Below are 56,633 nucleotides of genomic sequence, written 5' to 3' on the forward strand. Positions count from 1 at the left end.
CCTACGACCGGATCGACGTCACCGTCCACCCCCAGTCGATCGTCCACTCGATGGTTACCTTCACCGACGGCTCCACCCTGGCCCAGGCCAGCCCCCCTGACATGAAACTCCCCATCGCCCTGGCGCTGGGCTGGCCCGACCGCATCCCCGGCGCGGCCGCCGCCTGCGATTTCGGTACCGCCTCCACCTGGACCTTCGAGCCGGTCGACGACGAGGTCTTCCCCGCCGTCCGCCTGGCCAGGCAGGCAGGCGAAGCGGGCGGCAGCGTCACCGCGGTCTACAACGCCGCCAACGAAGTCGCGGTCCAAGCTTTCCTCGACGGCAAGATCGCCTTCCCCGCCATCGTGCGCACCGTCACCCGCGCGGTAGAGGCCGCCGACCGCTGGCACGCCGAACCCGATACCCTGGACGACGTCCTCGCGGCCGACCGCTGGGCACGGGAGTACGCCGCGAAGACCATCGACGGTGAAACAACGTCCTGACCTGACGACCACAACGAGACCACCACGTTTTCGGCCGCCCCGGATCCGAGGGGCGAGACGGAACGCCGCAGGCGCAGTATCGCCCCTCGGATTCGGGGTTACGAGGCCGAAAACACGCGGCGCCAGCCGCCAAAGAGAAGGGCCCACATGGTTTTCGCGCTGGGGTTCGCACTGTTCGCTCTCGGTATCACGATTTCGATCGCGCTGCACGAGTGCGGGCACATGTGGGCCGCGCAGGCCACCGGCATGAAGGTGCGCCGCTACTTCATCGGCTTCGGGCCGAAGGTGTTCTCCTTCCGTCGCGGGGAGACCGAGTACGGGCTCAAGGCGCTGCCGCTGGGCGGCTTCTGCGACATCGCGGGCATGACGGCGCTCGACGAGCTCGAACCGGAGGAGGTCGACCGGGCGATGTACCGCCAGTCGACCTGGAAGCGCCTGGTCGTGATGTTCGGCGGCATCGGCATGAACTTCCTGCTCGGGTTCGTCCTGCTGATGGTCCTCGCGGTCGGCTGGGGCCTGCCCCAGCTCGAGCAGCCGCCTGCCACCGCGCTGGGCACCATGAGCTGTGTCGCGCAGGAGACCCCGCAGAAGACCCTCGCCCCCTGCACCGGCGACGGACCCGCCCAGCGGGCCGGTTTGCAGCGTGGTGACGTGGTGAAGGCCGTGAACGGTGTCGAGGTGAGCACCTGGGCGCAGTTCCAGGCCGAGACCCAGAAGCAGACCGGCACTTTCACCTACACGATCGAACGCGACGGCACCACGCTGACGGTCCCGGTCACCCCGGAACGGGTCATGCGCTCGCCCAAGGAAGGCGCGAGTCGTGAAGTGAGCGCGGTCGGCGTCGGCCCCGACTACGCCGAGCCGAAGCAGTACGGCCCGATCGCGGCGATCCCCGCCACCATCTCGTTCACCGGTGATTTCTTCGTCGAGACGGTGAAGTCGCTCGCCAAGATGCCGCAGAAGGTGTCGGCGCTGTGGGAAGCGGTGACCGGCGGCGAGCGCGATCCGGAGACCCCGGTCAGCGTCTACGGTGCCAGCCGCATCGGTGGCGAGACCGCCGAGCGTGGCCTGTGGGGCATGTTCATTATGGTGCTGGCCAGCTTGAACTTCTTCCTGGGAGCATTCAACCTGCTGCCCCTGCTGCCGCTGGACGGCGGGCATATCGCGGTGGTGCTCTACGAGAAGATCCGGAACACGATTCGCGGCTGGCTCGGCAAGGCCCCTGCCGGTCCGGTCGACTATCTGAAGCTGCTCCCGGTGACCTATGTGGCGGTAGTGATCGGTGGTGCGTTCATGGTGCTGACCTTGGCCGCCGATATCGTCAACCCGATCCGTCTGCCCTGAGGCGAGACGACCGGTGTCGTGCCCCTCACAGGGCGCCCGGTTACCTTGCGCGACTAAGCTCGGCATCAACAACCCAGGTCGATCCGCGAAACGTACGAAAGAAGGCAGCCGAACGTGACCAGCACAATCGGATTGGGGATGCCCGCCGCCCCCGCTGCTGTTCTCGCACCCCGGCGCAGGACCCGCCAGCTGATGGTGGGCAATGTCGGCGTCGGTAGCGATTCGCCGATCTCGGTGCAGTCGATGACCACCACCAAGACCCACGACATCAACGCCACCCTGCAGCAGATCGCCGAGCTCACCGCCTCGGGCTGCGACATCGTGCGGGTGGCCTGTCCGCGCCAGGAAGACGCCGACGCGCTCGCCACGATCGCGAAGAAGTCGCAGATCCCGGTGATCGCCGACATCCACTTCCAGCCGCGCTACATCTTCGCCGCCATCGACGCGGGCTGCGCCGCGGTGCGCGTCAACCCGGGCAACATCAAGGAATTCGACGGCCGCGTCGGCGAGGTGGCCAAGGCTGCGGGCGCCGCGGGCATCCCGATCCGCATCGGCGTCAACGCCGGTTCGCTGGACAAGCGGATGCTGGAGAAGTACGGCAAGGCCACCCCCGAAGCGCTGGTCGAGTCGGCGCTGTGGGAGGCGAGCCTGTTCGAGGAGCACGGCTTCGGCGACATCAAGATCTCGGTCAAGCACAACGACCCGGTGATCATGGTCGAGGCCTACCGCCAGCTCGCCGCGCAGAGCGACTACCCGCTGCACCTCGGCGTCACCGAAGCGGGCCCGGCGTTCCAGGGCACGATCAAGTCCGCGGTGGCCTTCGGCGCGCTGCTCAGCGAGGGCATCGGCGACACGATCCGCGTGTCGCTCTCGGCCCCGCCCGCCGAGGAGATCAAGGTCGGCAGCCAGATCCTGCAGTCGCTGAACCTGCGCCCGCGCAAGCTCGAGATCGTGTCCTGCCCATCGTGCGGACGCGCTCAGGTGGACGTGTACACCCTGGCCGACGCGGTCGCCGCCGGTCTGGACGGCCTGGAGGTGCCGCTGCGCGTCGCGGTGATGGGCTGTGTCGTGAACGGGCCCGGCGAGGCCCGCGAAGCCGACCTCGGTGTCGCCTCCGGTAACGGCAAGGGGCAGATCTTCGTCAAGGGTGAGGTCATCAAGACCGTGCCCGAGCATTTGATCGTGGAGACCCTGATCGAAGAGGCGATGCGCATCGCCGAACAGATGGACGCGGAGCCGGGCACTGAGCCCGTTGTCTCTGTGAGCTGAACCGGCCTCCGCACAGTCATCCGCCGGATTCGGCGGACCCGTACCGCTCGGCGTGTTTTCGTGGCAGGCTTGTGCCGTGCGGAGTCTGCTGGAGCCGACGCGACGGTCCAAAACCGCTCCCGCGCGCCCGGTGGCCGTGCGAGATGTCGGTGAGGTGCTGCGCGTCCTCGACGCCGACCCGGTGGCGTCGTGCATGATCGCGGCCCGGGTGCAGGAATTCGGGATCGACTCCCGGACCGGTGCCGGTGAGCTGTGGAGCCGCGGCGGACCGGCCGACTCCCTGTGTTTCTCCGGCGCCAATCTGGTGCCGCTGCGCGGTGACCAGCAGGCATTGCGCGCGTTCGCCGATCGGGCAGGCCGCTGGCCGCGGGTGTGTTCCTCGGTGGTCGGCAGGCAGGAACTCGCGCTCCCGCTGTGGGAGATGCTGCTCCCGGCCTGGGGCCCGGCCAGGGAACTGCGCGCCGATCAGCCCCTGCTGGCACTGGCCAGGCCGGCCGCCGCGCGCGCCGACGGGGGAGTGCGCCGCGTGCGGCCCGACGAGATCGACCGCTATTTGACCGCCGCGATCGCGATGTTCATCGAAGAGGTCGGCATCGACCCGCGCACGGGTGACGGTGGGCGCGGCTATCGGAGGCGGATCAAGAACCTCATCGAATCCGGTAGGGCCTGGGCACGTTTCGAGGACGGTGAGGTCGTCTACAAGGCCGAGATCGGCGCGCTGTCGCGACGCACCGGCCAGATCCAAGGCGTGTGGGTGCATCCCGAATTCCGGGGTGCGGGTGTGGGGACCGCCGGGACCGCCTCGGTCGCCAATGCTGTTGTGGCAACGGGCCGTACGGCGAGCCTCTACGTGAACGACTACAACCGCGTCGCCCGCCGCGCCTACAGCCGGGTGGGGTTCCGTCAGATCGCTACCTTCGCAACCGTCTTGCTGGACTGAAACTTTGGCGCGTGGCGCCGAGGTCGGAGGGCTTTTCGCCGCTACCATCGGTGCCGATGAGGACACGGATGCTCACCACGTACGCGGTGGCCGCCCTCGCTGTCGCGGCGACGGCCTGTTCTTCCGGTGCCCAGGGGCCGGTGCCCGCCGCCGACGCCTTCGCCGAGGCGTTCGCCGAACACGATCTCCCCGCGGCCGCGGCGCTCACCACCGCACCCGAGAAGGCCGCGGCGGCACTGACTTCGACGTGGCAGGCGTTGCAGGCGGAGAAGCTGTCGATCCGCACCGGCGACGCGCGCGTCAACGGTGACACCGCGACGGTCGACTACACCTACGAGTGGACCCTGCCGAAGGGTCGTCAGTGGACCTATTCCGGCGAATTGCAGATGGGCCGCAGTGACGGGCGCTGGCTGGTCCGCTGGAGCTCCGCCGACATCCACCCCAAACTGGGTGACACCCAGAGCATGGAGTTGCGCACCCGACCCGCGCCGCGCGCCAGGGTGAACGAGGCCGCGGGCAGCGATGTGCTGGTCCCCGGCAAGATCTCGCGGGTGAAGTTCACCGTGGCCGACGCCCCCGACCCCAGCCGCGTCGCCGGTGCGCTCGCCGCGGCGCTGAGCCGTATCGACCCTGTCGCCTACACCCCGCAGTCCATCCTCACTGCGGCGCGCAAGACCGACGGCGCGCACACCGTGATCCTGCTCAACGAGTACGAGGCCGAGACCATCGGCGGCGAACTGATCGGCCTGCCCGGCGTGACCCTGACCCAGGAATGGGACATGGTGCCCACCGACCGCAAATTCGCGCCCGACCTGCTCACCCAGGTCCGCAAGACGGTGATCGCCGAGGTCGACGGCAAGGCGGGCTGGAGCGTGGTCACCCGCAATGCCGACGGCGCCGACCTCGACGTGCTGCACGAGGAAGCGGCCGAACCCGCGCCGTCGTTCGCGCTGAGCATCGATCGGTTCGTGCAGAATTCCGCCCAGCACGCGGTCGACCTGCGCACCGAGCAGGCGATGATGGTGGTGTTGCGCCCGTCGACCGGTGCGATCCTCGCGGTGGCCCAGAACAAGTTCGCCGACCGGGACGGGCCGGTGGCCACCAGCGGTCAGTACCCGCCGGGCTCGATCTTCAAGACGGTGACGGCGTCGGCGGCGATGTCCTCCGGGCTGGCCACGCCCGACACCGTGCTGGCCTGTCCGAGCAGCACCATCATCGGCGAGCGCACCATCCCCAACTACAACATGTTCACCGTCGGTGAAGTGCCGATGGCCACCGCCTACGAACGCTCGTGCAACACCACCTTCGCCAGGCTGGCCAGCAAGCTCGAACCCGACGCGCTCACCGAGGCCGCGGCGCGTCTCGGCGTGGGCCAGGACTACAAGGTCGAAGGTCTACCGACCGTGTCCGGGTCCGTGCCGAAGGCCGAGGGGCTCGTCCAGCGCGCCGAAGACGGCATCGGCCAGGGCCGAGTGGTGGTGAGCCCGTTCGGCATGGCCGTGATGGCCGCGACGGTCGCCCATGGTGCCGCGCCGGTGCCGTATCTGATCTCGGGCAGGCCCACCGAGATCACCGGCGATCGGCCCGCGATCGCGCCGGAGGTGGTCGAGGGGCTGCGTTCGATGATGCGCATGGTGGTCACGGGTGGCACGGCCGAACGCATCAGGGATCAAGGTGAGGTCTACGGCAAGACCGGCGAGGCCGAGGTCGACGGTGGATCGCACTCGTGGTTCATCGGCTATCGCGGGGATATCGCCTTCGCGACACTGCTGGTGAAGGGTGGCAGTTCCGACAACGCGGTGGCTGTCACCCGGGATATGTTCGCCGCACTACCCGCCGGCTACTGATCGCGCCGCCGAACGGGCCTGCGGGCCGTACGGGATTCGTGATGGTGTCGGGTCAGTCGGCGTTCTCGGTCGCCAGCAGACCCCGCACCACCGCGAGCGATGTGCTGTCGGTGTGGGATGTCGCTGTGTCGTGCAGCACGTTGTAGCTGACAACGGGCTCGGGTGCGGCGGTGGCCGCGCTGTCGAGGACGTCGATGGCGGCCGCGCCGCCGAGGATCATCCCCGCCGTGGTCAAGATCAAAGTAGAACGCCTCATGGTTCGTCTCCCTCATTCAGGGTTTCGACGTGTTCGCGGGGCAGGTCGTTCGATTGTCTGAGGATTAGCTGATGCACCACCGTAGAACGGCGGTTACTTCGGCAACAGGCGACGGCAGCAAGCGACACACAATTGTTGCCCTATGTGCGGGCGTGTTCGAACACAACTGCTACCGGGCCGTGATGAAAAGGTGAATTATCGGTTTCGATTCGGCAAATGCGCTGATCAAAGGTCATGCTCGGGTAACTTGCCGAATTGCGCGTGACTCAGCCGCGTTGCAGAGTTGCCGCTAGGTGATGCTGCAAAGATTCGCCGACCGCCGCCATTCGTAGCGTGTACTCGATGGTGTCGCCGGTGACATGGAATGAGCGTCCGACGGCGGTAACCGGCTTTGCTGATTCGCTCAGACCGATATTCGTGGAGTTCAATTCCAGACGAATTCCGTCCACCGTTTCGGTGATCGTGCCCTCGCAGATCTCGGTGATTCCGGTCGGATGGGCGAGTATCAATTCGACCCGGCCCGGCGCCGGGCTGCGCAGGTAGCCGGTCTCCGCGTGCAGCGGCCTGCCGTCGGAGCCGGCCTTGGTGCGCTGCTTGTAGGTGAGGAACGGTCGGCCCAGGTGCCCGAAGGTGATCTCCTCGACGTAGTCGAAGGATTCGATGGTCGGGTATTCGCCGCTGCCCCGACCGCGCCAGGTGCCGAGTAGTGGTGCCAGGGCGGCGATGTCGGGATGCGGGGCGATGTTGGGGGAAGGTTCGACCACGGCCGACAGCGTAGCCCTGTGCTTCCTGCGACGGTCACGGCACACCGCCGCATCAGCCACGATAAGGTCAGCCTCGCCTGAACGCCGTCCGGCGGAAGGTCGAAAGGACAAGAACGTGAACGGACATGTGAGGGGCGCCCGCGGGGTGCGGTCCGGGCTGGTGCGCGGTGCGGTACTCGGCGCGGCAGTGTTGCTCGCCGTGGCGTGCTCGAACACCGAGCCCTCGAGCGACGATGTGGCCGCGCTGGACGGCAACCGCTACGGCCAGACCAACCTGGCCGCCGACAAGGACTCCTATCACGCCCAGTTCACGCTGCCCAGCATGGTCAACGCCTGGGGACTGGCCGATCGGCCGAAGGGCGCGGGTGGGCATTTCTGGGTCGGCGCGGGCGGAAAGTCGTTCCAGTTCCTCGGTGACGTGCAGTCGTCCTCGGATCCCAAGCTGCAGAAGCTGACCCAGGACCAGCTCAAGCTCGTCGGCGTCCCCGGCGCCGATGCCGATACCTCCGACAAGAGCATCGGCAAGGTCACCGGCGTTGTGTTCAACCCGGCGCCGATCACCTCGGATCTGTTCGCGGTGCGCGACCAGTGGGTCGATGTGGACGGTGTGCCGATCCCGCTCGGCGGTTCCTCGCGCTTCATCTTCGCCACCGACTCGGGCAAGATCTCGGCCTGGACCGAACAGGCCCCCGACGGCGCGATCGTGCGCCGCGACGGCGGCGCGAACCAGGTGTTCGACGGTTCCGCTGCGGGCATGGCCTTCTTCGGAATCGCGCTGGCGCCCTCGGGTGACAAGCTGCTGGCCGCCGATTTCGGTGCCGACCCGCAGGTTCGCACCTTCGACAAATTCTGGCAGCCGGTCGCGACCACCGGTTTCGCCAACCCGTTCGCCACCGGTGAGGTGATCGACGCGTCCTCGCCCGAGAAGGGCAAGAAGGCCAAGCCAGGCGATCCCGCGCCGTTCAACATCACCACCCTGGGCAGCCGGGTGTTCGTGTCCTATGCCGTGACGCAGCCCGACGAGAACGACCCGAAAGCCTTCGACAAGGCCGAGGAAGCCTCGCTCGACGCCGACCAGGACAAGGACTCCCACGGCAAGCCCGACAAGGGCAAGGTCGCTGAGTTCGACGGGGCGGGCAAGCTGGTGCGCATCATCGACGACGGCGGCAGGCTCAACGCGCCGTGGGGTGTGGCGATCGCGCCGTCGAACTTCGGCGCGCTGTCGGGCAAACTGCTGATCGGCAACTTCGGTGGCCTCGGCCGGGTCCTCGCCTACGACGACACCACCGGCACCTTCGTCGACTATCTGCGCGACGGTGAGGCGAAGCCGGTCGAGATCGCGGGCCTGTGGGCGTTGATGTTCGGCAACGGCGAAAGCCTGGGCGACGCGAACGCCCTCTACTTCACGGCAGGTCCCGAAGACGAGAAAGACGGCCTCTTCGGCAGCCTGCGCGTGCAGTAAGCAGGCCTGGGGGCGCGGCGGACAAGGGGCGGCGAAGCGGACAATTTGGATGTCCGGTGCCGATTCGCTTCCGCCGACGGGCCGTTGTAGGGGACAGTGGTGGCGGAATGGTTGCCGGGTGGATGCGATCGGTGTCCACCCGGCGTGTTCCGTCCGCACGCGATGGCACCCCCGCCGGGGTGCCGTGCCCGAGCCGGAGGTGTGCCAGATGAAGATTTCGCACGTTGACGTCGTCGGTTCGGCGGGGGAGCGGTGAAATGCGGCACGCGGCACGAGAGGCGATGCTGCCCGGCCGGGACGTGCTCCTCGCGGCGTTCCGTGGTTTGCCACACGATGACCACCCCATCCTCGATGCCGCCGGGGAGCTGGCGCTGCTGCACCAGTTGCGCGAGCGTTCCCCGCTGAGCGAGTCCGAGCGCATCGACCGGCGCCGGACCCAGCTGATGCGCGCGATCGACCGCTGGGTGATCCTCGCCGCCCCCGTTCCGCACGCCGCGGCGGACGAACACTGCGAAACCCTCGGCGGCCTGGTCGATCGTCTGGCCAAGCACTGTTCCCAGGCGTTCGTCGGCCTGGCCGGCGCCCCCGAGTCGGTCTTCTACGACGAATGGGTCCGCCTCGACGACCTCGCCGACAGCTATGAGCGCTTGATCGACGATCTGTGGTCCGGCGCACGCAGCCTGCCCGCGAACACCTATTGACACCAAGGGTGGAATCGCCGCCACCTGGGTGGGTGAGACCGGGCCCCGGGGAGGGTTGGGGTCGGGGCCGTCCCGCGCGACAGTGGAACTCACACCATCTGTGGTCGGGTCGGCGAAGGAGTTCGGATGCGCGGTCGGTCTGTGGCGGAAGCCCCCGAAAGTATTGGGCTGCTGGGGGTTTCGTGCGACGTATCATGTGTTGTGAGCACCGTTGACGATCCGGCCGACCTGCCGTCCGCCTGCGGGTGGACGGCAGGTCGGCCCGATTCCTGTTCGACGGAGCCGCCCGTCGGCGAGCGTGCCGATTCCGCGGCGACGGCGATGGTGCTGCCGATCCGCCCGCACAGCGCCTATGTCGACGGCACACCGCTGTTCTGCCTGGCCGGGGAAGCGGTCCTGGCCTGGAACTATGTGGGCCTGGTCGCCCACCTCGATCCTCGCGTCCCGATCTACGGTCTGCAGGCGAGCGCCGAACCGCGCACGATCCGCGACTACGCCACCCGCTGTCTCGCCGAGATCCGCCGCATCGCCCCGCACGGCCCGTACCAGCTACTCGGTTGGTCCGCAGGGGGTTTCGTCGCCCACGAAGTCGCGGTTCGGCTCCGTGCGGCAGGCGAGCGAGTCCGTGTCGTCGTTCTCGCCACCGACCCCGAGGCCCCCGCCCCGGCGCCGCTGCCGGCCGACCGTATCGCCTCGCTGCTCGGTGTCGACAGCCCGGCCTTCGACGCAGCTGTGGAAGGCTCGACAACCCCGACCTCCGACGACACCGCCGCGGCGATCAATGCCGCCACGGCGGGAACGATCGACGTCACCGGCGACGATCTCGACCGACTGGCCGACCTGAGCGCCACAGCCGCACGCATGGTGGCCGGACACCGGCCCTCGTGGCTCCTCGGCGACCTCACCGTGTGCATCCCGGGCCGGGAGCCCGGCGGCACCGATCGCCTCGACCCCGGTGCCACAGTTCGCCGGTGGCGCCCCTACGTCGAGGGCGCGGTCACCGGCTTCGTCCTCGACGCCACCCCGCGCGACCTCACCGCACCCGACGTCCTCCCCGAAATCGCCCGCATCCTCGCGACCGCCCCGCCCTCCGCGCGCACGACATGCTGACCGGGTTCCCCGGCACCACCGCGCGCATCGACCACGATGGGGGCGTGCCGACCGCCGACGAGCTCACGCCCGACCGCGCGCCGACGGTGGTGTTCACCCAGTGGTGGGTGCTCGCGCGACGGCTGATCCGTCCGGCATGGCGCACCGGTGAGATCCTCACCGCCCTGCTCGCCCCCGCGGTGTTCACCCTCGGCTTCTACGTCCCGCTCAACCTCGTGATGACCGTCTACGGGCACGGCCTGAGCAGCTACGCCCAGTTCCTGATGCCGATGATCGTCATGCAGGCCGTGGCGTTCTGCGCCATCTCGGCCGCGTTCCGTGCGGCCACCGATGCCCGTGACGGCCTCGACGTCCGGTTCGCGACCCTGCCGATGCCACGCTGGGTCCCGTTCGCGGCCAGGATCACCGCGGCCGCCCACCGCGCGGTGATCGCGGTCGGCGCCGCGCTCGTCTGCGGCGCCGTCATCGGTTTCCGGTTCTTCGGAAGCTGGTGGCACACAGTCGGCTTCCTCGCGTTCTCGCTGCTGATCGCGACGGCCTTGAGCTGCGGCGCCGATCTGCTCGGCAGCGTGTCCGCCAGTCCCGAGGCCACCACCCAGATCCTCGTCCTGCCCCAGCTGATCTTCGGCATGGTGTCCACCGGCTTCGCGCCCGCGAGCCAATTTCCCGGCTGGATCCAGGGTTTCGCCCGCAATCAGCCCGTCTCCCAGTTCGTCGACGGCCTGCGCGCGCTGGCGGGCGATTCCACCGGCGACGCGGGCACCGTCGACCTCGCGACGCTGGGCCCCGGTCTGGCCTGGGCGCTCGGCATCCTGGTGGTCTGCGGCGGTCTGTCCTGGCGCCATGCCGCCCGGCGGGCCGCATGACAACCCTTCCCCTGCCCGCCCTCGCGCGGCACAGCGAGTCGCTGCGAATGCTGCTACCGCAGACCGTGATCCAGACCCGGCGCCTGCTGACTCGCTGGGGTCGAGACCCGTTGACCGTGATGCAGGCCCTGCTCTTCCCCGCGTTGTTGCTGGTGATGCTCAATGCCGTACTGGGCAAACAGGTGTCGTCGTTCGCGGGCGCCGACGCCCTCTACGGGTCGGTCCCGATGGTCGCACTGGTCGGGGTGATGTCGGGTTCCCTGGCCGGAGCGGTCACCCTGGGCCGCGAGCGCGACGAGGGACTGCTGTCCCGATTCTGGGTACTGCCGGTCCATCGCGCCTCGGGTCTGCTGTCGCGCGTCCTGGCCGAAGGCGTCCGGATCCTGGTGTGCACCATGGTGATCTTCGCGGTCGGCATCGCGCTCGGATTCCGCTTCACCCAGGGCCTGCCCGCCGCGATCGCCCTGTTCGCCATCCCGGTGCTGTACGGACTCGGCTTCGCGACGATGGTCACCGCTCTGGCGGTGTACACGGCTGGAGCCGCACTGGTGGAGGTTGTTTCGCTGGGCTCGTCGTTGCTGATGTTCTTCAGCACCGGATTCGTCCCGCTCGCCGCCTATCCCGGTTGGGCGCGCCCGATCGTGGAGCACAACCCGCTCACGCACGCCATCGACACCATGCGCGGCCTCTCGCTCGGCGGGCCGGTGCGTGGCCCGCTGCTGGCCACCCTGGCGTGGTCGCTCGGCGCGATCGCGATCTTCGCCCTACCGGCCGCGATCGGTTTCCGCCGGGCCAGCCGCTACTGAGCGGACGCGGACCGGGTGATCGCGTCCCGTGCCTCGGTGATCAGCTTGGCCGAATCGCGGGGACTCAACGCCATCGCCCGCAGCTGGTCGAAGATCACGCCGAATCGGCGGATCTCCGAGTGCCCCTCGACCAGATCGTGCACGGACATACTCTCCACGTACACCAGTTCGGGGTCGACGGGATTGCGGAAGTCGAGCAGCGTGAACGAGCCCGCCATGCCGGGGTGCGCGCCCGCGTCGAACGGAAGTACCTGCAGGATCACGTTCTTGCGCTTGGTCTCGTCGAGCAGCCGGTCGAGCTGGCCTGCCATCGTCGCGGGTCCACCGACCACCCTGCGGATCGCCGCCTCGTCCATCACCACCCACAATTCCAGCGGGTCGTCCTTGGTCAGGTTGATGGCGCGATCCATGCGCGCCTGCGCCCGGCTCTCCATCACCGAGGCATCCAGGCGTGGCATCGAGGTGTCGATCACGGCCGCGGCGTACTCGAAGGTCTGCAGCAGGCCGGGCACCGTCGAGGTCTGGTATTGCCTGGCCGACAACGCTTCCGCCTCGAAGTTGATGTAATTCGCATACACCTCCGACACCGCGCCTTCGTAAGGTCGCGACATGCCGGGTTTCAACGCGTCGGTCAGCAGACTGAGCGCTTCCTCGCGCATTTTGTCGTCGACCTGATACAGGTCGAGCATGGCGCCGAGAGTGCGACGTTGTGGGCGCGCCTGCGCCATTTCGATCCGGTACAGCGTGGTGACGTTGATTCCGGTTCGCGCGCTGACGTCTTCCTTGCTCAGCTGGGCGCTTTCGCGCAACTCGCGCAACATGGCCGCGAGCCTGCGGAGCCGGACGGTCAGGGTCGTACGCTTGCCTGCCATGAAACGCATTATTGCGCTGCAAGGCCGCTGTGTCACGCGTTCGGCGAAGACAGCGGCATAGGGCCTGCCATGGTGTTCGGCGAGTCCGCGAGGCGCGCCGGAAGACCGTGCGGCGCTGCGCATGTGACTCCCAGTTCTGTCAGGGCGGCTTTACTGCAGGAGTGATAACGCAATCTTGCGTTTCGCCTTCTGAGCGAGCATGATCCAGTTAGCCTGGTTGCGAACAATCCAAACAGATGACCGGGATAACCGAATCGAGAGCCAATCATGTTGGTAGACAAATCTTGGGTGTCGGGTGAATTCGGGGCCGTGCGATGAGCGCGCCGGTGATGGGCATACTGCCCACCGCTCCGCAATTGTTGTGCGCATTTCAGGGGCGGCGATTTCAAGATCGCGAATTGTTGCGGTCAGCGCACGCACTCGCTGAACTGCACGAACGGCGGGGGCAGGTGCGTGATACGGCATTGATCGCCGAGATCGATTGCCGTCGAAGTGAACTCGTCGACGATATCAACGACTGGTGTGTCCAGGAGATCCCGTTGCATCGCAACGGCGCCTCGCTGCACACCGAAAGTCTCGGTGCGGTCGTCGACCGGATGGCGCGTAGCTGGGTGGATGCCAATCAGGCGATCGACATCGACGGCGCGCGAAGCGACAACACCCACAAGCACTGGTACCACCTTGCCGAGCTTGTGGATGGTTACACAGATCTGGTCACCGATGTGGCCGGCGGGCGGCGACGGCTGCCCGAGCAGTAAGGGGCTACGCCGGCTCCGGTGACAGTCTCGCCTCGAAGGCGATGCGGTCGCCACGGTAGAGCGAGCGCACCCGTTCGATGGGTGCGCCGTCGGCGTCGACACTGCGCCGGTGCAGCAGCAACATCGGTAGTGCGGTGGTGCATTCGAGTAGACCCGCCTCTCTCGGGGCGGCGAGTACGGTTTCGATGCGTTCGCGCGCACCGGCGAGTTCGACGCCGGTGGCGCGGATCGCGGCGTACAGCGACGTGGTGGGGTCATAGCTGCCGCGCAGGGCGGCGAAGCGGTGCAGCGGCAGGTAGGTGCTCTCCAGTCCGACACGTTCACCGTCGGCTAGCAGTACCCGCTCCAGGTGCATCACCTCGGTGCCCGGCTCCACCTCGAGGTCGGTGGCCGTCGCCGCGTCCGCGGCGACGTCTTCCCAGGCCACCAGGATGCGGCCGGGGGTGCGGCCGAGGCTGATCGCGCCCTCGGTATAGGAGCGCAGCGACAGTGGCTGCGTGAGTTTGGGGCGGGAGATCACCGTGCCGCGGCCCTGACGGCGAATCCTGCCTTCCACCAGCAGTTCTCGCAGTGCCTGTCGCACGGTCTCGCGGGCGACGCCGAAGCGGGTGGCGAGGTCGCGTTCGGAGGGCACCGGGTCGCCCTCGGTGAGATCGGCCAGCAGCAGATCGATTTCGGTGCGAACCAGGAACACCTTCGGAACTCGGGTCGTCTGCGGCGAATCCATGCTGTCCACCCTACCCGGATTGGTCTATACCAAAAATTAACTTGCCGTTCTCGCGGCCCACACCTATCGGTCTAGACCATTTGCCACTATCGGTGGCATGCGATTGGTCATCATCGGTGGAGGGATCCTCGGCACCGCCCACGCCTGGGCGGCGATAGCCCGTGGACACGAGGTCGTGCACCTCGAACGCGAGCGCGAAGCCCGCGGCGCGACGGTCCGCAACTTCGGCCTGGTCTGGGTCTCGGGCCGGTCGGCGAACGAGCTGGAGCTGACGCTGCGTTCGCGCGAGCTGTGGGAGGAGATCGGCGGCCGGGTGGCCGGCGTCGGCTTCCGGCCCGCCGGTTCGATCACGCTGGTGCGTACCCCCGCCGAACTCGCTGTCGCCGAGGCGGCGGCTGCCGGCGACTCCGCCGATGCCCGTGGTTTCACCCTGCTCGACCCCGACCAGGTGCGCGCGATCAACCCGGCGGTGCGCGGCAAATACCTTGCGGGCCTGCACTGCTCGACCGATGCCGCCGTGGAGTCGCGGCAAGCGCTGCCCGCGCTGCGCGCCCACATGGCTGCCTCCGATCGCTACACCTTTCATGAGGGCACCGAGGCCCGCGCGGTCCTCGACACCGGTTCCGGCGCGGTGGTCGTCGACGATCACGGTCGCCGCCACGAGGCCGACCTGGTCGTCCACTGCCCCGGCGCCGCTCACTCGGGGCTCACTCGTGAGCTGGCGGGCGAACTGCCGGTGCGCCGCGTGCGGCTGCAGATGATGCAGACCGCCCCGCTGGGCGAACCGCTCACCACCGCGATCGCCGACGGCGACAGCTTCCGCTACTACCCGGGTTTCGCTGGCCCGCAGCTGGATTCGCTGGCCGCCGAGCAATCGCAGACCGCGACCGCCGCCGAGCACAAGATGCAGCTGCTGTGCGTGCAGCGCCTGCACGGTGGCCTGACCATCGGCGACACCCACGAATATGTCGAGCCGTTCTCCTTCGACGTCGACGAAGCACCCTATGACCACCTCACCGAGGTGACCGAGGAATTGCTCGGCCGCAAGCTGCCACCGATCGTGCGGCGCTGGGCGGGCGTCTACAGCCAGAGCGTCGACCCCGGAGCCGTCGTCACCCGGGTGCGCGCCGATACCAACGTCTGGGTCGTCACCGGCCCCGGCGGTCGCGGTATGACGCTCGGCCCCGCCATCGGCGAACAGACCGCCGACCAGATCGGACTGTGAGGAACACCTGTGTCGAACAACAAGATTCAGCTCGCCGCCCTCGACATGGCAGGCACCACCGTCGCCGACGGCGGGCTGGTGTTGCGCGCCTTCGAGAGTGCCGCCACCACTGCCGGGATCGAGCCCGAGGGCCCGCGCCGGGAACAGGCCCGCCGCTACGTGGTCGACACCATGGGCCAGTCCAAGATCGAGGTGTTCCGCGCGCTGCTCGACGGCGACGAGGCCGCCGCCCACCACGCCAACCGCGCCTTCGAAACCGCCTACGAAGCACTGGTCGACGAGGCCGATATCGCGCCGATTCCCGGTGTGGTGGACGCGATCACCACACTGCGTGCGGCCGGTGTCCGGGTCGCGCTGACCACCGGATTCAGCCGGAGCACGCAGGACAAACTCCTCGCCGCGCTGGGCTGGGCCGACCTGGTCGACCTCACCCTCGCACCGTCCGACGCCGGACGCGGCCGCCCCTACCCCGACATGGTGCTGGCCGCCGCGCTGCGCCTGGGCGTCGACGCCGTCGACCGGATCGCCGTGCTCGGTGACACCACCAGCGATATCGCCACCGGCCTGGCCGCAGGCGCGGGCATCGTCGCGGGCACCCTCACCGGCGCGCACACCGCCGAGCAGCTGCGCGCCGCCGGCGCCACCCATGTCGTGTCGTCGGTCGCCGAGTTCCCGGCGCTGGTGCTCGCGCATTGAGAGCTGGTGCTCGCGCACTGAGAGCTGGTGCGCTCCCGAACCTGCCGTCGCGGTATTCGCCGCGGCGTCGCCCTCCGATCCACCCGCCCCTGCGATTCCCCCGACATCTGAAACGAAAGTTGCTGTCATCGTGCGTACTTCCCTCACCGCGCGCCGCCTGTCCAAGGTCGCGCTGCTGCTGGCCGGCGTCACCGCCGTCGCGTTCACCGGCGCCTGCGGTGGCACCGGTACCGAATCCGCGGACGGCAAGACCGTCACCGTGTACTCCGCCGACGGTGTCGGCGGCTGGTACAAGTCCCAGTTCGACGCGTTCACCAAGGAGACCGGCATCGCGGTCAACCTGGTGGAGGCGGGCTCCGGCGAGGTCGTGAACCGGGTCGACAAGGAACAGTCCAACCCGCAGGCCGACGTCGTCGTTACGCTGCCCCCGTTCATCCAGAAGGCCAAGCAGTCGGGTCTGCTGCAGCCCAGCGGCATCGACACCACCGCTGTACCCGCCGCGGCCAAGGACGCCGAGGGCAGCTATGTGACCCTGGCCAACAACTTCCTGTGCTTCATCGCCAACCCCGCGGTCGACGCTTCGGCGCTCACCTGGGAAGGCCTGCTGAAGCCGGAGTACAAGGGCAAGCTGCAGTACTCCACTCCCGGCCAGGCCGGTGACGGCACCGCGGTGCTGGTGCTGCTGCAGCAGCTGCGTGGCAAGCAGGCCGCCCTCGACTACCTGGCCGCGTTGCAGGCCAACAATGTCGGCCCGTCGTCCTCGACCGGCAAACTGCAGGCCAAGGTCGACAAGGGTGAGCTGCTCATCGCCAACGGCGACGTGCAGATGAACCTGACCACGGTGAAGGAGAAGGGCTCCAAGTTCACCGTCTTCTTCCCGGCCGCCGCAGGCAAGCGTTCCACCGTGGCCGTCCCGTACATGATGGGTCTGGCCAAGGGCGCACCGCACAAGGACGACGCCACCAAGCTGATGAGCTTCCTGATGGCCCCGGCCGCGCAGGCGAAACTGGGCCCCGAGGCGTTCGCCGTGTCGCCCCGCACCGATGTGCCTGCCCCGGCCGACGGTGGTCCGGCCGCCGCCATGACGGGTGTCGAGGTGGTCCCGGTCGACTGGAACAAGGTGCTCACCGAGCTGGACGCCGACGTCGCGGCGTACCAGAAGGCAACCGGCAGCTGACTGCGGCTGTGACACAAGGGAGTTGACGATGTCCGACGGTGACCTCCAGATGAGATCCGCCATGTCCGTGGCGGCCACCACCGAACCCGCGATCGTGTTCGACCGGGTCGGGGTCAGCTACGGCCGCGGCCGCAAGGCCGCGGTCGCGCTGGCCGATTTCACCCTGCGCGTCGCCGTCGGTGAGACTGTCGCGCTCCTCGGCCCGAGTGGTTCGGGCAAGTCGACCGCGCTCAAGGCGCTGGCCGGTTTCGTCCGGCCCACCGCGGGCGCGGTCCGCCTGGCGGGCCGCGACGTCACCGATCTCTCGCCCGCCAAGCGGGGGATCGGTGTCGTCGTGCAGTCCTACGCGTTGTTCCCGCACATGAGCGTGCACAGCAATGTGGCGTTCGGCCTGAAATCGCATCGGGTGCCGCGGGCGGAGATCGCCGCACGGGTCGCCGAGGCGCTCGACATGGTCGGCATGGGCGGCTACGCGCAGCGGCTCCCCCGTGAGTTGTCCGGTGGCCAGCAGCAGCGGGTGGCGATCGCCCGTGCGCTGGCCATCAAGCCCAGCGTCCTGCTGCTGGACGAGCCGCTGGCCGCGCTCGACGCGCAATTGCGCCATTCGATGCTCGGCGAGTTGCAGGCGTTGCGCAAAGCGCTGCCCGACACCGCGATGCTGTACGTGACCCATGACCAGGCCGAGGCGCTGGCGCTGGCGGATCGGATCGCGGTGATGCGCGATGCCCGCCTCGTCGACATCGACACGGCCGAAAACCTGTGGCAGCGCCCGCCCACCGACTTCACCGCGGGGTTCCTCGGCGGCGCGAACCTGGTGCCCTGCACCGTCAACCACGTCACCGGCACCGCGGCCCTGGTCACCGCGGGCACCAACACCCTGCGCGCCCAGGCACCGCAACCCGGTGTGGGACAGGCGGAGTGGGCGCCCGACGACGACGCGCTGCTGTGTATCCGCCCGCACACGATCACCGTCGGCAAACCCGGCGAGCGGGACGCCTTGCGCGCCACTGTGTCGACCTCGGTATGGCGTGGTGCCACGACCAGGGTCGAGCTGTCGGTCGACGGGCTACCCGGCACGCTCGCGGCCGATGTGTCGGGGCATTTCACGACCGAAGCCGGTGCCGTTGTCGGGGTGAAGCTTCCGGACCCGGCGGGTGTGCTCATCCCTCGTGCGATCGGCGAGACAGCCACTACGGCAGGCAGTTCCGTGCCCGCAGAGGATCAGTCATGAAAGCGCTCGTAGCCGAACGGGGCATCAGCGAGGTGCTGTCGTGAGCGCTGTCGTTCTCGATCGGCCCGACGCGTCGCCGCCGTCGAAAGATCCCACACCTCGCCGGTCGTGGTTGCCGATCCTCTGGACCTTGCCGCCCGTGCTCGTGGTGCTCGGGATCGCGGGGTATCCGATTCTGCGGGTGCTCACCGAGTCCACCCAGACGCCGACCGGGCGCGGCACCGAGGTGTGGACGTCGGTACTCGGCTCCGAAGCGTTCCGGGAAGCGTTGTGGCGCACCGTTTCCATCGCCGTGTGTGCCACGGCGGGGTGTCTGGTGCTCGGCACGTTCCTGGCGATCGTGCTGGCCTTCGTGCCGTTTCCCGGATCCGGTCTGGTCGGCAGGCTCATCGACACGATCCTGACGTTGCCCTCGTTCCTGATCACCCTCGCCTTCACTTTCCTCTACGGGACGGCGGGTGCGGTGAACGCCCTGATCGCCGAATTGACCGGCGCCACCACACCGGTCATCGACTTTCTGACGACCCCGCTCGGTGTGATCCTGGCCGAGATCACCTACTTCACCCCGTTCGTGGTGCGCCCGGTGCTGGCCGCGTTCGCGCAGCTGCCCCGGGAACAGCTCGACGTGGCAGCGAGTCTCGGCGCTTCGCCGTGGCGGGTGCTGCGGCAGGTGGTACTGCCCGAGGCGTGGCCCGCGCTCGCGGCGGGCGGGTCGCTGGTGCTGCTGCTCACGCTCAACGAATTCGGCATCGTGTTGTTCACCGGCGCCAAGGGCGTCATCACGCTGCCCGCGCTGATCTACACCCGGGGCATCGTCACCTTCGACCTGCCCGGTGCGGCGGTGCTGGCCTCGGTGCAGGTGCTGCTCTCGCTGGGCCTCTACCTCGTCTACCGGTTCGTGTTCGCCCGGTTCATCGCCCGCCCGAAGGAGCAATGATCGTGCTCGTCTGGACTCCTCGCGGAAAAGCGCTGGTACTCGGCGTGTTCGGGCTGGTGGTCGCGGTGGTCTTCGTCGCCCCGATCGCCACCGTGATCGCCGCCGCCCTGGCAGGCAGCTGGACCGGCCCACTGCCGTCGGACCTCGGCTTCACCAATATCGGTAACGCGCTCAGCGGTGAGCAGGCGGCGAGCCTCTCGGTGAGCCTGCAAACCGCCCTGCTCGCCGGCGCGATCTCCCTCGTCCTCGGCACCTGGGCCGCTCTGGCCTCGCGAGCGGCGCCCACCTGGTTGCGCCGTCTCACCGACGCCGTCTTCCACCTCCCGGTCGCCGTCCCGTCGGTAGCGGTTGGTCTCGGCGTCCTCATCGCCTTCAACGAACGCCCGGTGCTCCTGGGCGGGACCAAATGGATCGTCATCGTCGCCCATGCGGTCCTGGTTCTGGCCTACGCCTTCAGCGCCGTCTCTGCCGCTCTCGATCGGCTCGACCCCGCCTACCGGCAGGCCGCGCAATCCCTTGGCGCGGGCCCTGTTCGCGTCCTCTGCCAGATCACCCTGCCGCTGCTGTTGCCCGCTCTGGGCGCGGCAGCGGGCCTGGCGGTCGCCCTGTCCATGGGCGAGCTCGGCGCGACCATCATGGTTTACCCCGCCACCTGGAAGACGTTGCCCGTCAGCATCTTCGCGCAGACCGACCGCGGCGAAGTCTTCGACGCCGCGGCCGGAACCACGGTCCTGGTCGTGGTCACACTGGTCGTGCTGGTGGTGCTCGGCCGCATACGCGGACGCGCCGCGCTGCGCTGAGCCGGCCTACACCAGCGCCGATGCGCCGATTGCGGTGAGGCCGCCGTCCACGCGCAGGTCGTGGCCGTTGACGAAGGCGGCGTCGGCTGAGGCCAGGAAGGCGACGGCGGCGGCGACGTCTTCTGCGGTGCCGACGCGACCCGCGGGGGACAGGGCCGCGACCCCCTGCCGAGCGGATTCGGAGAGCTCCGCGCGGAAGGCCGGGGTGTCGATGTAGCCGGGGCTGACCGCGTTCACCCGGATTCGCCGTGGCGCCAATTCCGCGGCGAGAGCGCGGGTCAGGTTGTGGACGGCCGCTTTGCTCGCGGAGTAGAGGGCAGAGCCCGAGACCCCGAGGTGCAGGCCGAAGGAGGCGTTGATGACGATCGAGGCGTGGTCGGGGAGCAGCGGCAGAACCTTCTGAATGGTGAAGAAGGCGCCCTTGAGGTTGCTGCCGATCACCTGATCGAAGAGCTCGCCGGTGACCTGCTCGATCGTCTGGAACGAGCCGATGCCCGCGTTGGCGAACAGGAGATCGAGGTGCCCGAAGCGGTCGGCCACCGCCGCGGCGAGATCGTCGAGATCGTCGAGATCGGTGGCATCACCGGCGATTCCGTGCGCCTGCCCACCGAGCGCGGCGACCGACGCGTCGAGGCGCTTCTTGTCGCGTCCGGTCACCACGACCCGAGCCCCCTCCGCGATCAGACGATGCGCGGTAGCCAACCCCATCCCACTACTACCGCCCGTGATCAGCGCGGTCTTGCCATCGAATCGAGAACCGTTGTGCGTCATGAACTCAGCCTGGCGGGTGGCAGCCCGAGCAGGCAGTGCGCAGTTATCAGGGGTGTGCCACCACCTGGATCGACGGTACTGCGGGCCGGTCGGCACTGTCGCGCCGATCCGGTTTCCGCACCCGCACCGGATCGCTACGCGGATTCGGAGAGGCGCAGTCGGGGGAGGGCAGCCAGGCGGTCGGCGGTGTCGGTGTCCGGTTTCGGGTTGTAGAGCACCAGTGACCAGTGGGGATGGTCGGCGACGGTGAGCGTGGTGGCGTCGAAGTAGAGATCCCCGGCCTCCGGGTGGTGCAGGGCGTTCACGGCTTGCACAGGCGCACCGACATCGTGTCGCTCCCAGAGCTCGGCGAACTCCGGCTCGGCAGCAGCGAGTTCGCTTGCTACGCGCTGGAATTCGTCGTCGTGCGGGACGAGGGCCGCGTCCGCGCGATAGGCGGCGACCACACCCGGTGCGGCATCGGACCACAGGTCGGGCAGCTCGCGATAACGAGGACTGGTGAAGAACGTGACCAGGCAATTGTGCGGCTCGCCATCGTCACACCCGAACACCCGCCCCGCGAGCACGTTGAACGCCACGATGTTCCAGTACCGATCCCGCACTACCGCGGGTCCACGCACCCACCCATCGATGAGCGCCCGAATCTCCGCGGTCACCTCCACCGCGGACCCCCGCGCCACCGGCGGATTGAGCCCGGCCAGCACATACAGATGCGTCCGCTCGGCCGCACTCAACCGCAACACCCCCGCCACCGCGTCGAGCACCTCCCCCGACACCCTGATGTCACGCCCCTGCTCCAACCAGGTGTACCAAGACACCCCGACCCCGGCCAGCATCGCGACTTCTTCGCGCCGTAGCCCGGGGGTTCGCCGTCGCCCCGCTACCGGCAGACCCACCTCGCCCGGTCCGATCCGCTCCCGCCGCGATCGCAGGAAGTCACGGAGCTGTTCGTGTCGCCGGGTGGATGCCGCACTGACCATGAATCCACGGTAACAACGGGGCGAGTGGGGTGCTGCTCGATCGCGGTGCGTGGCCTACGCCTGAATGACCTCGATGCCCACCAGGGCGTTGAGCGAGTCGCAGCTGGCCCACGACTGGTTCTGTCCGTATTGCGCGGGGCCGTACTTCCAGTAGACGAACGGGACCGGCCACGCGACGCAGGTGAGTTTCACCTGGTGCCAGGTCGGCAGTTCGCAATTGGCCATTCCGCCGGTGTTGAAGATGTTGTAAACGTGACAGTTGGCCTGCCACACCGGAACGTCGGCCTGGGCCACGCCGCCACCGACTATGACGGCGGAAGCGGTGGCGGTGGCAACGATGGCACCGGCGGCGAATCTCTTCACAGAAAGCATGTCGAACCTCCTGAATTGATGTTGTCTGAGAAATCGCCGGGTGGTCGAAAACGTTACTCGGATGACTACCGTGGGGGCTGATATTCCTGTGTTTCGACTTGTCGAGATATGTTGCTGATGATGAGCCGAGCCTCCTCTATTCGGCGGCGCGACTGGTGAAGTCGAAGGATCCGCCGTCGATGCCCCAGGAGATGATCCGCTCGGGGCGAATTCGGATGATCGCGCGTTCCTGGTGTTCGAACGGTGGCTGCTCGTCGTCGAGCGCTTCGGCGGTGCCGCGTACCTCGATGCCGCGAATCACGTACGGCTCCCAGGAAACCTGTTGGTCGATGACGAACGAGACCCGGCTGCCCGCTTCGACATTGCGGTATTTCCGGCTGCCGCGCATCCGCATACCCCCGATATCGATCGTGCCGTCGGCGTTCACCCGATAGCCGGTCGGGTTGTTCTGCACAGTGCCGTCGGGCGACACCGTGGCCAGCCGGCCGATCCCGGCCTCCGCGAGGAACTGCTGTTCATTGCTGGTGAAACTCATGACAAATTCTCCTCGGTGAATTCGATATCAGAACAGGATCAGCGCGGCGCACAGTCCGGCGATGGCGACGAACTGGAGGGTGACGCGGTACTTCAGGATGCTGTCCCACTTGTCCTGCAGCGCACGGGCATCGGCCGGAATGACGCCGCTCTGGGCGGCGGCGGTCTGCCTGGCATTGATCGGCTTGGCGATGCGGACGTAGAGGGCGAGCCAGGTGAGCAGTGACGCCACCGCGATCCCCGCCGCGACCGAGGCGCCGATCTGTCCGGCCAGCAGTGCGATGAGCAGGGTGAGCACCGCGGTGATCACACCGCCCGCACCGACCACCGGCATGCGCCGGTCGCCGTAGTAGTGGCCCCACCCCGCGCTGATGGTGACGGTCGCGTCATCGAGCTTGCGGTACACCGACCGCATGATCACGGCCGCGCAGACATCGGTGCCGTAGACGACGGCATTGGCGAGCACGGCGGCGGTGGCGATGATCTGGCCGGTGACGATGAGCATTTTGGCTTTCCTTCCTCGATATCTAGCAGTGCTAGATGATGGAGCAAAGGTAACAGTTGATCGCTAGCTTGTCTAGCGATGCTAGATATCGCCGCTGCACGTCCTTGCCGCGCGGTGTCGGCAGGCGGGCTTAGTCTGAGCGGGTGTCGGTGCTCCCTCTGATCTTCACCGCGGGCTGGGCCAGCGGTATCAACGCGTACGCGGTGGTGTTTCTGCTGGGGTTGTTCGGTCGGATCGGGTGGGCCGGCGATGTGCCGCCGGGGCTGCTGCGCACCGATGTGCTCGTCGCCGCCGGGGTGCTGTTCCTGATCGAGGCGGTGGCGGACAAGATCCCGTACCTCGACTCGTTCTGGGACGCGGTGCACACGGTGGTGCGGCCCGCGTCGGGCGCGGTCGTGTCGGCACTGATCGCGGGGCGGGACGATTCACTGCCCACGATGTTCGCCGCGGCGGTGGGTGGCACGACCGCCCTGCTCAGTCATATCGTCAAAGCGGGCACCCGGATGGCGATCAACACCTCGCCGGAACCGGTCACCAATATCGCGGTGAGCACCGCCGAGGACCTCACGGTCGGCGGCGTCCTCACCCTCGCGGTGTTCTTCCCGGTGCTGGCCGCGGTGATCGCCGCGGCCCTGTTGGGCATCGGTTTGTGGGTGGTCTATCTGTGCGCCAGCCGAATCAGCCGTTACCGCCGACGAAGGCGAGAACGCCGGGCCGCCCGGACCACCGGCGTCGGCCCGGCGCTCGAATAGACCCTGCTCACCGCACCTGCGGGGCCACCTTCGTGCCCAGCAGTTCGATGCTGTGCAGCACCTGCTCGGGCGGCAGCGTCCCGACGCTGGTGTGCAGCATGAAGCGGTCGAGGCCGAGGGTGTCGCGGACCTCGGCGATCTTGCCTGCCACGTAGTCGGGGGTGCCGACGAACAGGGAACCGCTCTGCGAACGCAGCGCGTCGAACTGTTCGCGCGTCATCGGTCCCCAGCCGCGCTCCCGGCCGATAACCGACATCGCCCCGGCGTAGGGCTGGTAGAACTCGGCGACTGCCTGGGCGTCGGTGTCGGCGACATACCCGTGCGCGTGCACCGCGACAGGCTGCTTCTCGTGGCCGCCTTCGGTCAGCGCCCGGTGATACAGCTCGACCAGCGGCTTGAACCGTGCCGGCTGACCGCCGATGATCGCGAGGGCGAGCGGTAGACCCAGCAGCCCGGCGCGGATCACCGATTCGGGACTGCCGCCGACCGCGATCCACACCGGCAGCGGTCGATCATCGGTGCGCGGATACACCGTGGCGTCGTGCAGCGGTGCCCGGAATCGCCCGGTCCACGTGACCGGGCCTTCCTCGCGCACCCGCAGCAGCAGTGCCAGCTTCTCTTCGAAGAGCGCGTCGTAATCGGACAGGTCGTAGCCGAACAGCGGGAACGACTCCGTGAACGACCCGCGCCCCGCCATCAACTCCGCGCGCCCGTTCGACAGCCCGTCGAGCGTGGCGAAGTCCTGGTATACGCGCACCGGGTCGTCGGAGCTGAGCACGGTCACCGCGCTGGTCAACTGGATGCGCTCGGTCCTGGCGGCCGCGGCGGCCAGGACGACAGCGGGGGAGGACGCGGCGAAATCCCGGCGATGATGTTCACCCACGCCGTACACATCGAGCCCGGCGGCCTCGGTCGCGACGGCCTCGTCGACCACCTGGCGCAGCCGCTCGGCGGCGGTCGGCGCGGGCCGGTCGCCGGTCGGGTACAGCTCGGCGAAGGTGGTGAGCCCCAGTTCCATGTGAACCTCTCTTCGGGATGTGGTCCCCATCTAAACGGACCGCAGTCCGATAACATTCCCCGACTTATGGATGTATGCGGATTATCTATGACAAAACTATAATGAGCGGTATGACCGCTCTGGCGACCACGCGCGCCGAACCCGACCTGTCCTTCCTGCTGGACCGGACCAGCCACGTCCTGCGCACGCAGATGGCAGCGGCGCTGGCCGAGATCGGGCTGACGGCCCGCATGCACTGCGTGCTGGTCCACGCGCTGGAGGCCGAGCGCACCCAGGCTCAGCTCGCCGAACTCGGCGATATGGACAAGACGACCATGGTCGTCACTGTCGACGCGCTGGAGAAAGCGGGTCTGGCCGAACGGAAGCCGTCGAGCACCGACCGTCGCGCGCGCATCATCTCGGTGACTCCGGCCGGTGCCGAACTTGCTGCGCGCAGTACCGAGATCGTCGACGGCGTCCATCGGGGAGCGCTCGGCTCGCTGCCGAAGGCGGAGCGTGAATCCCTGTTGCGTGCACTGAATCACCTGGTGGAAGGGTATCTGTCGACCGCGGTCGACGCTGCGCCCGCGCGTCGTGCGAGGCAATAGTCCGTTATAGATTGTCTGCTACGGAACTATCTAGTACGGTCTCTCTTGTTCGCTTCGAGCAGGAGATGACCCCATGACCAAGTCCCAGCGCACCGCTCTCGCGGTGCTGTCGGCCGCGATGCTGATGACCATCCTCGACGGCAGCATCGTGACCGTCGCCATGCCGGCGATCCAGGAGGACCTCGGCTTCTCGCCGGCCGGCCTGAGCTGGACCGTGAACGCCTACCTGATCGCTTTCGGCGGTCTGCTCCTGCTGGCGGGACGCCTCGGCGACCTGATCGGCCGCAAGACGATGTTCATCACCGGCACCGTCGTCTTCACCGCGGCCTCGGTGCTGGCAGGCGTCGCGACCACCCCCACGGTGCTGGTCGGGGCCCGATTCCTGCAGGGCGTCGGCAGCGCGATCGCCGCCTCGGTGGTCCTCGGCATCCTGGTGACGATCTTCACCGAACCCCGCCAACGCGCAACGGCCATCGGTGTTTTCAGCTTCACGGGCGCCGCGGGCGCCTCGATCGGACAGGTGCTCGGCGGTGTGCTCACCGACGCGCTGAACTGGCACTGGATCTTCCTGATCAACGTGCCGATCGGCGTGCCGACCGTGCTGGTGGCGGTGCGAGCGCTGCCCGCCGACCGCGGCCTCGGCTGGTCCGCCGGCGCCGATGTGCTGGGTGCGGCCCTGGTTACCGTCGGTCTGATGCTCGGCATCTACACCGTCGTCGAAGTCGAACGCTACGGCTGGGTCTCGGCGCACACTCTCGGCCTCGGTGCACTCGCCGCCGCACTGCTCGCGGCCTTCGTCCTCCGTCAGGCCACCGCGACCAACCCGCTGCTGCCGTTGCGAATCTTTCGCTCCCGCACGGTCTCCGGCGCCAATGTGGTCCAGATGCTCACTCTCGCGGCCATGTTCGCCTTCCAGATCATCGTCGCGCTCTACCTGCAGAAGGTGCTGGGCTACAACGCCGTGCAGACCGGCCTGGCCATGCTGCCCGCCGCCGTCGCCATCGGCGGGGTGTCGCTGTTCGCCTCTGCCCGCCTGATCACCCGCTTCGGTGAGCGGGCCGTGCTCATCGCGGGTCTGTCCCTGTTGCTGGCCGGGATGTCGTGGCTGACGCGGCTTCCGGTCGACGCCGGCTACCTCACCGACGTGCTGCCGGTGATGGTGGCCGTCTCCGGTGGCGGGCTGGTGCTGCCCGCACTCACCGCGCTGGGCATGTCGGGCGCCGACGCCGACGACGCCGGCCTGGCCTCGGGGCTGTTCAACACCACCCAGCAGGTCGGCATGGCGATCGGCGTCGCGGTGTTGTCCACCCTCGCCGCCGCACGGACCGGCACCGAACTGGTGGCCGGAGCGTCCGACGCTGCCGCTCTGACCAGCGGATACCGGCTGGCGTTCACGGTCGCGGCCGGATTGCTCGCCGCGGCCCTGGTCGTGGGCGTCACCGTGCTGCGCAAGCGGCACACGTCCGAGGAGGTAACGGCCGCGCAAGCGGTCCCGGCCTTCTGAGGCGACGAATCGCGGTAACCACCCCCGCGATTCACCCCCCGGGTGGATGTCCGCCCGGGGGTGCGGTGGTGTCCTCGAAAGATGCTGACCGATCGCACGACGTTGACCCAATTCCTCATCGAAGAGCGCAGGCGCCATCCCGGTTCCAGCGGTGAGCTCAATTCCCTGATCCTCGACGTCGCGCTGGCCTGCAAGGCGATCTCCAAGCGCATCGCCTCCGGTGCGCTCACCGGCGTCCTCGGCGGCGCCGGTGTGGTGAACGTGCAGGGTGAGCAGCAGCAGAAGCTCGACGTGGTCGCCAACGAGCTGTTCCTGCGCGCCAACGAATGGGGCGGCCAGCTGGCGGGAATGGTGTCGGAGGAGCTCGACGACCCGTATGCGATCCCGCCCGACTATCCGCGCGGCAAATACCTGCTGGCGTTCGACCCGCTCGACGGTTCGTCCAATATCGATGTGAATGTCGCTGTGGGCAGCATCTTTTCGATTCTGCGCGCCCCGAACCCCGGCATCGATGCGACGACGGTGGACTTCCTGCAGCCCGGCACCGAGCAGGTCGCCGCGGGTTACGCGATCTACGGCCCCGCGACGCAACTCGTACTCACCGTCGGCACCGGCGTGCACGCCTTCACTCTCGATCCCGAACTGGGCGAGTTCTTCCTGACCGGGCAGAACCTGCGGCTGTCGGAGTCCACCTCGGAGTACGCGGTCAACAGTTCCAACCGGCGATTCTGGGAACCGGCCGTGCGCCGCTACATCGACGAATGCCTGGCGGGCGCGACGGGTCCGCGCGAGAAGGATTTCAACATGCGCTGGGTGGCGTCGCTGGTGGTCGAAACCCACCGCATCCTGACCCGGGGCGGGGTGTTCCTGTACCCGCGCGACTCGAAGGATCCGGCCAAGGCGGGCAGATTGCGGCTGCTCTACGAGGCCAACCCCATCGCCTTTCTGATCGAGCAGGCCGGCGGCCTGGCCTCGACCGGTCGCGAGCGCATCCTCGACGTCGTCCCCACCGAACTGCACCAGCGGATCGCGTTCATTTTCGGTTCCCGCGACGAGGTAGCGCGCATCGTGAGATATCACGCCGACGCGGCCGAGGAGCCCGACGGTCAGTGGAGTCCGCTGTTCGGTCTCCGCGGTCTCTACCGTTCCACCACCTGAGGAGGAGATTCATGTCCGCCAAGCACCCTGTCGTCGCCATCACCGGGTCATCCGGTGCCGGAACAACGTCGGTGATGCGCACGTTCGATTCGATCTTCCGCAGGGAAGGCATCGACGCCGCGTACGTCGAGGGCGACAGCTTCCACAGGTTCGACCGGGCCGGCATGAAGGAGGAGCTGGCGCGAGCGCTGTCGGACGGTGACCACACCTTCAGCCATTTCGGCGCGGAGGCCAACCTGTTCGAAGACCTCGAGAAGCTGTTCCGCGGCTACGGCGAGACCGGTACGGGCCGGGTGCGAAAGTACCTGCACGACAAGGAGGAAGCGGCGCCCTACGACCAGGAACCCGGCACCTTCACACCGTGGGAGGACCTGCGCCCCGGCACCGACCTGCTGTTCTACGAGGGCCTACACGGGGCGGTCGCCAACGAACAGGTCGACGTGGCACAGTACGCGGACCTGCTCATCGGGGTGGTGCCGGTGATCAACCTCGAGTGGACCCAGAAGCTGCACCGCGACAAGGACAAGCGCGGCTACTCCACCGAGGCGGTGACCGAGACGATCCTGCGCCGCATGCACGACTACGTGAATTTCATGTGCCCGCAGTTCTCCCGCACCCATGTGAACTTCCAGCGGGTTCCCGTGGTCGACACATCGAATCCCTTTGTGGCCCGGACTATTCCGACGCCAGATGAGTCGATGCTGGTGATCCGGTTCGCCGACCCGCACGGCATCGACTTCCCGTATCTGCTGTCGATGCTGCACGACTCGTTCATGTCGCGCCCGAACACGATCGTGTGTCCCGGCGGGAAGATGGACCTGGCGATGCAGCTGATCTTCACGCCGATGCTGTTGCGGCTCATGGAACGTCGCGGCCGCACGCGCTGAGCCCGATTCGACAGCCACCTCAGGCGAGGTGGCCGTCGAACCATGTCACCAGCTCCGGGTCGTCGAGCCCGTCGGCGACCAGCACTGCCGCCGAGAGGTCGTCGGTGCGCGTGTAGGCGTTCTGGGCGGCCACGCACCGCAGTCCCGCGGCCACCGCCGACCGCACGCCGTTGGACGAGTCCTCCACGGCCACTGCTTGATCGGGGGACAGTCCGGTCTGGATCAGGACATCCAGATACACCGCGGGGCTCGGCTTCAGGACGGGCACTTCGGTGCCGGTGGTCACGGTGTCGAACGGCTCACCGAAAGCGTGCTTCAGCAAGGGTTCGACCCACGCGCGGGTGCCGGTGGTCGCCACGTGCAACCGGACACCGTGCGACCGGAGCCGTTCGATCAGTTCCCGCGCGCCCGGACGGGCACGGATGTGCCCGTCCGCTGCCATCTGCCGCATGATGCGGGTCTTGGTGCGGTGCACCTGATGCGCGAGCGCCCGCGCTTGCTCGACGGGCCTGCCCTGCTGTTCGAACCAGAACGCCAGCCGTTGCGCGCCCCCGGCCACCTTCAGCAGCTTCCCGTACTCCTCGACCGCCCAGTGATCCGGAAGACCCGCCTCGGCGAAGGCCGCGTTGAAAGCCACCCGATGGCCGTCGCGCTCGCTGTCGACCAGGGTGCCGTCGACGTCGAAGATCACCGCCCGCAGGCGAGTCACAGCGCACCGTCGAGGTATTCGCGAATCCGGTCGAGTACGGCGCGCACGGTGAATCCGTGACGGGCCATGACCTCGTCGCCGGGGCCGCTGTGCCCGAAGTCGTCGATCCCGATCGCCAGGTCGACCAGCCCGGTCCAGCCCGCCGTGCTTCCCGCCTCGATGCTGATGGTGTGCGCCGCGGCGTCGCGGGTGAAGCGCGTCCGATCCATCACCGACACTACCCGCACGGCGAACCCTTCCGCCCGTAGCTGCTCGGCGGCGGCGACCGCCAGTGCGACTTCCGAACCGGTAGCGACGATGTGGATGCTGGGAAGCGCTGCTGTGGATGGTCTGCCGGCCACCGTGCCGACCGCGTCGGCTCTCGAGAGCGCACTATCGGGCCAGGTAGCGCTCTCTGCGAGTTCCAGCTGGGGCAGTGACTGGCGGGACAGGATCAGCGCGGTCGGTCCGTCGACCCGGCTCAGCGCGAGTTCCCAAGCGAGAGCGGTCTCCGCGTCGTCGGCCGGTCGCAACACCTGCAGCCCCGGAATCACCCGGAGCGACTCGACCTGCTCGACGGGTTGATGTGTCGGCCCGTCCTCGCCGACCGCGACGGAATCGTGGGTGAGCACATAGATCACCGGCTGCCCCATCAGTGCCGACAGCCGCAGGGCGGGACGCAGATAGTCGGCGAACACCAGGAACGTACTGCCGAAGACCCGGAACCCGCCGTGCAGGCTCATCCCGTTCAGAATCGCCGCCATCCCGAACTCGCGAATACCGAAAGCGACAGCGCTGGAACTGAAGTCGTCGCGATGCACCACCTCGCCGCACACGGTGCCGGTCGACCCGGCCAGGTCGGCCGACCCGCCCACCAATTCCGGCATCACCGACAGCGCCGCGTGCAAACACGCCTGCGAGGACTGCCGGGTGGCGCGCGGTGCCCGCGCGGCGACGGCTTCCAGCGCGTCCGGCAAACCCGCAGGCAGCAGTCGCGCATGGGCGCGCCGGAACTCGGCGGCGCGCACCGGCGCGACGGCGTCGAACGCCGCGAACTCCTCGAGCCAGGTCGCATGCTCGGCACCACCGAGCGCGGCCAGCACCGCGCACGTCGACTCGACCTGCTCGGGCACGGTGAACGGCGGAAGAGTCCATCCCGCCAGCTCTTTGGCCTGTGCGAGGCGTTGGGCGCCCAGCGGCGAGCCGTGCGCCTTCGGCGTTCCGGCGACGCCGGGCGCACCGTGACCGATCACCGTGCGCACCGCGAGAAAGCTCGGCCGGGGATCACCCTTCGCCCGGGTCAGCGCGGCGTCGATCGCCTCGATATCGGTCCCGTCCGGCACCACTTCGGTATGCCACCCATAGGGCGCGAACCGCGCCACCTGATCGTCACCGCACGAGCGCCCGACCGCGCCGTCGATGGTGATCTCGTTGTCGTCCCACAGCACGGTCAACCCGCCGAGCCCCAAATGCCCTGCGAACGACGCGACTTCGTGACTGACACCTTCCATCAGGCAGCCGTCGCCGACGATCGCGTAGGTGCGATGACCGGTGATCTCCGGATACCGGGCGGCGGTCATCCGCTCGGCGAGGGCCATGCCCACCGCCATCGCCAGCCCCTGACCCAACGGGCCGGTGGTGCACTCCACGCCGGGCGTCTGCCCGAACTCGGGATGACCCGGCGTCCGCGACCCCAGTTGCCGGAAGCGCCGCAGTTCCTCGACGGGCAGGTCGTAGCCGAACAGGTGCAACAGTCCGTACAGCAGCGCCGACCCGTGTCCGGCCGAGAGCACGAACCGGTCCCGATCGGCCCACTCGGGATCGGCCGGGTCATGGCGCAGGTGCCGGCTCCACAGCGTCCACGCCATCGGCGCCGCCCCCATCGGCATGCCGGGGTGACCCGACTGCGCGGCCTCCACCATGTCGGCCGCGAGGAAGCGCAGGGTGTCGACGGCGAGCTGGTCGGTCTCCACCGACGGCGTGAAAGTCGTTGGCGCGATATCGGTCATCAGGCTGCCGCTCCCGCGACGGTGGCGGCATCGCGAAGCCGCTTGACCGCGGCCGCCTTGCCTTCGGGGCAGCCGTACATCCACGATCCCGAGATGAACACGTCGGCGCCGGCCGCGGCCGCGCCGCCGATCGTGTCACCGGTGATCCCGCCGTCCACTTCGAGCTCGATGGAGTACCCGGACTCGTCGATCATCCGGCGCAACCGCGCGATCTTCGATTCCACGGCCGGAATGTAGGCCTGCCCACCGAAACCCGGATTCACGGTCATGGCCAGGATCAGGTCGGTCTCGGCCAGCACGTGCGCGACGACCTCGACGGGAGTGTGCGGATTCACCGCGACACCGCTGCGCGCGCCCAGTTCGCGGATCCTGGCGAGCGTGCGATGCAGATGCGTACAGGCTTCGGCGTGCACGATGATCAGCTCGCAACCCGCGTCGACGTACGTGCTGAGCAGCCCATCGGGATTCACCACCATGAGGTGCGCCTCGAACCCCACGGTGCTGTGCGAACGCGCCGACGCGATGACATCGGGACCGAAGGTGAGGTTGGGGACGAACACGCCGTCCATCACGTCCCATTGGATCCGGTCGACGCCCGCCGCGCACAGATCGCGCACTTCTTCACCGAGGCAGGCGAAATCGGCGGGCAAGACCGACGGCACTATGAGCGGCCGACGAACTGAGGACTCCGGCATGGCGCGGCCTTTCTGATCGGGTCCGTTCATCGGACCGCACCGGCGTACCCGCCGCACTCCCCCTCGGGGGTGGCGGCCCGGGTGAGATCTCGTCAATGCCCGTAGCCGCGCTGCCGCTCGCCGTAGGGTGGAGTGATGCCGGAGTTACCTCCGACCCCGTTGAAGCTTGTGCTCGTCGACGATCACGAAATGGTGCTGCACGGGCTCGACGCCATGCTCGGACACTTTCCCGACGACGTGATGATCGTCGGCCAGTCCACCACCGACACCGCCGCGCTGCGGATGGTCGCCGAACATCGGCCCGATATCGTCCTGTGCGATGTTCGCATCGGCAAGGCCAGTGGCTTGGATCTGTGCCGTCAGATCACCCTGCAATATCCCGAGACCAAGGTCGTGTTGCTGACCGTCTACGACGACGAGCACTACCTGTACCAGGCGCTGCGCGTCGGGGCGTCGGGCTACATTCTCAAGCGGGTCGACGGGCGCGAACTGGTCGCCCAGTTGTGCCGCGTCCGCGAAGGCGAGACGGTGGTCGACGCCGCACTGGCCGGTCGGGTGGCGCTGGCCGCGGCCCGGCTCAGCGCGGGCCAGTTCTGGTCCGGCGCGCACCTCGGACTGACCCAGCGTGAGTCGGAAGTGCTGGGGCTGTTGGTCTCCGGCCACTCCAATCGCGCGGTCGCGAGCAAGCTGGTGGTCAGCGAGGACACCGTGAAAACCCATATTCGCGGGCTGTATCGCAAGCTGGGGGTGTCCGATCGCAGCGGGGCGATCGCGGTCGCGTTGCGGGAGGGGCTGTTCCGGTGAGCTTCGCGAGCGGCGCGGTGCCCACGGCGGCGGAGCTGGCGCCACTGCTCGGCGCCGAAGGCGTGCTGCTCTACGCCGTCGACGGCCAGGATCTGAGCATCGTCGATCTGTGGCCTTCGCATCCCTCGGCGGGTTCGTTGCGGTTGCAGGTCGGATTCGGGGTGACCGGGTTGGTGGCCCGCACTCGTACGCCGGTGCTGCTCGACAACGACTCGCCACGTAATGCTCTGCACCGCAGACTTCTACGTCTGGATCCGCAGCAGACGGTCGCGCGGATGTGTCTGCCGCTGCCGGGGCTGGAAGGCGATGTGGTCGGCGTGCTCGCCGTGCACCGCCGTCCCCGTGACCCGTTCGGGCAGCACGACCTCGACGTCGCGCAGCAGTACGCGGGCGTGCTCGGCCTGTGGTTGCACGCGCAGCGGCTGTTCCGCACCGTCAACCGGCAGCGCACCGAGCGCGACCGCCTGGTCGAGCAGGCGATCACCGCTCAGGAGGCCGAACGCAGACGCATCGCCTTCGATCTGCACGACGGCGTCACCACCGCCCTGGCCTCGATGTCGTTCCACCTGTCCGCCGCCGATCTCACCGTCTCCGAACTCGCCGCCCACGTCGACGTCACCGACGGAGCCAGCCTGCGCGATCTCGCCAGGGCCCGCGCCGAACTCGTCAGCGCGCGCGAGCTGGCCGATTTCGCCTACAACGCGACCAGGGCGGCGATCTCGGGCCTGCACAGTCTCGTCCTCGACGACCTCGGCCTGGTCGCCGCGATCGAATCGCTGGTGCGCACGGTGAGTGGCGAAGGCCCGCCGACGATCGAATTCCTCGTCGATCACGCCGCCGCCATCGACGACATCCCCGACCACGCCGCCGCCACCCTGTACCGGATCGCCCAGGAAGCGCTCGCGAACGCGGTGAAACACGCTGATGCGCAACGGATCGTGCTCTCCCTGCGCCGGGTCGGCGACTCGGCGATCTTCGGATGTTCCGACGACGGTGCGGGTTTCGACCCGGCAGCGCAGCGTGCCCATCGCGCCGCCGACGCCGACGGCGAACAACATTTCGGCCTGAGCTCGATCGCGGAACGCTGTGCCCTGATCGAAGCCTCGCTGCGCGTGGAATCGATGCGGGGACGCGGAACCACGGTGCTGGTGGAACTACCGCTGAAGTAGCGGCGGGCACCGGCCAACGAACGCAGCAGCGGTGCCCGAGGGGTAGCGCCGCTGCTGCGCGTTGCCACCGCGCTCAGGGCGGCTGCCGAGCGGACCCGCTTACGCGGTGTGCTCGGCGGCAGCAGAGGCGTTGCGGCAGTTCTGGAGCAGAACACGATGTGCTGCGGGAACTTCGGAGTTCGTTCCACCCCAAGTGTGCAGGGCCGCGCTCACGAGCGCGCGCCCGAAGGAGAATGTCACAGGCCACGGCCGCTCGTCGACGGCGGCGAGCTCGCTCAGAAAAGCACACACCCGCGAGGTGGGATGCCCACCGGACAGGAACGCGATGCCCGCCACCTCGGCGGGCACCAGCTCACGCAGCACGGCGAAGGTCGCGGCCGCGACGTCGGCGGGCGGGGCAGCCGCGGCGTCCAGACCGGGGGTGACGAAGTTGGGCTTGAGCACGATGCCGGTGAGATCCACCGCGGCGTCGACGAGTTCGGTGAACACCGCGCTCAGGGCCAGGCGAGTCGCCTTCGCCGAGGCCGCGAGGTCGTGGTCGCCGGTGCACAGCACCTCGGGCTCGACGATGGGGACGATGCCGTGCTGCTGACACAGCGCGGCATAGCGGGCCAGCGCGTGCCCGTTGGCGGCGGCGGAGTAGGGAGTGATGGTGTGCACGTCGAACACCGCCCGCCACTTGGCGAACGCCGCCCCTCGGTCGGCATAGGAGGCCAGCCGTGCGCCGAGCCCGTCGAGCCCCTCGGTGATCAGCGCACCGCCCTGGCCGGGGAGCGCGGTGGTGCCGGTGTCGACCTTGATGCCGGGCAGGACGCCGAGTTCGCGCGCCGCGATCGGGAACGGGCGCCCATCGGCGAGATCCTGGCCGAAGGTCTCGTCGCACAGGATGATTCCGCTGATCCATTCCGGCAGACCGTCGGCGGTGAGCAGCAGTTCGCGGTAGTCGCGCCGGGCGGTCGCGCTCGCGGGAACCCCTTCCTGTTCCAGGCGCGACGACATGGTCTTGATCGACTCGTCGGCGGCGAGAATGCCGCGGCCGCCGCTGGTCAGCTGCTGGGCGACGTCGGCGAGGGCGGTGGCGGGGAGTGTCGTCATGACGACCAGCATGCGAGCATCCGGTCGCCGCCGTCCTCACCCCTTCGGGCGAGGACGGGTGTGAAATGCGGCCGCGCCCACCTGCTCCGGATCGCACAGGTGCGCCACGAACAGTCGGGTCGCCGCGGTCGGTTCCTGGGTCGTGCAGACGTGCCACGGCCGGTCGAGAGGGGTGCCCGGCACGCTGTAGGAGACCAGTTCCCCCGAGGCGAGTTGCTCGCGCGCGGCCTCCTCGTGCACGAGCGTGACACCGAGCCCCTCGCGTGCCGCGGCCACGGCGGCGCCCGAGGTACCGAGGGTGAGCAGCGGTGGCGCGGCCTGTAATCGGCTCAGCAACGACAGCGTGGTGTCGCGGGTGCCGGAGCCGATCCCGGTGAGCAGCCAGGGCGTGGTGAGCGGATCGTCGACCAGTCCGGGCCGCCCGACCAGCACCAGCCGGTTGGCCCGCTGGGCGGCGGTGACCAGCCCGGAGCCCCGCGGCGGTCGACCGGCCAGGGCGATATCGAAGACGTGGTCGGCGGCGCGGGCGAACAGCTCGCCGCGCGTCAGCACCGACAGCGACAGTTCCACGTGCGGATGGGCTTGGGCGAAGGTGGCCATCAGTGCAGGTAGCACGTACTCACTGGCCGTCGCGACCGCGCCGATGCGCACCCGTCCGCGATCGGCGTCGTGCACCGCCCCGGCCGCCTCCGCGAGCAGCCCGAGCAGCTTGCGCACGTAAACGGCGAAGATCTCGCCCGAATCCGTGGCCACGATGCCCCGGCCCGACTTACCGAAAAGCGTTGTGCCCAGCGCGTCTTCGAGTGCGGCGAGCGCGGCCGACACCGCCGGCGGCGTCACATGCAACGTCTGCGCGGCGGCACGCACACTCCCGGTGTCGTACACGGCGAGGAAGGTGCGCAGCCGACCCCAGGTAGCGGCCGCGGGCAGGTCGGGGCTGGCGAACATCATTCAATTATGTCTTAACAGTGCACAGGAAACATTCCATTGTCGCTGAACAGTCGCGCCCACACACTGAAAGTGCTTCACAGGCGTGACCCGAAAGGAACGGCGATGACGACGATCGACAACGACGGCGCGGCGACCAAAGAGCGTTGGGATCCGGGTGTACAGAGTTATGCCGGAATGGGTTACTGGAACCCCGATTACATCCCCAAGGACACCGACGTGCTCGCCGTGTTCCGGGTCACCCCCCAGGACGGCGTCGACCCTATCGAGGCCGCGGCCGCCGTCGCGGGCGAGTCGTCCACCGCCACCTGGACTGTCGTGTGGACCGACCGGCTCACCGCCAACAGCCACTACCAGGCCAAGGCCTACCAGGTCGACGAGGTTCCGGGCAGGCCAGGTGAGTACTTCGCCTACATCGCCTACGACATCGATCTCTTCGAGGAAGGCTCCATCGCGAACCTGACCTCCTCGATCATCGGCAACGTCTTCGGTTTCAAGCCGCTCAAGGCGCTGCGCCTGGAGGACATGCGCATCCCCGTCGCCTACACCAAGACCTTCCAGGGCCCCGCCCACGGCATCGTCATGGAACGGGAGATGCTCAACAAGTACGGCCGCCCGCTGCTCGGCGCCACCATCAAGCCCAAGCTGGGCCTGTCGGCCCGCAACTACGGGCGCGTGGTCTACGAGGCATGTCGCGGCGGCCTCGACTTCACCAAGGACGACGAGAACATCAACTCCCAGCCCTTCATGCGCTGGCGTGACCGCTTCCTCTACGCGATGGAGGGGGTGAACCGGGCGATGGCCGAAACCGGCGAGATCAAGGGCCATTACCTCAATGTCACCGCGGGCACGATGGAGGAGATGTACCGGCGGGCGAACCTCGCCAAGGAACTCGGCAGCGTGGTGGTGATGATCGACCTCACCATCGGCTACACCGCCATCCAGTCGATGGCGCACTGGGCCCGCGAGAACGGCCTGCTGCTGCATCTGCACCGGGCCGGGCACTCCACCTACACGCGGCAGAAGACGCACGGCGTGAGCTTCCGGGTGATCGGGAAGTGGTCGCGGCTCATGGGTGTCGACCACGTGCACGCGGGCACCGTCGTCGGCAAGCTCGAGGGCGACCCGGCCACCACCCGTGGCTTCTACGACACGTTGCGCGACAACAACGTTCCCCGCAATCTCGGCAACGGCATCTTCTTCGATCAGGACTGGATCTCGATGCCCGGCGTGATGCCGGTGGCCTCCGGCGGCATCCACGCGGGCCAGATGCACCAGCTCCTCGACCTTTTCGGCGACGACGTGATCCTGCAGTTCGGCGGCGGCACCATCGGGCACCCGTACGGCATCGCCGCGGGCGCCGAGGCCAACCGGGTGGCGCTCGAGGCAATGGTCAAGGCGCGCAACGAAGGTCGCGATCTGCTGATCGAAGGACCCGACGTGCTGCGCAGGGCCGCCAAGCACTGCACCCCGCTGCAGGCCGCCCTGGACACCTGGGGCGACATCACCTTCGACTACACCAGCACCGACGCCCCCGATGTGGTGGCGACTCCGGTGCCCTCGATCTGACCAGGAGCACCCGATGAAACTGCGCTACGGAACCTTCTCCTACCTGCCCGACCTCACCGACGACGAGATCGCGGCGCAGGTGAAGTTCGCCCTCGATCACGGCTGGCCGGTCTCGCTGGAGTACACCGACGACCCGCATCCACGCAACGTCTACTGGGAGATGTGGGGGCTGCCGATGTTCGACCTGGCCGAACCCGACGGTGTGCTCGCCCAGCTCGCCGATTGCCGGGCCACCTTCCCGCAGTACTACATCCGGCTGCTGGCCTACGACGCGTCCCTGGGCAGGCAGTCCACCGCGATGTCGTTCCTCGTCCAGCGACCGGCACACGAGCCCGGCTTCCTGCTCGAACGCGTCGAGGGTCCCGACCGCACCCAGCGGTACTCGGTGAAGTCCTACGCCACCGCCCGTCCGACCGGCGATCGGTACGCGGGCGAGTGAACTGATGGACACACCAAAGGGATTCGGGTTCCACCGACCGTCGGCAGGCGGCGCGGCGCAGACCACGGCAGTCGAGGAGCAGACGCCCGAGCCCGCGATTCTGGGCGACGACGAGGTGCTCGATCTCTCGGCAGACGAGGCCGCGGCCAGGGTGAGCGACACCCTGGCCGCGCTCGACGCCGAGCTGGTCGGCTTGGCCTCGGTCAAGCGCCGGGTCCGCGAGATCGCCTCGCTGCTCCAGGTCGACCGGGCGCGGCGCCGGTTCGGGCTCACCACCACGCGGCCCACGTTGCACATGAGCTTCACCGGCGGTCCCGGCACCGGCAAGACCACGGTCGCGCTGCGGATGGCGGCCATCCTGCACGCGCTCGACTACATCAGGGCCCCGCGCGTGCACACCGTCACCCGCGACGATCTGGTCGGCCAGTTCATCGGCCACACCGCGCCCAAGACCAAGGAGGCGATCGCCCGCGCGGCCGGGGGAGTGCTGTTCATCGACGAGGCCTACTACCTGTTCCGGCCGGAGAACGAGCGGGACTACGGGCAGGAGGTGATCGAGATCCTGCTCACCGAGATGGAGAACGAGCGCGGTGATCTGGTGGTGATCTTCGCCGGCTACCCCGACCGGATGGCGACCTTCTTCGCCGCCAATCCGGGCCTGAGTTCCCGGGTGCCGCACCATCTCACGTTCGCCGACTACGACCATGCGGAACTGACCCAGATCGCGGGACTGATGGTGGAGTCGGAAGGATTCGCCTTCGACGACGACGCGCACAAGGCGTTCGCCGAGTACCTCACGCTGCGCATGGAGCAGCCCAGGTTCTCCAACGCGCGCAGCGTGCGTAACGCGATCGAACGCTGCAGGCTGCGGCAGGCCCGCAGGCTGGTCGCGCTCGACCGGCCACTGGGCAAGTCCGACCTCATCACGCTCACCGCCGAGGACGTCTACGGCAGCAGCGTCTTCGAGCCGGCCCAGGACTGAGTTCCGCGCGCGGCGGAAAGCCCGATAACCGCCATCTATCAGGTGATCGGGCTTTCCGCTTTGACAAGGGTGGACAATGTGAGAAGCCTTTTGTCAGATATGCCGACCGCGCGGTGCCGCAGAACTGAAGAGAAGCTGACACATGACCTCGATCGAGGACCCAGAAGATGATCTGAGCGTGACCCCGCCCAAGACCTGGGCGGTCGGCGTTCCCGCGGTGGCGCACGCGATCGAGTACTCGCTCTCGCAGAACTCCCCGGCCCGCACCGCGCTCACCTTGCTCAACATCAATCAGACCAAGGGCTTCGACTGTCCGGGCTGCGCGTGGCCCGAGCCCACGCGCCGCCACCTCAACGAGTACTGCGAAAACGGCGCCAAGCACATCAGCGACGAGGCCACCACCCGCCGCGTCACCCGGCAGTTCTTCGCCGAGCATCCGGTCGCCGAGCTCGACACCATGTCGGACTACTGGCTCAACCAGCAGGGCAGGCTCACCGAGCCGATGGTGAAGCGGCCCGGCGCCACGCACTACGAGCCCATCGGCTGGGACGATGCGTTCGGCGTGCTGGCCGGCGAACTGCGTGGGCTCGACAGCCCCGACGAGGCCCTGTTCTACACCTCGGGGCGGCTCAACAACGAGGCCGCGTTCCTGCTGCAACTGTTCGCCCGCGCCTATGGCACCAACAACCTGCCCGACTGCTCGAACCTGTGCCACGAGTCGAGCGGTTCCGCGTTGGCGCAGACCATCGGTGTCGGCAAGGGCAGCGTGTCCCTCGACGACATCTACGAAGCCGACCTGGTCTTCGTCGTCGGCCAGAACCCCGGCACGAACCATCCGCGCATGCTGTCGGCGCTCGAGGAGACCAAACGCAACGGCGGCAAGATCGTGGCGGTGAACCCGCTGCCCGAGGCCGGGCTGATCCGGTTCAAGAACCCGCAGAAGGCGCGCGGGGTGCTCGGGCGCGGCACCGAGATCGCCGATATCTTCCTCAAGATCCGCCCCGGCGGCGACCTGGCCCTGTTCCAGATGCTGAACAAACTGCTCCTCGACGCCGAGGACGCGGCGCCGGGCACGGTGCTCGACCACGCGTTCATCGCCGCGCACACCAGCGGTTTCGACGCCTTCGCCGAGCACGCCAGGACAGTGAGCTGGGAGCACGCGCTCACCGCCACCGGGCTCACGCGCGCGGAGATCGAGGCCGTGCACCAGCAGGTGCTGGCCAGCAAGAAGGTCATCGTGTGCTGGGCGATGGGTTTGACCCAGCACAAGCACGGCGTGCCCACGATCCGCGAGATCGTCGACTTCCTGCTGCTGCGCGGCAACCTCGGCCGACCCGGCGCCGGGGTGTGTCCGGTGCGCGGGCACAGCAATGTCCAGGGCGACCGCACCATGGGCATCTGGGAGCGGATGCCGCAGTCGTTCCTGGACGCGCTCGGCACGGAGTTCGGTTTCACCCCGCCCGCGGCCCACGGGCTGGACGCGGTCGGTGCCATCCGTGCCATGCGCGACGGCAAGGCGAAGGTATTCGTCGGTGTCGCAGGCAATTTCGTGCGGGCCACGCCCGACAGCGAGGTCACCGAAGCGGCCCTGCGGCAGTGTTCGCTGACCGTGCAGATCTCCACCAAACTCAACCGCTCCCACACGGTCTGCGGCGAGACGGCACTGATCCTGCCCACACTGGGTCGCAGCGATCGCGACATCCAGGCCACCGGCGAGCAGTTCTACACGGTCGAGGATTCGATGAGCCAGGTCCGCACGTCGCGGGGGCGCCTCGACCCGGCCTCACCCGACCTGCTGAGCGAGATCGCGATCATCTCCCGGCTGGCGCGCAGCACGCTGGGCGCGGAGTCCACGATTCCGTGGGAGGAATTCGTCGCCGACTACAGCACCGTGCGCGACCGTATCTCCCGGGTGGTGCCCGGCTTCGAGAACTTCAACGAGCGGGTCACCGCGCCGGGCGGGATGCTGCTGGTCAATCCGGTCAACCAGGGCATCTACCGCACCGCGAGCGGGAAGGCCGAGTTCACCCGCAACGACTTCGACATGATCGACGCGCCGCCGGGATACCTTGTGCTGCAATCACTGCGGTCCCACGATCAGTGGAACACCATTCCCTACGCGAGCAACGACCGCTATCGCGGCATCCACCACGCCCGCCGGGTGGTGATGGTCAACCCCGACGACCTGGCCGAGCGGGGGATCGCCGACGGGGAGCTGGTCGACATCGTCAGCATCTGGCACGACGGCACTGAGCGCCGCGCGGAGAAGTTCGTCGCCGTCGGGTACCCGGCCAGCCGTGGGTCGGCCGCCGCGTACTACCCGGAGACCAACGTGCTGGTTCCGCTCGACAGCGTCGCCGACATCAGCAACACGCCGACCTCGAAAGGCATCATCGTCCGTTTGGAGCCGGTGGTCCGACGGGCTGGGACCGACGGCGACGAGCGCGCATAGATACACTGCTCTCATGTCCGTGCGCACCCGTCAGCCACTAGTTCCCGGTACCCAGTCGCCGATCCGGGAAGTTCCCCGCTCCATCGAGCGGCCCGAATACGTGTGGAAGAAGACCGCGAACGAGGGCAACGAGCCCTGGGTACAGACCACCGAGACCATCGAGAAGATGCGAATCGCCGGCAAGATCGCGGCGCGGGCACTCGAAGAGGCGGGTAAGGCCGTGGTTCCCGGCGTTACCACCGACGAACTCGACCGGATCGCCCACGAGTACATGTGCGACCACGGCGCCTACCCGTCGACGCTGGGCTACAAGGGTTTTCCCAAATCCTGCTGCACCTCGCTCAACGAGGTCATCTGCCACGGCATCCCCGACTCGACGGTGGTCGAAGACGGTGACATCGTCAATATCGACGTCACCGCCTTCATCCACGGCGTGCACGGCGACACCAACAAGACCTTCCTGGCCGGCGATGTCGACGAGGAGGTGCGTCTGCTCGTCGAGCGCACCGAAGAGGCCACCAACCGGGCCATCAAGGCGGTCAAGCCGGGTCGCGCCCTGAACGTGGTCGGGCGTGTCATCGAGGCCTACGCCAACCGCTTCGGCTACGGCGTGGTGCGCGACTTCACCGGCCACGGCGTCGGCCCCACCTTCCACAGCGGACTGGTGGTGCTGCACTACGACCAGCCCAACATCGAGTCGGTGATCGAGCCCGGCATGACCTTCACGATCGAGCCGATGATCAACCTCGGCGGCATCGACTACGACATCTGGGACGACGGCTGGACCGTGGTCACCCAGGACCGCAAGTGGACCGCGCAGTTCGAGCACACACTGGTCGTCACCGACACGGGTGCGGAAGTTCTGACCTTGCCGTGAATCGGCGCAGGTCGAGGCTCGCGCCTTTGGGTCGTCACCGACACGGGCGCGGAAATTCTCACGCTGCCGTGAGTGCGCCCCTGCGCGGCGCGCTGTTGATCGCGGGTACCACCTCCGACGCCGGGAAGAGTGTCGTGGTGGCGGGTATCTGCCGGATGCTGGCGCGGCGCGGGGTGCGGGTGGCGCCGTTCAAGGCGCAGAACATGTCGAACAACTCGGTCGTCACCCTCGACGGCGGGGAGATCGGGCGCGCCCAGGCGCTGCAAGCACGAGCCTGCGGGCTGGAGCCGAGCGTGCGGTTCAACCCGGTGCTGTTGAAGCCCGGTAGCGATCGCCGCTCGCAGCTGGTGGTTCGCGGCGCCGCTGTCGGAACTGTCGGCGCGCGTGACTATTTCACTCGTCGGCAGGAACTGCGCGAGGTCGTCGCGGCCGAATTGGCCTCGTTACGTGACGAATTCGACGTAGTGATCTGTGAGGGGGCGGGCTCACCGGCCGAAATCAACCTCAGGGCAACCGATCTCGCGAACATGGGTTTGGCCCGCGCCGCCGATATTCCGGTCCTGGTGGTGGGCGACATCGACCGCGGCGGCGTTCTCGCCCACCTGTTCGGCACCGTCGCCGTGCTGGAACCCGAAGATCAGCAGCTCATCGCGGGCTTCCTCATCAATAAATTCCGCGGCGACGTGTCCCTGCTGCAACCCGGCCTCGACCAGCTGGTCGCGCTGACCGGCCGCCCCACCCTCGGCGTTCTTCCCTTCGCCGAGGAGCTCTGGCTCGATGCCGAAGATTCCCTCGGCACCCTCTCCGGTGCCCCCGTGGGCCGCCCCGGCCCGCCGCACGGCACCGACTGGCTCACCGTGGCCGCCGTCCGCCTCCCGCGAATCTCCAACTCCACCGACATCGAGGCTCTCGCCTGCGAACCCGGCGTCTCGGTCCGCTGGGCCGACAGCCCCCATCAGCTGGCCACCGCCGACCTCGTGATCGTTCCCGGCAGCAAGGCGACCATCTCCGACCTGAACTGGTTGCGCGCCAACGGAATCGCCGATGCTCTTCGTGCTCGCGCCGTCGCAGGCCGTCCCGTCCTCGGCATCTGTGGCGGCTACCAGATGCTCGGCACCCGCATCGTCGACGGCGTCGAGCACACAGCGGCAGCGGGTCAGGCCGACGTCCCCGAATCGGGGTCTGCGCGGCCCTGCGTGGTGGACGGCCTCGGTCTCCTCGACCTCGATATCGAATTCGCGGACCCCAAGATCGCCCGGCAGGTGTCGGGCATCGCGGGCGCGGACCCCCTGCACGGCTACGAGATCCATCACGGCCGCGTCACCCGCACCGCCGACCCCGCCTGGCTGACCATCGACGGCGACCCGGAAGGGAGTGTGCGAGAAGCGATCTGGGGCACCCATGTCCACGGGCTCCTCGAGTCCGACGAGTTCCGCCGCACCTGGCTCACCGAGGTGGCCGCCCGCGCCGGACGCACCGGCTTCACCGTCGCGCCCGGCACCTCGGTCGCGGCCGTCCGATCCGCGCAACTCGACCTCCTCGCCGACCTCATCGAGAAACACGTCGACCTCGTGGCGCTGGACCAGTTGATCCGCGACGGCGCCCCGGCCGGCATCCCGGTCATCCGAACGTCCCAGTGACCCGGCGCGCTGTGGACGCGGCGGTGTGCGGCTCGTCTCGCCTCACAGCCCGGGGCGCGGCGTTGTGACAGGTTCGGCAATTCGGGTGTTGTGGACAGTGAAAGCCCAGTACACGGGGGTGTGCGGATCGGCGGGCCGCGGCGGAACAGGCCGCGTTGTTCAGGCTGGACGTGTACCGTAACCCGGCATGAAATCTCGGCAGATCACGGTCGGTGACCAGGCCTGGACGGTGCGGGTCGACGGACCATCTTCGCGGCACAATGTGCTGCTGCTTCCCGATGCGGACGACCCTGCCGACGTGTTCGACAAGGTGTGCACGCGGCTGCACGAATCCGACTTGCAGACCATCGTCGTGGAGTCTGTCGAGGGGCTCGATCCGGCGGGTGTGCGCGCGATTCTCGACGAACTCGAACTGCCCTACGTCAACGTCGCGGGGCGTGGGTCGGGCGCGGCGCTGGCGTGGCGGGTGTGCGCGGGCCGGTTCGGCCGGTTCATGAGTCTGGTCGTCGCCGACCACGGGCACCCGGCGGTTCCCGACGCCGACGGCCGAGTCCCCGACGCGACCTGTCCGCCGCTGGAACTGCCCGTCACGATGCTGGTCACCAAGGGCCTGCCCCGCGCCACCGCCGACGCCTCCGGCCGCTATGTCTACGGCGAATTCCGGGTCGTCCCACTGGAAGTCGACAACATCGCCACCGAGGCGGGCCACGAATTCGCCACCGAGATCGTCCTGCGCACCAGCCTCTGGTAGATGCGGCCGAGCTCACCAGGCACTGACGCGGATCGCTGATCGCGCCAGTGCCTGGTGAGCGGTGTGTCCGGATCAGGACTTGCGGTAGGCCGCCAACCAGTCGAGCCAATTGTCGGTTTCCTGGAACGCGTTGGCGCGCACGGCTTCCGAGGACAGGAACACGTCGTGGCGGGCGCCGTCGATCGGGACGATCGAGGTGCGCTCGCCCAGACAACCCGCCCAGCGCTGGATCTGCTTCACATCGAGCACGGCATCGGCCACGTCGACGGCGGGGGAGTGCTCACGGGCGAACTTGGTGAGCCGCGAACGCAGGATCAGCGCCGGCACGCCGATGGTCAGGCCCTGGTGCAGGCGCGCGTGTCCCCGGCGGATGGCGCGCAGCCAGCCCAGCCGCACCGGTTCACCGCTGAGCGGCTTCCAGTCCAGGTTGTAATCCCACTCACCCGAGCGGCTGGTGTGCAGGCTGTCGCCGTAGGCGGTGCTGACGCCGCCGGGCAACTGGGCGAAGGCGCGGAACCGGCCCACCGCGTTGATCACGGGGGTGCCGACGGTGCGGTAGAAGGACGGTCCCTGGAGGTCGAACCAGGGACTGTTGAGGACGACCCCGGCCACGCCCGCCGCCGCGCTGCCACCGGCCGCCTCGAGCCGGTCCAGCCACAGCGGCACGATCAGGCCACCGGTCGAATGCGCGACGATCAGCACATCGTTGCCGGTCTCCTCGCGCGCGATCCGCAGCGCCTCGGTCAGCTCGTCGTCGTAGAGCGCCAGGTCGCTCACATAGTGCGCGCTCTGTCCTTCTCGCCGCGACCGCCCGCATTTACGCAGGTCGAGTGCGTAGAACCGGTGCCCGCGCGCCGCGAAATGCTCGGCCAGGTGCTCCTGGAAGAAGTAGTCGGTGAACCCGTGCACGTAGAGCACGGTCGGCTCGATCGCCGGCGCCGTGGCATCGGGCAGATAGCGCACGAGCGTGGCCACCACCTCGCCCTCACCGTCGGGGTCGATACCGAGCGGGAGGGTCCGCTGTTGATAGGCGGTGCCGAGAACATCGGGTTGCCACTGCTCGTCGGTTCGATCAGCGAGGGTTTCTTTCGTCACACTGCTCAATCTATCGCGCGGTCATGGTGACGTGCAGGCTTGCTTTTCATCACATTCGGGAGGTCCGTTGCAGAACTGTGCTCAGCTGAGGTGCACAATTGGCATCAGGTGAACGACGGGTAACCTACCTCCCGGCGATTCACCGCGAGTCGCATGAACACCGCCAAAGCGCCCGCGCCAAGCGAACTCACCTGCCGGTGGGTAGCTGAGAAGGACAAGGAAGTCGATCTACCCGTGCCGAACGCTGCGAAGAGTGAAAAGACCGATGTAGTTCTCATCGGCGCTGGCATCATGAGTGCCACGCTGGGCGCGCTGCTGCGGCAGCTGCAGCCGGATTGGACGATCTCGGTGTTCGAGCGGCTCGACGCCGCCGCCGCGGAGAGCAGCGACCCGTGGAACAACGCGGGCACCGGCCACTCGGCGCTGTGTGAGCTCAACTACAGCCCGCAGAACGCCGACGGCTCGGTCGACGTGAGCAAGGCCGTCGACATCAACGAGCGCTTCCAGGTCTCGCGCCAGTTCTGGGCCTCCGCTGTCGACGCAGGCGTGCTGGACGACCCCGCGGGCTTCATCAACCCCATCCCGCACGTCAGCTTCGTGCACGGCGCCGACAACGTCGACTACCTGCGCAAGCGCTACGAGGCACTGTCGCCGCACCCGCTGTTCCGTGGCATGGAGTACATCGACACCCCCGACGAGTTCGCCGCGCGCCTGCCGCTGATGGCCAAGGGCCGTGACTTCAGCGACCCGATCGCGCTGAACTGGTCCGACGGCGGCACCGATATCGACTTCGGCGCGCTCACCAAGCAGCTGCTCGCCTACATCGGCTACTCCGGCGGCGAGATCGCCTTCGGCACCGAGGTCCGCAACCTCGACAAGCAGTCCGACGGATCGTGGAACGTCACCGTCCGCAACCTGCGCACCTACCAGTCGCGCACCATCAACGCGAAGTTCGTGTTCGTCGGCGCCGGTGGTGGCGCGCTGCCGCTGCTGCAGAAGGCAGGCATCGCCGAAGCCAAGGGCTTCGGCGGCTTCCCGATCAGCGGCCAGTTCCTGCGCTCCACCAACCCGGAGCTGATCGCCGCGCACGAGGCCAAGGTCTACGGCAAGGCCGCCGTCGGCGCGCCGCCCATGTCGGTGCCGCACCTCGACACCCGCGTCATCAACGGCCAGAAGGGCCTGCTGTTCGGCCCCTATGCCGGCTGGACCCCCAAGTTCCTCAAGGACGGCTCCAACGCCGACCTGTTCAAGTCGATCAAGCCGAACAACATCGGCTCGCTCGTCGGCGTCGGCCTCACCGAGCTCGGCCTGACCAAGTACCTGGTCGAAGAGCTGCTCAAGTCGCAGAACGGCAAGGTGGGCGTACTCGGGGAGTTCCTGCCGCGCGCGCAGGGCCGCGACTGGGAGCTCATCACCGCCGGTCAGCGCGTGCAGGTCATCCGCCGCAAGGGTGTGGGTGGCGTGCTCGAGTTCGGCACCGCGGTCATCTCCGCGCAGGACGGCTCCATCGCCGGTCTGCTCGGTGCGTCGCCGGGTGCGTCGACCTGCGTCACCGCCATGCTCGACGTGATGCAGCGGTGCTTCCCGGAGCAGTACACCGGCTGGACGCCGCAGCTGCAGCAGATGATCCCCTCCCTCGGCCAGAAGCTGTCGGAGAACCAGGCCCTGTTCCAGGAAGTGTGGGACTGGACCAGCAAGTCGCTGAAGCTGGACGGCAACACCGCGCCTGCGAACGAGCAGGTCTCGAGCTACGCCCAGGTGTGAGCGCCGAACTGAGACGGGCGTGGGCGGCGGATCTCGACGCCGCCACCCTGTACCGGTTGTTGTGCCTGCGCGTCGAAGTGTTCGTCGTCGAGCAGGAATGCGCCTATCCCGAGCTGGACGGGCGCGACCTGCTGGCGACGACGCGGCACCTGTGGCTCGACGACGGTTCCGTGCTCGCCACGTTGCGCCTGCTCGACGAGTCCGATAACGGGGTCACCAGCTATCGCATCGGCCGGGTCTGCGTCGCGCAGTCCGCTCGTAAACACGGGTACACCACCCGGCTGATGCAGGCCGCACTGGCCGAAACCGGCTCGGCCACTGTGCGACTGGATGCCCAGTCGCACCTGGTCGGCATGTACGCGAAGTTCGGTTTCGCCGTCGACGGGCCCGAATACGACGACGACGGGATCATGCACGTGCCGATGCGGCGCGGCTGAGGCGGTACACCGCCCGTCGATGCCCGGGGGAGGGCCCGCAACGGCGCGCGCATAGAGTTGGGGCGTGCCTGGTTTTGCTGATGTCGCCGCTGGTCCGCACACCGCCGCACGTGCGGCGGGTGAGGCGGGATTCCCGTTCTCCGCTGTGGTGGGGCAGGAGCGATTGCAGCTGGCGTTGATCTTGTCGGCCGTGCACCCCGGGATCGGCGGGGTGCTGGTGCGGGGTGAGAAGGGCACGGCGAAGTCGACCGTGGTCCGCGCGCTCGCGCAGTTGCTGCCGCCCGTGGTCGACGAGACCGGGGCCCGGCCCGCCCGGCTCGTGGAGTTGCCGGTCGGCGCCACCGAGGACCGCGTCGTCGGGTCACTCGATCTCGAGCGGGTGCTGCGCGACGGGGAGCAGGCGTTCCGGCCCGGGCTGCTCGCCGCTGCCCACCACGGCGTGCTCTACGTGGACGAAGTGAACCTGCTGCACGACCACCTGGTGGACGTGCTGCTCGACGCGGCGGCGATGGGACGCGTGCACGTCGAGCGCGACGGTGTCTCGCACTCGCATCCGGCGCGGTTCGTGCTGGTCGGCACGATGAACCCCGAAGAGGGCGAGTTGCGCCCGCAGCTGCTCGACCGGTTCGGGCTCACTGTCGATGTGGCGGCCTCGCGCGAGGTCGACGTGCGGATGGCGGTGGTGCGCCGTCGCCTCGACTACGAGGCCGACCCGGCCGCGTTCGCCGCCCGCTATGTCGACGCCGATCAGGTGGTGGCCGAACGCATTCTGACCGCACGCGACCGGTTGCCCGAGGTCGCGCTGGACAATGCGGAGCTGCGCCGGATCGCGGCGCTGTGCGCGTCGTTCGATGTCGACGGGATGCGTGCCGACCTCGTCGTCGCCCGGACCGCGACCGCGCATGCCGCGTGGCGTGGACGGGATCGGGTCACCGAGGACGATGTGCGGATCGCGGCGGAACTCGCGCTGCCGCACCGTCGTCGGCGGGATCCGTTCGACGAGCCCGGGATCAGCGAGCAGCAGCTCGACGAAGCGATGGACGCCGCGGCCGCCGAGGTCGACAAGGCTTCGGGGGATGAGGAATTCGACGGTTCGCGTGGACCGGGTGCCGAGGGGAACGGCCATCGGGACGAGCTCGACGCCGATGGCGGTGACAGCGCGCACCCGGACGATGTCGACCCCGGTGGCCGCGAGGACGAGCGGTCGCGAGGCAGCGGTCGCGAAAGCGGTCCGGACGGCCTGGGTCCCGATGATGGTCCTGATGATGACGGCGGCCCTGATGGCGGCGGCCCGGACGATCGAGGACCGGACGGTGGCGGACCGGGCGGCGGCGGTTCCGGCGGCGACCGCTCGGACAGCTCCAACCAGGACAACGCGGGCAACGGTTCGCGACCCGGACCCGAAAAACTTTCGGGCACACCGACTTCGGCAGGCAAGCCCGCGCCGCGGTGGGAGGTCCCCGGTATCGGCGAAGGTGCCCCCGGGCGCCGTTCGCGCGCCCGGACCAGGACCGGCCGTACGGTCCGCCCCGACGCCGACCCGTCGACCGGCCTGCACCTGCTCGGCACCGTCTTCGCGGCCGCGCCGAAGCAATTCGAGCGTGGCAGGATCAGCGGCCCACTCGCCCTGGAAACCGAGGACCTGCGCGGCGCGTATCGCGAAGGCAGAGAAGGCAATCTGGTCGTTTTCGTGGTCGACGCGTCCGGCTCGATGGCCGCGCGCGACCGTCTCACCGCCGTCACCGGCGCGATTGTCACGCTGCTGCGCGATGCCTATCAGCGCCGCGACAAGGTGGCCGTGATCAGCGTCCGCGGCAGTACGGCCGAACTCGTTCTGCCGCCCACCTCCTCGGTCGACATCGCGGTCCGCCGCCTGGCCGGGATGCGCACCGGCGGCAAAACGCCACTCGCCGCGGGCTTGCAGAAGGCGCGCGAGGTGATCGCCCGCGAACACGTCCGCGACCCCCGCCGCCGCCCGATGCTGATCCTGCTCACCGACGGCCGTGCTACCGGCGGCACCGACCCGCTGCCACGGGCGCGCACCGCCGCCAAGCTGCTGGCCGCGCAAGGACACACCGCCATGGTCATCGACTGCGAGCGCGGCATGATCCGGCTCGGCCTCGCCGCCGAACTCGCTCGCGACCTGCGCGCCCGCTACCTGCGCTTGACCGAACTCACCGGCGAGACAGTCGCCGACGTGGTCCGTGCCACGGGTCTGCCCGCTCGAGCGGCGTAGAGGTTCCAGCCCGTCCGGCGTAGGGGTCGAGCCCTGTGAGTGTGCCGGGCGCACCCTGATAGAAAGGGTGACGAACCGGCACGCGTGGCCGGCCCGAGAGGTACGGGTCGCGGAGCGGGCTTCGACATTCGAGCGCGCCGTCGTGCGACAGATATCGACCGCGAGGTCGTGCAGAACGCGCACCTCGCGTGCGTCGAGAAGAGGAGTTTCCGTGCCCAAAGGTGTTCCGGAGACCGTCCCCGAGGACGGTCTGACCACTCGGCAGCGGCGCAATCAGCCGGTGCTCGCCGTGCACACCGGGCCGGGCAAGGGCAAGTCCACCGCGGCGTTCGGGATGGCGTTGCGGGCCTGGAACCAGGGCTTCGACGTGGCGGTCTTCCAGTTCGTGAAGAGCGCGAAATGGAAGGTCGGCGAGGAAGCCGCCTTCCGGACCCTCGGCACCCTGCACGAGGAGACCGGCGCGGGTGGCGCGGTCGAGTGGCACAAGATGGGCGAAGGCTGGTCCTGGACCCGCAAGCACGGCACCGAGGAGGACCACGCGGCCGCCGCCCTGTCCGGCTGGCAGGAGATCGCCCGCCGCCTCGCCGCCGAACAGCACCGCTTCTACGTCCTCGACGAGTTCACCTACCCGCTCAAATGGGGCTGGGTCGACATCGACGAGGTCGTCGACACCCTCACCCACCGCCCTGGCAACCAGCACGTGGTCATTACCGGTCGCGACGCGCCCCCGGCCCTGATCGAGGCCGCCGACCTGGTCACCGAGATGACGAAGGTCAAGCACCCGATGGACGCGGGTCGCAAGGGCCAACGCGGTATCGAATGGTGAGTGCTCCCGCAGTAGTGATCGCGGCCCCGGCATCGGGGAGCGGGAAGACCACCTTGGCCACCGGGCTGATCGGTGCGCTGCGACGGGCCGGGCATCGGGTGGCACCGTTCAAGGTGGGACCCGACTACATCGACCCCGGCTACCACGGGCTCGCGGCCGGGCGGCCGGGGCGCAATCTGGATCCCGTTCTGGTGGGCGAGGATCGGGTGGTGCCGCTGTATCGCCACGGCGCGCAGGGCTGCGATATCGCCGTCGTCGAAGGCGTGATGGGCCTGTTCGACGGCCGGATCGACGAGAACCGCGGCGACGCGATCGCCGAGGGTTCCACCGCGCAGGTGGCGGGGCTGCTCGGGGCACCGGTGGTGCTGGTGGTCGACGCCCGTGGTCATTCCCAGAGTCTCGCGGCGCTCCTGCACGGCTTCGCCACCTACGACTCCTCGGTCCGCCTCGGCGGTGTGATCCTCAATCGCGTCGGCAGCGAACGCCACGAACAGGTCTTGCGCGCGGCCTGCGATCGTGTCGGTCTGCCCGTTCTCGGCGCGCTGCCCCGCATGGCCGAACTGGAAGTCCCCTCCCGCCATCTCGGCCTCATCCCCGCCGTCGAACACGGCTCCGCCGCCACCGCCGCAGTCGACGCCATGACAGAACTCGTCGCGGCACACGTGGACCTGCGTGCCATCGTCGCCCTGGCCGGCGGCTCGGTGCTGGGTGACGTGTGGGATCCACACGTCGAACTGGCCTCCATCGCTGAACATGCCACGGCCGGAACAAGTTCCGACGGCGACCGCGCGCACGACCCGCGCGTGACGGACGCGGCGATGGTCCGCCGGCAGCCGACCTCGGTCGATCCCGCCGCGGAATCCGCGTCCTCGGCCGCGGGGTCCGGCGTCGTCTCGGGCAGAGATCCGTTGATCGCGATGGCGGGCGGTCCGGCCTTCACATTCGGCTATGCCGAGCATCGGGAACTACTGGTCGCGGCCGGTGCCCGGGTAGTGGTTTTCGATCCGTTGACCGACGAACTCCCTGTCGGCACAGCCGGATTGGTCCTGCCCGGTGGTTTTCCGGAGGAGCACGCGGGGCAGCTGTCAGCCAACGAGCGTCTCCGCGCCGCAGTGGCCGACGGTGCGTCGAGGGGCTTGCCGATCCACGCCGAGTGCGCGGGCCTGCTCTACCTCACCCGCTCGCTCGACGGCCATCGGATGGCAGGCGTGATCGACGCCGACGCCGAATTCGGTCCGCGCCTGACCCTCGGCTACCGCGACGCCGTCGCGCTGCACGACTCGGCGCTGTGGCGCGCGGGGTCGCGGGTGCGAGGCCACGAATTCCACCGCACCCGCCTGGTCCGCACCGGCGCGGAGAACCCCGCCTGGGGTTGGCGCGCACCGGGTTCCGTCGCCGAAGGCGCTGTGCTCCGCCAGGTCCACGCCTCCTACCTGCACACCCATCCGGCGGGAAATCCCGACGCGATCGCCCGATTCGTCACCGCCGCACGACGATTCGACCACTGATAGCGTGCGGCGGTACACGGCGACGATGACGACTTCCGACGGTGAGCGACAACCGGGAACCGGTGCTACGCCTTCGGGCCCGGCGCCGGCCGTCGGCATCGGCATACGGCCGGGCACCGATGCGGGGCGGATCGTTCGCGCGGTGCGGGCGGTAGTCGGCGATACCACCATCAGTTGTTTGGCGACCCTCGATCGGCGTGCGACCGAACCCGGTGTGCTGACCGCCGCGGCGACCCTCGGTGTGGCCGTGGTGGCATTCACCGCCGAACAACTGGCCGAAGTCGACGTAGGGCACCGTTCGGACCACGCCTCGGCGGCGGTCGGCACCCCCAGCGTCGCGGAAGCCGCGGCATTGCTCGCGGGCAGTGGCGAACTCGTCCGCGGCAGAACAATTGTCGACGGAATCGTGGTCGCCGCCGCGTCGACTTCGCCGCGGTCGTCGATGCCCGGAGATTAATTCGCTGGGCAAGATCGTTGGTGCGCAGTAAATTCATGTCAGCAGTTGCGAGGCGGACCGGATCTGATCGGTTACCACTCGGATTGGGGATGTCGCAGGTTCGAATCCTGCCCGCCATCGCAAGGTGGTGGTAGCTCAGCTGGTAGAGCACCTGTACCGGTCGGGACACACACGTCCGCTGAGCAACTGTCCAACGTGAACGAGCAGGACGGACCGGATTCGGTCGGTTATCTGGCACGACCTCTGGGTCCAGCGGGTTCGAACCCCGTGGCGGAAAGTGATTTCCGTTCTTCGGCCGTAACTACACGTCCGTCCGCTCACCACGTCACCACATGCCCCGGTCGGGTCCCGGGTCCGAAACATCGACGCCGGTACACGTATCGGAGGGGGAACAATGAATATCTTGTCGCGCTTTTCTCGTCGCGCCACGCCGCAGACCGTGCCCGCCGATCGCCGGCAGGTCGTGAACAACGCGGGCGGCTACGTTTTCGAGATCACCCCGCAGGCGCGGGTGCGTCGCTTCCTCACGCTCGGCACGGAATCCGGAACTTTCTATGTCGATGCGAAGGCTTTGACAGCGGACAACGCTGAATTCGTCGTCGAATACGCCGCTGAGCACACCGCCGATCTGGTTCGCGAGATCGTCGAGATCTCCGCCTCCGGGCGCGCGCCGCGCCAGAACCCGGCGCTGTTCGCGCTGGCCGCCGCCGCGTCGCTCGGTGACGTCGAGGGCCGCCGGGCCGCCTTCGCCGCGCTGCCGCTGGTCGCGCGCACCGGTACGCACCTGTTCCTGTTCGCCGGCTACGCCGAGCAGTTCCGTGGCTGGGGTCGTGGTCTGCGGCGTGCCGTCGCGAACTGGTACCTGGACAAGCCGATCGACGACCTGGCATTCCAGGTGGTCAAGTACCGGCAGCGGGAGGGCTGGTCGAACCGCGACCTGCTGCGACTCTCACACCCGGCGACCACCGACGACGATCGGCGCAGGCTGTTCGACTGGATCTGTGGTCGCGCACCGGAACTCGACGGCTTGGCACTGCTCGACGGTTTCCAGCGGGCACAGGAAGCACCGGTGGCGCGGGTGCCGGAGTTGGTGCGTGAGTACCGGCTCAGCTGGGAGATGCTGCCCGACGCCGCACTGAACACCGCGCCGGTGTGGGAAGCGTTGCTCGACAACGGCATCCCGCAGACGGCGCTGCTGCGACAGCTGCCGCGCCTGACCCGTCTCGGCCTGCTCGATCCGCTCGGACCGCGCACCGCGGCGATCTGCGCGCAGCTCGCCGACCCGGCGAGGCTGCGCAAGGCTCGCGTGCACCCGGTGTCGGTGCTGATCGCGTTGCGCACCTACGCTTCCGGGCGGTCGGCGCGTGGCGCGGGCACCTGGACGCCCTCGGCCCCGGTCGTCGACGCCCTCGACGCCGCGTTCTACGCGGCCTTCGAGTTCGTGCGGCCGACCGGCCTGCGTCACCTGCTGGCGCTGGACGTGTCGGGCTCGATGACGAGTGCGATCGCAGGACTGCCGATCTCGGCGCGCGAGGCCTCGGCCGCGCTCGCCCTGGTCACCGCACGTACCGAGCCGCGGCACGAGATCGTCGGGTTCACCGCCAGCGGTCAGGGGTGGCAGGGGGCGCGCGGCTTGTCCCCGCTGTCGATCTCGCCGCGGCAACGTCTCGACGACGCGGTGCGGGCGATATCGGGTTTGCCGTTCGGCGGCACCGACTGCTCGCTGCCCATCCTGCACGCGCTGGACAAGGGCATCGAAGTCGATGTGTTCTCGATCTTCACCGACAACGAGACCTGGGCGGGTGCGGTGCATCCGTACCAGGCGCTGGCCCGCTACCGCCGTGAGGTGAACCCGCGGGCCAAGCTCGTGGTGGTCGGCATGACGGCGACGAACTTCAGCATCGCCGATCCAGGCGACGCGGGCATGCTCGACGTCGCCGGCTTCGACGCCGCCGTGCCGTCGCTCCTGGCCGACTTCGCCACGGCAGCATAAGAATACGACCCCAGAAGAAATCGGAGCCGCCGCGACCTCGTTGTCGCGGCGGCGCCTTTTCTTCTCGCGCGAGAGTTCCGTCAAGGGGCGACGGAAGACCAATCGGCGAAACCCGTGGGGTCGTGGCGGCCCATGGAGGCGTGTTCGAACAGGCCCCAGCCTTCGAGATCACCACAGCGGGCGTAGCCGATGTGGTCGATCACGCCGTAGGGGGTGCGGCCCTTGATCGCGGGGTCGGTGAGGTCGTAGGCGCTCGACAGCGACCAGTTCTCGCCCATCCAGCGGCCGTGGGTCCAGTCGGGGTCGGCGCCGTAACCGCAGCCGACGTGCAGGGCGATCCCGGGGCGCGACTCGATCTCGACCTCGAGCGGCTTCCCGTCGGGGGTGGTCATGTCCAGGCGCACGGATTTCGGGTGCCGGGTGCCGGACTCGTAGGTCCAGTGCATGCGCGGCCAGCCCAGTTGTTCCTTGCGCCCGTCGTTCCAGATCCGCACCGCGTTGTTGAGGGTGCGGGTGCCGTCGGGCTCCTCCTGCACGATCACCACGATCGAGAAATCCTGGAACCGCAGCGGCGCGTACAGCCACCAGAAACCGTCCATGCCGGTCGGCCTGCCTGCGGGTTCGGGCTCACCGGAGGGCCGGATGCCCCAGGATCGATCGCGGCTGCCCGTCCACACCGCCGGGTCGACCGGGTAGTCGATGCCGTCGACCGCGAGAGTGCCCTCCCACGAACCCGATTGGGCGAAGCGCGAGGCCTCGATGATCGGCTTGGTGCCGGACAGGATCAGGTGCGGCTGCTCCTGCACGGCGGGCTGCGCACCGGTCCAGGTCAGATCGAACCCGAGATCGTCGTGCTCGCAG

Annotated in this window: 55 protein-coding genes and 1 tRNA gene (2 of these 56 cut by a window edge); 39 read left to right on the forward strand and 17 right to left on the reverse strand. The window is 68.4% G+C overall.

Going from position 1 to position 56,633, the window contains the following annotated elements:
- The 5 genes from dxr to ACFVVI_RS00820 form a co-directional block, all read left to right on the forward strand.
- Positions 1–482: the 3' end of a 1-deoxy-D-xylulose-5-phosphate reductoisomerase gene (gene dxr, locus ACFVVI_RS00800; protein WP_387444403.1), read on the forward strand. It extends 688 nt beyond the left edge of the window; only the last 482 of its 1,170 coding nucleotides appear in the window; the start codon falls outside the window, past its left edge; its stop codon occupies positions 480–482.
- Positions 483–629: 147 nt separating this feature from the next.
- Positions 630–1,826 (forward strand): M50 family metallopeptidase, encoded by a 1,197-nt coding sequence (locus ACFVVI_RS00805; RefSeq protein WP_378992219.1) that lies wholly within the window; start codon positions 630–632, stop codon positions 1,824–1,826.
- 114 nt (positions 1,827–1,940) lie between these two features.
- A complete protein-coding gene (gene ispG, locus ACFVVI_RS00810; protein WP_387442194.1) occupies positions 1,941–3,095 on the forward strand; it encodes a flavodoxin-dependent (E)-4-hydroxy-3-methylbut-2-enyl-diphosphate synthase in 1,155 nt (384 codons plus the stop codon).
- An 85-nt stretch (positions 3,096–3,180) separates the two neighbouring features.
- Entirely contained in the window at positions 3,181–4,035 is an 855-nt protein-coding gene (locus ACFVVI_RS00815) for a GNAT family N-acetyltransferase (protein ID WP_378992401.1), read from the forward strand.
- A 56-nt stretch (positions 4,036–4,091) separates the two neighbouring features.
- Positions 4,092–5,882 carry a penicillin-binding transpeptidase domain-containing protein gene (locus ACFVVI_RS00820; RefSeq protein ID WP_387442196.1) on the forward strand — a complete coding sequence of 597 codons (1,791 nt, stop codon included), beginning with the start codon at positions 4,092–4,094 and terminating at the stop codon, positions 5,880–5,882.
- Between the two features lie 52 nt (positions 5,883–5,934).
- Here the strand turns inward: ACFVVI_RS00820 and ACFVVI_RS00825 are convergent, their stop codons facing one another.
- Both ACFVVI_RS00825 and ACFVVI_RS00830 read right to left on the reverse strand, forming a co-directional pair.
- Complete coding sequence (locus tag ACFVVI_RS00825; protein WP_378992222.1) at positions 5,935–6,138, reverse strand: hypothetical protein; 204 nt, start codon at positions 6,136–6,138, stop codon at positions 5,935–5,937.
- 266 nt (positions 6,139–6,404) lie between these two features.
- Entirely contained in the window at positions 6,405–6,902 is a 498-nt protein-coding gene (locus tag ACFVVI_RS00830) for a peroxynitrite isomerase (RefSeq protein ID WP_378992223.1), read from the reverse strand.
- 115 nt (positions 6,903–7,017) lie between these two features.
- On the opposite strand from ACFVVI_RS00830, the gene ACFVVI_RS00835 reads away from it, so the two are divergent.
- The 5 genes from ACFVVI_RS00835 to ACFVVI_RS00855 all read left to right on the forward strand — a co-directional run bounded on the left by ACFVVI_RS00835 (position 7,018) and on the right by ACFVVI_RS00855 (position 11,847).
- The gene (locus tag ACFVVI_RS00835) at positions 7,018–8,364 is read left to right on the forward strand and encodes a TIGR03118 family protein (RefSeq protein WP_387442198.1); all 1,347 of its coding nucleotides are present in this window, start codon (positions 7,018–7,020) and stop codon (positions 8,362–8,364) included.
- Positions 8,365–8,621: 257 nt separating this feature from the next.
- A complete protein-coding gene (locus ACFVVI_RS00840; RefSeq protein ID WP_387442200.1) occupies positions 8,622–9,065 on the forward strand; it encodes a hypothetical protein in 444 nt (147 codons plus the stop codon).
- A gap of 201 nt (positions 9,066–9,266) precedes the next feature.
- A complete protein-coding gene (locus ACFVVI_RS00845) occupies positions 9,267–10,175 on the forward strand; it encodes a thioesterase domain-containing protein (RefSeq protein ID WP_387442202.1) in 909 nt (302 codons plus the stop codon).
- Positions 10,169–11,041 (forward strand): ABC transporter permease, encoded by an 873-nt coding sequence (locus ACFVVI_RS00850; RefSeq protein ID WP_387442205.1) that lies wholly within the window; start codon positions 10,169–10,171, stop codon positions 11,039–11,041. The genes ACFVVI_RS00845 and ACFVVI_RS00850 overlap by 7 nt, the downstream gene beginning before the upstream one ends.
- Positions 11,038–11,847, forward strand: a complete 810-nt coding sequence (locus ACFVVI_RS00855) for an ABC transporter permease (protein ID WP_378992228.1) — start codon at positions 11,038–11,040, stop codon at positions 11,845–11,847. The genes ACFVVI_RS00850 and ACFVVI_RS00855 overlap by 4 nt, the downstream gene beginning before the upstream one ends.
- On the opposite strand, the gene ACFVVI_RS00860 is transcribed toward ACFVVI_RS00855, so the two are convergent.
- Positions 11,841–12,719, reverse strand: coding sequence for a helix-turn-helix domain-containing protein (locus ACFVVI_RS00860; protein WP_378655165.1), 879 nt, complete (start codon positions 12,717–12,719; stop codon positions 11,841–11,843). The genes ACFVVI_RS00855 and ACFVVI_RS00860 overlap by 7 nt on opposite strands.
- Positions 12,720–13,117: 398 nt before the next feature.
- On the opposite strand from ACFVVI_RS00860, the gene ACFVVI_RS00865 reads away from it, so the two are divergent.
- Positions 13,118–13,477, forward strand: a complete 360-nt coding sequence (locus tag ACFVVI_RS00865; protein ID WP_101468584.1) for a DUF4254 domain-containing protein — start codon at positions 13,118–13,120, stop codon at positions 13,475–13,477.
- Positions 13,478–13,481: 4 nt separating this feature from the next.
- Here the strand turns inward: ACFVVI_RS00865 and ACFVVI_RS00870 are convergent, their stop codons facing one another.
- The gene (locus ACFVVI_RS00870) at positions 13,482–14,204 is read right to left on the reverse strand and encodes a GntR family transcriptional regulator (RefSeq protein ID WP_378626415.1); all 723 of its coding nucleotides are present in this window, start codon (positions 14,202–14,204) and stop codon (positions 13,482–13,484) included.
- A gap of 97 nt (positions 14,205–14,301) precedes the next feature.
- On the opposite strand from ACFVVI_RS00870, the gene ACFVVI_RS00875 reads away from it, so the two are divergent.
- The 6 genes from ACFVVI_RS00875 to ACFVVI_RS00900 all read left to right on the forward strand — a co-directional run bounded on the left by ACFVVI_RS00875 (position 14,302) and on the right by ACFVVI_RS00900 (position 20,270).
- Complete coding sequence (locus ACFVVI_RS00875) at positions 14,302–15,429, forward strand: TIGR03364 family FAD-dependent oxidoreductase (protein WP_387442209.1); 1,128 nt, start codon at positions 14,302–14,304, stop codon at positions 15,427–15,429.
- 9 nt (positions 15,430–15,438) lie between these two features.
- Positions 15,439–16,125 carry a phosphonatase-like hydrolase gene (locus ACFVVI_RS00880; RefSeq protein WP_387442211.1) on the forward strand — a complete coding sequence of 229 codons (687 nt, stop codon included), beginning with the start codon at positions 15,439–15,441 and terminating at the stop codon, positions 16,123–16,125.
- A 130-nt stretch (positions 16,126–16,255) separates the two neighbouring features.
- Positions 16,256–17,302 carry a 2-aminoethylphosphonate ABC transporter substrate-binding protein gene (locus tag ACFVVI_RS00885; RefSeq protein WP_387442214.1) on the forward strand — a complete coding sequence of 349 codons (1,047 nt, stop codon included), beginning with the start codon at positions 16,256–16,258 and terminating at the stop codon, positions 17,300–17,302.
- 28 nt (positions 17,303–17,330) lie between these two features.
- Positions 17,331–18,533, forward strand: coding sequence for an ABC transporter ATP-binding protein (locus tag ACFVVI_RS00890; protein ID WP_387442216.1), 1,203 nt, complete (start codon positions 17,331–17,333; stop codon positions 18,531–18,533).
- Between the two features lie 40 nt (positions 18,534–18,573).
- Positions 18,574–19,470: a 2-aminoethylphosphonate ABC transporter permease subunit gene (locus ACFVVI_RS00895; protein ID WP_387442218.1), complete on the forward strand. Its 897-nt coding sequence runs from the start codon at positions 18,574–18,576 to the stop codon at positions 19,468–19,470.
- Between the two features lie 2 nt (positions 19,471–19,472).
- Entirely contained in the window at positions 19,473–20,270 is a 798-nt protein-coding gene (locus ACFVVI_RS00900; protein WP_387444407.1) for an ABC transporter permease, read from the forward strand.
- Positions 20,271–20,276: 6 nt separating this feature from the next.
- Here ACFVVI_RS00900 and ACFVVI_RS00905 read toward each other — a convergent pair whose 3' ends face one another.
- The 5 genes from ACFVVI_RS00905 to ACFVVI_RS00925 form a co-directional block, all read right to left on the reverse strand.
- Positions 20,277–21,041, reverse strand: coding sequence for a glucose 1-dehydrogenase (locus tag ACFVVI_RS00905; protein ID WP_387442220.1), 765 nt, complete (start codon positions 21,039–21,041; stop codon positions 20,277–20,279).
- A gap of 134 nt (positions 21,042–21,175) precedes the next feature.
- The gene (locus ACFVVI_RS00910; RefSeq protein WP_387442222.1) at positions 21,176–22,021 is read right to left on the reverse strand and encodes a helix-turn-helix transcriptional regulator; all 846 of its coding nucleotides are present in this window, start codon (positions 22,019–22,021) and stop codon (positions 21,176–21,178) included.
- A gap of 54 nt (positions 22,022–22,075) precedes the next feature.
- A complete protein-coding gene (locus tag ACFVVI_RS00915; protein ID WP_387442224.1) occupies positions 22,076–22,393 on the reverse strand; it encodes a hypothetical protein in 318 nt (105 codons plus the stop codon).
- Between the two features lie 136 nt (positions 22,394–22,529).
- Complete coding sequence (locus tag ACFVVI_RS00920) at positions 22,530–22,928, reverse strand: PPOX class F420-dependent oxidoreductase (protein WP_387442226.1); 399 nt, start codon at positions 22,926–22,928, stop codon at positions 22,530–22,532.
- Between the two features lie 27 nt (positions 22,929–22,955).
- Positions 22,956–23,432: a DUF1772 domain-containing protein gene (locus ACFVVI_RS00925; protein ID WP_387442228.1), complete on the reverse strand. Its 477-nt coding sequence runs from the start codon at positions 23,430–23,432 to the stop codon at positions 22,956–22,958.
- Between the two features lie 143 nt (positions 23,433–23,575).
- Here ACFVVI_RS00925 and ACFVVI_RS00930 point away from each other — a divergent pair, with 143 nt between their 5' ends.
- Entirely contained in the window at positions 23,576–24,184 is a 609-nt protein-coding gene (locus tag ACFVVI_RS00930) for a DUF4126 domain-containing protein (RefSeq protein ID WP_387442229.1), read from the forward strand.
- Positions 24,185–24,191: 7 nt separating this feature from the next.
- Here ACFVVI_RS00930 and ACFVVI_RS00935 read toward each other — a convergent pair whose 3' ends face one another.
- Positions 24,192–25,202 (reverse strand): LLM class flavin-dependent oxidoreductase, encoded by a 1,011-nt coding sequence (locus ACFVVI_RS00935; RefSeq protein WP_378992258.1) that lies wholly within the window; start codon positions 25,200–25,202, stop codon positions 24,192–24,194.
- Between the two features lie 110 nt (positions 25,203–25,312).
- Here ACFVVI_RS00935 and ACFVVI_RS00940 point away from each other — a divergent pair, with 110 nt between their 5' ends.
- From ACFVVI_RS00940 to ACFVVI_RS00955, 4 genes are all read left to right on the forward strand, one after another.
- A complete protein-coding gene (locus ACFVVI_RS00940; RefSeq protein WP_387442231.1) occupies positions 25,313–25,789 on the forward strand; it encodes a MarR family winged helix-turn-helix transcriptional regulator in 477 nt (158 codons plus the stop codon).
- A gap of 73 nt (positions 25,790–25,862) precedes the next feature.
- Entirely contained in the window at positions 25,863–27,293 is a 1,431-nt protein-coding gene (locus ACFVVI_RS00945) for a DHA2 family efflux MFS transporter permease subunit (RefSeq protein WP_387442233.1), read from the forward strand.
- An 81-nt stretch (positions 27,294–27,374) separates the two neighbouring features.
- Positions 27,375–28,451, forward strand: a complete 1,077-nt coding sequence (locus ACFVVI_RS00950) for a class 1 fructose-bisphosphatase (RefSeq protein WP_387442235.1) — start codon at positions 27,375–27,377, stop codon at positions 28,449–28,451.
- Positions 28,452–28,462: 11 nt separating this feature from the next.
- Positions 28,463–29,338 carry a phosphoribulokinase gene (locus tag ACFVVI_RS00955; RefSeq protein ID WP_378992266.1) on the forward strand — a complete coding sequence of 292 codons (876 nt, stop codon included), beginning with the start codon at positions 28,463–28,465 and terminating at the stop codon, positions 29,336–29,338.
- A gap of 19 nt (positions 29,339–29,357) precedes the next feature.
- On the opposite strand, the gene ACFVVI_RS00960 is transcribed toward ACFVVI_RS00955, so the two are convergent.
- Genes ACFVVI_RS00960 through rpe form a run of 3 tightly spaced genes read right to left on the reverse strand, consistent with a single transcriptional unit; the run spans position 29,358 to position 32,760 of the window.
- The gene (locus ACFVVI_RS00960) at positions 29,358–30,047 is read right to left on the reverse strand and encodes an HAD family hydrolase (RefSeq protein WP_387442237.1); all 690 of its coding nucleotides are present in this window, start codon (positions 30,045–30,047) and stop codon (positions 29,358–29,360) included.
- Positions 30,044–32,035: a transketolase gene (tkt, locus tag ACFVVI_RS00965; protein ID WP_387442239.1), complete on the reverse strand. Its 1,992-nt coding sequence runs from the start codon at positions 32,033–32,035 to the stop codon at positions 30,044–30,046. Before tkt ends, ACFVVI_RS00960 begins: the two co-directional genes overlap by 4 nt.
- On the reverse strand, positions 32,035–32,760 hold the full coding sequence (gene rpe, locus ACFVVI_RS00970; protein WP_387442241.1) for a ribulose-phosphate 3-epimerase: 726 nt from the start codon (positions 32,758–32,760) through the stop codon (positions 32,035–32,037). The genes tkt and rpe overlap by 1 nt, the downstream gene beginning before the upstream one ends.
- 105 nt (positions 32,761–32,865) lie before the next feature.
- Here rpe and ACFVVI_RS00975 point away from each other — a divergent pair, with 105 nt between their 5' ends.
- Positions 32,866–33,534, forward strand: a complete 669-nt coding sequence (locus tag ACFVVI_RS00975; RefSeq protein WP_378992271.1) for a response regulator — start codon at positions 32,866–32,868, stop codon at positions 33,532–33,534.
- Positions 33,531–34,703 (forward strand): GAF domain-containing sensor histidine kinase, encoded by a 1,173-nt coding sequence (locus tag ACFVVI_RS00980; protein WP_378992273.1) that lies wholly within the window; start codon positions 33,531–33,533, stop codon positions 34,701–34,703. The genes ACFVVI_RS00975 and ACFVVI_RS00980 overlap by 4 nt, the downstream gene beginning before the upstream one ends.
- Before the next feature lie 99 nt (positions 34,704–34,802).
- Here the strand turns inward: ACFVVI_RS00980 and ACFVVI_RS00985 are convergent, their stop codons facing one another.
- Together ACFVVI_RS00985 and ACFVVI_RS00990 are read right to left on the reverse strand one after the other, a co-directional pair.
- Positions 34,803–35,798: a class I fructose-bisphosphate aldolase gene (locus ACFVVI_RS00985; RefSeq protein ID WP_387442245.1), complete on the reverse strand. Its 996-nt coding sequence runs from the start codon at positions 35,796–35,798 to the stop codon at positions 34,803–34,805.
- 36 nt (positions 35,799–35,834) lie between these two features.
- Entirely contained in the window at positions 35,835–36,746 is a 912-nt protein-coding gene (locus tag ACFVVI_RS00990; RefSeq protein WP_378992277.1) for a LysR family transcriptional regulator, read from the reverse strand.
- A 105-nt stretch (positions 36,747–36,851) separates the two neighbouring features.
- On the opposite strand from ACFVVI_RS00990, the gene ACFVVI_RS00995 reads away from it, so the two are divergent.
- From ACFVVI_RS00995 to ACFVVI_RS01025, 7 genes are all read left to right on the forward strand, one after another.
- Positions 36,852–38,315, forward strand: a complete 1,464-nt coding sequence (locus tag ACFVVI_RS00995; RefSeq protein ID WP_378992279.1) for a form I ribulose bisphosphate carboxylase large subunit — start codon at positions 36,852–36,854, stop codon at positions 38,313–38,315.
- A gap of 13 nt (positions 38,316–38,328) precedes the next feature.
- Positions 38,329–38,754, forward strand: coding sequence for a ribulose bisphosphate carboxylase small subunit (locus tag ACFVVI_RS01000; RefSeq protein ID WP_387442249.1), 426 nt, complete (start codon positions 38,329–38,331; stop codon positions 38,752–38,754).
- A 4-nt stretch (positions 38,755–38,758) separates the two neighbouring features.
- Positions 38,759–39,736 carry an AAA family ATPase gene (locus tag ACFVVI_RS01005; RefSeq protein ID WP_378992281.1) on the forward strand — a complete coding sequence of 326 codons (978 nt, stop codon included), beginning with the start codon at positions 38,759–38,761 and terminating at the stop codon, positions 39,734–39,736.
- A gap of 142 nt (positions 39,737–39,878) precedes the next feature.
- Positions 39,879–42,188, forward strand: coding sequence for an FdhF/YdeP family oxidoreductase (locus ACFVVI_RS01010; protein WP_387442253.1), 2,310 nt, complete (start codon positions 39,879–39,881; stop codon positions 42,186–42,188).
- A gap of 13 nt (positions 42,189–42,201) precedes the next feature.
- Entirely contained in the window at positions 42,202–43,065 is an 864-nt protein-coding gene (gene map / locus ACFVVI_RS01015) for a type I methionyl aminopeptidase (RefSeq protein ID WP_378992285.1), read from the forward strand.
- Positions 43,066–43,133: 68 nt separating this feature from the next.
- On the forward strand, positions 43,134–44,705 hold the full coding sequence (locus ACFVVI_RS01020; RefSeq protein WP_387442255.1) for a cobyric acid synthase: 1,572 nt from the start codon (positions 43,134–43,136) through the stop codon (positions 44,703–44,705).
- A gap of 187 nt (positions 44,706–44,892) precedes the next feature.
- Positions 44,893–45,456: an alpha/beta hydrolase gene (locus tag ACFVVI_RS01025; protein ID WP_387442258.1), complete on the forward strand. Its 564-nt coding sequence runs from the start codon at positions 44,893–44,895 to the stop codon at positions 45,454–45,456.
- 72 nt (positions 45,457–45,528) lie between these two features.
- Here ACFVVI_RS01025 and ACFVVI_RS01030 read toward each other — a convergent pair whose 3' ends face one another.
- Complete coding sequence (locus ACFVVI_RS01030) at positions 45,529–46,551, reverse strand: alpha/beta hydrolase (RefSeq protein WP_378992287.1); 1,023 nt, start codon at positions 46,549–46,551, stop codon at positions 45,529–45,531.
- Positions 46,552–46,704: 153 nt separating this feature from the next.
- Between ACFVVI_RS01030 and mqo the strand changes: the two genes are divergently transcribed.
- The 8 genes from mqo to ACFVVI_RS01070 all read left to right on the forward strand — a co-directional run bounded on the left by mqo (position 46,705) and on the right by ACFVVI_RS01070 (position 55,772).
- Complete coding sequence (gene mqo, locus ACFVVI_RS01035; protein ID WP_379312016.1) at positions 46,705–48,315, forward strand: malate dehydrogenase (quinone); 1,611 nt, start codon at positions 46,705–46,707, stop codon at positions 48,313–48,315.
- The gene (locus ACFVVI_RS01040) at positions 48,312–48,752 is read left to right on the forward strand and encodes a GNAT family N-acetyltransferase (RefSeq protein WP_379312017.1); all 441 of its coding nucleotides are present in this window, start codon (positions 48,312–48,314) and stop codon (positions 48,750–48,752) included. The genes mqo and ACFVVI_RS01040 overlap by 4 nt, the downstream gene beginning before the upstream one ends.
- 145 nt (positions 48,753–48,897) lie before the next feature.
- The gene (locus tag ACFVVI_RS01045; protein ID WP_387444409.1) at positions 48,898–50,988 is read left to right on the forward strand and encodes a VWA domain-containing protein; all 2,091 of its coding nucleotides are present in this window, start codon (positions 48,898–48,900) and stop codon (positions 50,986–50,988) included.
- A 211-nt stretch (positions 50,989–51,199) separates the two neighbouring features.
- Positions 51,200–51,814: a cob(I)yrinic acid a,c-diamide adenosyltransferase gene (gene cobO, locus ACFVVI_RS01050; protein WP_378626475.1), complete on the forward strand. Its 615-nt coding sequence runs from the start codon at positions 51,200–51,202 to the stop codon at positions 51,812–51,814.
- The gene (locus ACFVVI_RS01055) at positions 51,808–53,322 is read left to right on the forward strand and encodes a cobyrinate a,c-diamide synthase (protein ID WP_387442262.1); all 1,515 of its coding nucleotides are present in this window, start codon (positions 51,808–51,810) and stop codon (positions 53,320–53,322) included. Before cobO ends, ACFVVI_RS01055 begins: the two co-directional genes overlap by 7 nt.
- Positions 53,323–53,347: 25 nt before the next feature.
- Entirely contained in the window at positions 53,348–53,779 is a 432-nt protein-coding gene (locus ACFVVI_RS01060; RefSeq protein ID WP_387442264.1) for a cobalamin biosynthesis protein, read from the forward strand.
- 51 nt (positions 53,780–53,830) lie between these two features.
- A tRNA-Pro gene (locus tag ACFVVI_RS01065) sits at positions 53,831–53,896 on the forward strand.
- Positions 53,897–54,173: 277 nt separating this feature from the next.
- Positions 54,174–55,772, forward strand: coding sequence for a TROVE domain-containing protein (locus ACFVVI_RS01070; protein WP_387442267.1), 1,599 nt, complete (start codon positions 54,174–54,176; stop codon positions 55,770–55,772).
- Positions 55,773–55,852: 80 nt separating this feature from the next.
- Here the strand turns inward: ACFVVI_RS01070 and ACFVVI_RS01075 are convergent, their stop codons facing one another.
- On the reverse strand, positions 55,853–56,633 hold the 3' portion of the coding sequence (locus ACFVVI_RS01075; protein WP_378992295.1) for a hypothetical protein. 311 nt of this gene lie beyond the right edge of the window; only the last 781 of its 1,092 coding nucleotides appear in the window; its start codon lies beyond the right edge, outside the window; its stop codon occupies positions 55,853–55,855.

Source organism: Nocardia sp. NPDC058114, from assembly GCF_042884695.1.
Taxonomy (GTDB): Bacteria; Actinomycetota; Actinomycetes; order Mycobacteriales; family Mycobacteriaceae; genus Nocardia.

Bases quoted from the DNA above. Each gene is read 5' to 3' on its own strand.
- ACFVVI_RS00805 (WP_378992219.1), top strand. From the start codon at position 630: ATGGTTTTCGCGCTGGGGTTCGCACTGTTCGCTCTCGGTATCACGATT.
- ACFVVI_RS00820 (WP_387442196.1), top strand. From the start codon at position 4,092: ATGAGGACACGGATGCTCACCACGTACGCGGTGGCCGCCCTCGCTGTC.
- ACFVVI_RS00825 (WP_378992222.1), bottom strand. From the start codon at position 6,138: ATGAGGCGTTCTACTTTGATCTTGACCACGGCGGGGATGATCCTCGGC.
- ACFVVI_RS00840 (WP_387442200.1), top strand. From the start codon at position 8,622: ATGCGGCACGCGGCACGAGAGGCGATGCTGCCCGGCCGGGACGTGCTC.
- ACFVVI_RS00850 (WP_387442205.1), top strand. From the start codon at position 10,169: ATGCTGACCGGGTTCCCCGGCACCACCGCGCGCATCGACCACGATGGG.
- ACFVVI_RS00855 (WP_378992228.1), top strand. From the start codon at position 11,038: ATGACAACCCTTCCCCTGCCCGCCCTCGCGCGGCACAGCGAGTCGCTG.
- ACFVVI_RS00860 (WP_378655165.1), bottom strand. From the start codon at position 12,719: ATGGCAGGCAAGCGTACGACCCTGACCGTCCGGCTCCGCAGGCTCGCG.
- ACFVVI_RS00870 (WP_378626415.1), bottom strand. From the start codon at position 14,204: ATGGATTCGCCGCAGACGACCCGAGTTCCGAAGGTGTTCCTGGTTCGC.
- ACFVVI_RS00875 (WP_387442209.1), top strand. From the start codon at position 14,302: ATGCGATTGGTCATCATCGGTGGAGGGATCCTCGGCACCGCCCACGCC.
- ACFVVI_RS00890 (WP_387442216.1), top strand. From the start codon at position 17,331: ATGTCCGACGGTGACCTCCAGATGAGATCCGCCATGTCCGTGGCGGCC.
- ACFVVI_RS00905 (WP_387442220.1), bottom strand. From the start codon at position 21,041: ATGACGCACAACGGTTCTCGATTCGATGGCAAGACCGCGCTGATCACG.
- ACFVVI_RS00910 (WP_387442222.1), bottom strand. From the start codon at position 22,021: ATGGTCAGTGCGGCATCCACCCGGCGACACGAACAGCTCCGTGACTTC.
- ACFVVI_RS00915 (WP_387442224.1), bottom strand. From the start codon at position 22,393: ATGCTTTCTGTGAAGAGATTCGCCGCCGGTGCCATCGTTGCCACCGCC.
- ACFVVI_RS00920 (WP_387442226.1), bottom strand. From the start codon at position 22,928: ATGAGTTTCACCAGCAATGAACAGCAGTTCCTCGCGGAGGCCGGGATC.
- ACFVVI_RS00925 (WP_387442228.1), bottom strand. From the start codon at position 23,432: ATGCTCATCGTCACCGGCCAGATCATCGCCACCGCCGCCGTGCTCGCC.
- ACFVVI_RS00935 (WP_378992258.1), bottom strand. From the start codon at position 25,202: ATGGAACTGGGGCTCACCACCTTCGCCGAGCTGTACCCGACCGGCGAC.
- ACFVVI_RS00940 (WP_387442231.1), top strand. From the start codon at position 25,313: ATGACCGCTCTGGCGACCACGCGCGCCGAACCCGACCTGTCCTTCCTG.
- ACFVVI_RS00945 (WP_387442233.1), top strand. From the start codon at position 25,863: ATGACCAAGTCCCAGCGCACCGCTCTCGCGGTGCTGTCGGCCGCGATG.
- ACFVVI_RS00950 (WP_387442235.1), top strand. From the start codon at position 27,375: ATGCTGACCGATCGCACGACGTTGACCCAATTCCTCATCGAAGAGCGC.
- ACFVVI_RS00955 (WP_378992266.1), top strand. From the start codon at position 28,463: ATGTCCGCCAAGCACCCTGTCGTCGCCATCACCGGGTCATCCGGTGCC.
- tkt (WP_387442239.1), bottom strand. From the start codon at position 32,035: ATGACCGATATCGCGCCAACGACTTTCACGCCGTCGGTGGAGACCGAC.
- rpe (WP_387442241.1), bottom strand. From the start codon at position 32,760: ATGAACGGACCCGATCAGAAAGGCCGCGCCATGCCGGAGTCCTCAGTT.
- ACFVVI_RS00975 (WP_378992271.1), top strand. From the start codon at position 32,866: ATGCCGGAGTTACCTCCGACCCCGTTGAAGCTTGTGCTCGTCGACGAT.
- ACFVVI_RS00985 (WP_387442245.1), bottom strand. From the start codon at position 35,798: ATGACGACACTCCCCGCCACCGCCCTCGCCGACGTCGCCCAGCAGCTG.
- ACFVVI_RS00990 (WP_378992277.1), bottom strand. From the start codon at position 36,746: ATGTTCGCCAGCCCCGACCTGCCCGCGGCCGCTACCTGGGGTCGGCTG.
- ACFVVI_RS00995 (WP_378992279.1), top strand. From the start codon at position 36,852: ATGACGACGATCGACAACGACGGCGCGGCGACCAAAGAGCGTTGGGAT.
- ACFVVI_RS01000 (WP_387442249.1), top strand. From the start codon at position 38,329: ATGAAACTGCGCTACGGAACCTTCTCCTACCTGCCCGACCTCACCGAC.
- ACFVVI_RS01005 (WP_378992281.1), top strand. From the start codon at position 38,759: ATGGACACACCAAAGGGATTCGGGTTCCACCGACCGTCGGCAGGCGGC.
- ACFVVI_RS01010 (WP_387442253.1), top strand. From the start codon at position 39,879: ATGACCTCGATCGAGGACCCAGAAGATGATCTGAGCGTGACCCCGCCC.
- map (WP_378992285.1), top strand. From the start codon at position 42,202: ATGTCCGTGCGCACCCGTCAGCCACTAGTTCCCGGTACCCAGTCGCCG.
- ACFVVI_RS01025 (WP_387442258.1), top strand. From the start codon at position 44,893: ATGAAATCTCGGCAGATCACGGTCGGTGACCAGGCCTGGACGGTGCGG.
- mqo (WP_379312016.1), top strand. From the start codon at position 46,705: ATGAACACCGCCAAAGCGCCCGCGCCAAGCGAACTCACCTGCCGGTGG.
- ACFVVI_RS01055 (WP_387442262.1), top strand. From the start codon at position 51,808: ATGGTGAGTGCTCCCGCAGTAGTGATCGCGGCCCCGGCATCGGGGAGC.
- ACFVVI_RS01060 (WP_387442264.1), top strand. From the start codon at position 53,348: ATGACGACTTCCGACGGTGAGCGACAACCGGGAACCGGTGCTACGCCT.
- ACFVVI_RS01070 (WP_387442267.1), top strand. From the start codon at position 54,174: ATGAATATCTTGTCGCGCTTTTCTCGTCGCGCCACGCCGCAGACCGTG.